General features: G+C 72.3%; 45 protein-coding genes, 1 pseudogene and 1 CRISPR repeat array (1 of these 47 cut by a window edge). Of the genes and pseudogenes, 22 read left to right on the top strand and 24 right to left on the bottom strand.

The features are described 5' to 3' along the window. From OG349_RS33275 to OG349_RS34920, 3 genes are all read right to left on the bottom strand, one after another. A protein-coding gene (locus OG349_RS33275) for an LLM class flavin-dependent oxidoreductase (RefSeq protein ID WP_327238132.1) crosses the window boundary here: on the bottom strand, nucleotides 1-422 show its 5' end (the start). 736 nt of this gene lie to the left of the window's left edge; 422 of the gene's 1158 nt are visible here — the first part of the coding sequence; it begins with the start codon at nucleotides 420-422; its stop codon lies off the left edge, out of view. 37 nt (nucleotides 423-459) lie between these two features. Further along, nucleotides 460-1767 carry an MFS transporter gene (locus OG349_RS33270; RefSeq protein WP_327238131.1) on the bottom strand — a complete coding sequence of 436 codons (1308 nt, stop codon included), beginning with the start codon at nucleotides 1765-1767 and terminating at the stop codon, nucleotides 460-462. A gap of 200 nt (nucleotides 1768-1967) precedes the next feature. Then, nucleotides 1968-2072, bottom strand: coding sequence for a putative leader peptide (locus tag OG349_RS34920; protein ID WP_442806442.1), 105 nt, complete (start codon nucleotides 2070-2072; stop codon nucleotides 1968-1970). A gap of 412 nt (nucleotides 2073-2484) precedes the next feature. Between OG349_RS34920 and OG349_RS33265 the strand changes: the two are divergent. The 4 genes and pseudogenes from OG349_RS33265 to OG349_RS33250 form a co-directional block, all read left to right on the top strand. Further along, a pseudogene (locus OG349_RS33265) lies at nucleotides 2485-3471 on the top strand (PLP-dependent cysteine synthase family protein); the annotation flags it as partial. 536 nt (nucleotides 3472-4007) lie between these two features. After that, entirely contained in the window at nucleotides 4008-5294 is a 1287-nt protein-coding gene (locus OG349_RS33260; RefSeq protein WP_327238130.1) for an NtaA/DmoA family FMN-dependent monooxygenase, read from the top strand. 53 nt (nucleotides 5295-5347) lie between these two features. Beyond that, a complete protein-coding gene (locus tag OG349_RS33255) occupies nucleotides 5348-6442 on the top strand; it encodes an FAD-dependent oxidoreductase (protein ID WP_327238129.1) in 1095 nt (364 codons plus the stop codon). An 83-nt stretch (nucleotides 6443-6525) separates the two neighbouring features. Then, a complete protein-coding gene (locus OG349_RS33250) occupies nucleotides 6526-7323 on the top strand; it encodes a GNAT family N-acetyltransferase (RefSeq protein ID WP_327238128.1) in 798 nt (265 codons plus the stop codon). Between the two features lie 40 nt (nucleotides 7324-7363). Here the strand turns inward: OG349_RS33250 and OG349_RS33245 are convergent, their stop codons facing one another. Further along, entirely contained in the window at nucleotides 7364-9574 is a 2211-nt protein-coding gene (locus OG349_RS33245) for an MMPL family transporter (protein WP_327238127.1), read from the bottom strand. Nucleotides 9575-9869: 295 nt separating this feature from the next. Between OG349_RS33245 and OG349_RS33240 the strand changes: the two genes are divergently transcribed. Beyond that, a complete protein-coding gene (locus OG349_RS33240) occupies nucleotides 9870-11606 on the top strand; it encodes a hypothetical protein (protein ID WP_442806346.1) in 1737 nt (578 codons plus the stop codon). Here OG349_RS33240 and OG349_RS33235 read toward each other — a convergent pair. Next, nucleotides 11499-13637 carry a tetratricopeptide repeat protein gene (locus OG349_RS33235; RefSeq protein ID WP_327238125.1) on the bottom strand — a complete coding sequence of 713 codons (2139 nt, stop codon included), beginning with the start codon at nucleotides 13635-13637 and terminating at the stop codon, nucleotides 11499-11501. The genes OG349_RS33240 and OG349_RS33235 overlap by 108 nt on opposite strands. Nucleotides 13638-14211: 574 nt before the next feature. Then, a CRISPR array of direct repeats spans nucleotides 14212-14484; the repeat unit is 29 nt; unit sequence GTTCTTCCCGCGCGAGCGGGGGTGTTCCG. Nucleotides 14485-15008: 524 nt separating this feature from the next. Here OG349_RS33235 and dhaK point away from each other — a divergent pair. The 5 genes from dhaK (at nucleotide 15009) to OG349_RS33210 (ending at nucleotide 19579) form a co-directional block, all read left to right on the top strand. Further along, nucleotides 15009-16001: a dihydroxyacetone kinase subunit DhaK gene (gene dhaK, locus OG349_RS33230; RefSeq protein WP_327238124.1), complete on the top strand. Its 993-nt coding sequence runs from the start codon at nucleotides 15009-15011 to the stop codon at nucleotides 15999-16001. A gap of 107 nt (nucleotides 16002-16108) precedes the next feature. After that, on the top strand, nucleotides 16109-16738 hold the full coding sequence (dhaL, locus tag OG349_RS33225) for a dihydroxyacetone kinase subunit DhaL (RefSeq protein WP_327238123.1): 630 nt from the start codon (nucleotides 16109-16111) through the stop codon (nucleotides 16736-16738). Then, entirely contained in the window at nucleotides 16735-17145 is a 411-nt protein-coding gene (locus OG349_RS33220; RefSeq protein ID WP_327238122.1) for a PTS-dependent dihydroxyacetone kinase phosphotransferase subunit DhaM, read from the top strand. Before dhaL ends, OG349_RS33220 begins: the two co-directional genes overlap by 4 nt. Before the next feature lie 158 nt (nucleotides 17146-17303). Then, nucleotides 17304-18860, top strand: a complete 1557-nt coding sequence (locus tag OG349_RS33215; RefSeq protein WP_327238121.1) for an SDR family oxidoreductase — start codon at nucleotides 17304-17306, stop codon at nucleotides 18858-18860. 143 nt (nucleotides 18861-19003) lie between these two features. Beyond that, nucleotides 19004-19579, top strand: a complete 576-nt coding sequence (locus tag OG349_RS33210) for a TerD family protein (protein ID WP_327238120.1) — start codon at nucleotides 19004-19006, stop codon at nucleotides 19577-19579. A gap of 39 nt (nucleotides 19580-19618) precedes the next feature. On the opposite strand, the gene OG349_RS33205 is transcribed toward OG349_RS33210, so the two are convergent. Next, nucleotides 19619-20884, bottom strand: coding sequence for a cation:proton antiporter (locus OG349_RS33205; RefSeq protein WP_327238119.1), 1266 nt, complete (start codon nucleotides 20882-20884; stop codon nucleotides 19619-19621). A gap of 6 nt (nucleotides 20885-20890) precedes the next feature. Further along, on the bottom strand, nucleotides 20891-21376 hold the full coding sequence (locus tag OG349_RS33200; protein WP_327238118.1) for a cation:proton antiporter regulatory subunit: 486 nt from the start codon (nucleotides 21374-21376) through the stop codon (nucleotides 20891-20893). 274 nt (nucleotides 21377-21650) lie between these two features. Here OG349_RS33200 and OG349_RS33195 point away from each other — a divergent pair, with 274 nt between their 5' ends. Both OG349_RS33195 and OG349_RS33190 read left to right on the top strand, forming a co-directional pair. Beyond that, on the top strand, nucleotides 21651-22511 hold the full coding sequence (locus tag OG349_RS33195; protein WP_327238117.1) for an ABC transporter substrate-binding protein: 861 nt from the start codon (nucleotides 21651-21653) through the stop codon (nucleotides 22509-22511). A gap of 91 nt (nucleotides 22512-22602) precedes the next feature. Then, a complete protein-coding gene (locus OG349_RS33190; RefSeq protein WP_327238116.1) occupies nucleotides 22603-23592 on the top strand; it encodes a siderophore-interacting protein in 990 nt (329 codons plus the stop codon). Nucleotides 23593-23619: 27 nt separating this feature from the next. Here the strand turns inward: OG349_RS33190 and OG349_RS33185 are convergent, their stop codons facing one another. From OG349_RS33185 to OG349_RS33165, 5 genes are all read right to left on the bottom strand, one after another. Then, entirely contained in the window at nucleotides 23620-27660 is a 4041-nt protein-coding gene (locus OG349_RS33185) for an AfsR/SARP family transcriptional regulator (protein WP_327238115.1), read from the bottom strand. 79 nt (nucleotides 27661-27739) lie between these two features. Continuing rightward, nucleotides 27740-28096, bottom strand: a complete 357-nt coding sequence (locus tag OG349_RS33180) for a DoxX family protein (protein WP_327238114.1) — start codon at nucleotides 28094-28096, stop codon at nucleotides 27740-27742. 138 nt (nucleotides 28097-28234) lie between these two features. Then, nucleotides 28235-28804: a hypothetical protein gene (locus OG349_RS33175; protein ID WP_327238113.1), complete on the bottom strand. Its 570-nt coding sequence runs from the start codon at nucleotides 28802-28804 to the stop codon at nucleotides 28235-28237. 50 nt (nucleotides 28805-28854) lie between these two features. Beyond that, a complete protein-coding gene (locus tag OG349_RS33170) occupies nucleotides 28855-29271 on the bottom strand; it encodes an ATP-binding protein (RefSeq protein WP_327238112.1) in 417 nt (138 codons plus the stop codon). A gap of 131 nt (nucleotides 29272-29402) precedes the next feature. Further along, entirely contained in the window at nucleotides 29403-30431 is a 1029-nt protein-coding gene (locus OG349_RS33165; RefSeq protein ID WP_327238111.1) for a phosphotransferase family protein, read from the bottom strand. A gap of 111 nt (nucleotides 30432-30542) precedes the next feature. On the opposite strand from OG349_RS33165, the gene OG349_RS33160 reads away from it, so the two are divergent. After that, entirely contained in the window at nucleotides 30543-31313 is a 771-nt protein-coding gene (locus OG349_RS33160; protein WP_327238110.1) for a TetR/AcrR family transcriptional regulator, read from the top strand. Nucleotides 31314-31331: 18 nt separating this feature from the next. On the opposite strand, the gene OG349_RS33155 is transcribed toward OG349_RS33160, so the two are convergent. Both OG349_RS33155 and OG349_RS33150 read right to left on the bottom strand, forming a co-directional pair. After that, nucleotides 31332-32228 (bottom strand): SDR family oxidoreductase, encoded by an 897-nt coding sequence (locus OG349_RS33155; protein WP_327238109.1) that lies wholly within the window; start codon nucleotides 32226-32228, stop codon nucleotides 31332-31334. Between the two features lie 72 nt (nucleotides 32229-32300). After that, nucleotides 32301-33086, bottom strand: a complete 786-nt coding sequence (locus OG349_RS33150) for an SDR family oxidoreductase (protein WP_327238108.1) — start codon at nucleotides 33084-33086, stop codon at nucleotides 32301-32303. 379 nt (nucleotides 33087-33465) lie between these two features. Here OG349_RS33150 and OG349_RS33145 point away from each other — a divergent pair, with 379 nt between their 5' ends. Next, on the top strand, nucleotides 33466-35664 hold the full coding sequence (locus OG349_RS33145) for a discoidin domain-containing protein (protein ID WP_327238107.1): 2199 nt from the start codon (nucleotides 33466-33468) through the stop codon (nucleotides 35662-35664). Nucleotides 35665-35759: 95 nt separating this feature from the next. Here OG349_RS33145 and OG349_RS33140 read toward each other — a convergent pair whose 3' ends face one another. Beyond that, complete coding sequence (locus tag OG349_RS33140; protein WP_202532907.1) at nucleotides 35760-35906, bottom strand: hypothetical protein; 147 nt, start codon at nucleotides 35904-35906, stop codon at nucleotides 35760-35762. A 221-nt stretch (nucleotides 35907-36127) separates the two neighbouring features. Here OG349_RS33140 and OG349_RS33135 point away from each other — a divergent pair, with 221 nt between their 5' ends. Next, nucleotides 36128-36640 (top strand): NUDIX domain-containing protein, encoded by a 513-nt coding sequence (locus tag OG349_RS33135; protein ID WP_327238106.1) that lies wholly within the window; start codon nucleotides 36128-36130, stop codon nucleotides 36638-36640. Between the two features lie 47 nt (nucleotides 36641-36687). Further along, complete coding sequence (locus OG349_RS33130; protein ID WP_327238105.1) at nucleotides 36688-37464, top strand: glycoside hydrolase family 75 protein; 777 nt, start codon at nucleotides 36688-36690, stop codon at nucleotides 37462-37464. Nucleotides 37465-37516: 52 nt separating this feature from the next. Here OG349_RS33130 and OG349_RS33125 read toward each other — a convergent pair whose 3' ends face one another. Together OG349_RS33125 and OG349_RS33120 are read right to left on the bottom strand one after the other, a co-directional pair. After that, complete coding sequence (locus OG349_RS33125) at nucleotides 37517-39046, bottom strand: amino acid permease (protein WP_327238104.1); 1530 nt, start codon at nucleotides 39044-39046, stop codon at nucleotides 37517-37519. Nucleotides 39047-39191: 145 nt separating this feature from the next. Beyond that, nucleotides 39192-40190, bottom strand: coding sequence for a hypothetical protein (locus OG349_RS33120; RefSeq protein ID WP_327238103.1), 999 nt, complete (start codon nucleotides 40188-40190; stop codon nucleotides 39192-39194). 388 nt (nucleotides 40191-40578) lie between these two features. Between OG349_RS33120 and OG349_RS33115 the strand changes: the two genes are divergently transcribed. The 5 genes from OG349_RS33115 to OG349_RS33095 all read left to right on the top strand — a co-directional run bounded on the left by OG349_RS33115 (nucleotide 40579) and on the right by OG349_RS33095 (nucleotide 46835). Further along, nucleotides 40579-42075 carry an FGGY family carbohydrate kinase gene (locus OG349_RS33115; RefSeq protein WP_327238102.1) on the top strand — a complete coding sequence of 499 codons (1497 nt, stop codon included), beginning with the start codon at nucleotides 40579-40581 and terminating at the stop codon, nucleotides 42073-42075. 12 nt (nucleotides 42076-42087) lie between these two features. Further along, complete coding sequence (locus tag OG349_RS33110; protein WP_327238101.1) at nucleotides 42088-43581, top strand: FAD-dependent oxidoreductase; 1494 nt, start codon at nucleotides 42088-42090, stop codon at nucleotides 43579-43581. Further along, nucleotides 43578-44867 carry an FAD-dependent oxidoreductase gene (locus OG349_RS33105; protein WP_327238100.1) on the top strand — a complete coding sequence of 430 codons (1290 nt, stop codon included), beginning with the start codon at nucleotides 43578-43580 and terminating at the stop codon, nucleotides 44865-44867. Before OG349_RS33110 ends, OG349_RS33105 begins: the two co-directional genes overlap by 4 nt. 307 nt (nucleotides 44868-45174) lie before the next feature. Then, the gene (locus tag OG349_RS33100; protein WP_327238099.1) at nucleotides 45175-45504 is read left to right on the top strand and encodes a YciI family protein; all 330 of its coding nucleotides are present in this window, start codon (nucleotides 45175-45177) and stop codon (nucleotides 45502-45504) included. A gap of 8 nt (nucleotides 45505-45512) precedes the next feature. After that, nucleotides 45513-46835, top strand: a complete 1323-nt coding sequence (locus tag OG349_RS33095; protein ID WP_327238098.1) for an RNA polymerase sigma factor — start codon at nucleotides 45513-45515, stop codon at nucleotides 46833-46835. A gap of 33 nt (nucleotides 46836-46868) precedes the next feature. Here OG349_RS33095 and OG349_RS33090 read toward each other — a convergent pair whose 3' ends face one another. The 5 genes from OG349_RS33090 to OG349_RS33070 are packed head-to-tail and all read right to left on the bottom strand — an operon-like array spanning nucleotide 46869 to nucleotide 53266. Continuing rightward, nucleotides 46869-48323: a mucin-5B gene (locus OG349_RS33090; RefSeq protein ID WP_327238097.1), complete on the bottom strand. Its 1455-nt coding sequence runs from the start codon at nucleotides 48321-48323 to the stop codon at nucleotides 46869-46871. Beyond that, entirely contained in the window at nucleotides 48323-49291 is a 969-nt protein-coding gene (locus tag OG349_RS33085; protein WP_327238096.1) for a substrate-binding domain-containing protein, read from the bottom strand. Before OG349_RS33085 ends, OG349_RS33090 begins: the two co-directional genes overlap by 1 nt. Next, nucleotides 49288-50319, bottom strand: coding sequence for an ABC transporter permease (locus OG349_RS33080; protein WP_327238095.1), 1032 nt, complete (start codon nucleotides 50317-50319; stop codon nucleotides 49288-49290). The genes OG349_RS33085 and OG349_RS33080 overlap by 4 nt, the downstream gene beginning before the upstream one ends. Then, nucleotides 50316-51866, bottom strand: coding sequence for a sugar ABC transporter ATP-binding protein (locus OG349_RS33075; RefSeq protein ID WP_327238094.1), 1551 nt, complete (start codon nucleotides 51864-51866; stop codon nucleotides 50316-50318). The genes OG349_RS33080 and OG349_RS33075 overlap by 4 nt, the downstream gene beginning before the upstream one ends. After that, a complete protein-coding gene (locus tag OG349_RS33070) occupies nucleotides 51863-53266 on the bottom strand; it encodes an aldehyde dehydrogenase family protein (protein WP_327238093.1) in 1404 nt (467 codons plus the stop codon). Before OG349_RS33070 ends, OG349_RS33075 begins: the two co-directional genes overlap by 4 nt. Nucleotides 53267-53666: 400 nt before the next feature. Here OG349_RS33070 and OG349_RS33065 point away from each other — a divergent pair, with 400 nt between their 5' ends. Then, a complete protein-coding gene (locus OG349_RS33065) occupies nucleotides 53667-55412 on the top strand; it encodes a TIGR03767 family metallophosphoesterase (RefSeq protein ID WP_327238092.1) in 1746 nt (581 codons plus the stop codon). Nucleotides 55413-55428: 16 nt separating this feature from the next. Here the strand turns inward: OG349_RS33065 and OG349_RS33060 are convergent, their stop codons facing one another. Both OG349_RS33060 and OG349_RS33055 read right to left on the bottom strand, forming a co-directional pair. After that, complete coding sequence (locus tag OG349_RS33060; protein ID WP_327238091.1) at nucleotides 55429-56046, bottom strand: TetR/AcrR family transcriptional regulator; 618 nt, start codon at nucleotides 56044-56046, stop codon at nucleotides 55429-55431. After that, entirely contained in the window at nucleotides 56043-57524 is a 1482-nt protein-coding gene (locus OG349_RS33055; RefSeq protein WP_327238090.1) for an MFS transporter, read from the bottom strand. The genes OG349_RS33060 and OG349_RS33055 overlap by 4 nt, the downstream gene beginning before the upstream one ends. Nucleotides 57525-57671: the final 147 nt, after the last annotated feature.

Here is a 57671-nt window from a genome sequence, read left to right as displayed (position 1 = left end):
CAGCCGGCCCGGCCGTGGGAGGCGTGGTCGAGACTCGCGAGCTGGGTGGCGAGGTGGAACGGTTCCGTGGGGGCGACGTGCAGGACGGGCGCGAGGCCGATCCGGTCGGTGAGGACGGAGACGTAGGCGGCGCGGGTTCCGGCCTCGATGCGTCCGGCCGGTCCGGCGGCGTCGGACGGGGTCTTGTACGGGGAGCCGTCCGGGTCCGCGCCGGGCGGCAGCGGTGAGTCGGCGAAGGTGACGAGGCCGAAGCCGGCGTTCTCGGCCGCGGCGACCACGTCCCGCAGCGCCCGGGGAGTCAGGACGGCGCCGGGCGGGCGCCCCGCGTGGCGCCAGGCGGCGGGGTGGGCGCCGTCGCCGTCCACCTCCAGGGCGAGGTGCAGGCGGGGAAGGCGCGGAAGACCGTCGTCGGGGTCGGTCATGGGGAGTACCTCCGGGTGAAGTGGTCCGGGAATCCGGCTAGTTGGCAGAGGCCGTGGGAGTGGGAGCGGGCGGCGGGGACGGTACGGGACCGTCGTCCGCCGCCGGGTCGTGGACGTACGGGCGAGGGGTGAGGGCCTGGTGCCGTACCAGCCAGAGAGCCACGGTGACGGCGGCCAGGACGGCCGCCCCGCCCCCCGACGCCAGCCCCCAGCGCACCCCCGCGTGCTCGGAGATCCAGCCGATCACGGGACCGCCGAGCGGAGCGCCCCCCATCGAGATCACCGTGTAGACGGCCATCACCCGGCCGCGCATGGCGTCGCTGACCTCCGACTGGACGAAGGCGCTGACCGCCGTGTTGAGCGTCATCAGCGTGAATCCGGCCGGCAGCAGCATGAGCAGGAAGGTGGGGTACGAGGGCATGAGCGCGGCCAGCGCCTCGCTGACACCGAACAGCACCGCGCCGATGACCACGGTCCGCACCCGGGGCGAGGCGCGGCGGGTGGCGACGAGCGTGCCGGCGATCGTACCGACGGACAGCGCGGTCGACATGAATCCGAGGCCGCTGGAGCCGACGTCGAAGACCCGGCCGGCGAACAGGGTCAGTGTGGTGGAGAAGTTGACCGCGAAGGTGGCGACCAGACCGAAGATCGTGAACACTCCGACCAGTTCGGGACGGGCGGCGACATAGCGCAGCCCGGCCGCGCCCGCACCCGCCCACGGTGGCCGCTCCCCCGGGCTCCGTACCGCCTTCGGACGGATCGTCAGCAGGCCGGCGGTCACCACCGTGAAGGACACCGCGTTCAGCGCGAAGACCCAGCCCGTACCGATCACGGCGATCAGTACGCCCGCGATCGCCGGTCCGATCAGTCGCGCGGCGTTCAGGGACAGGATGTTGAGGCCCGCCGCGTTGGCGATCAGGGAGGGGCCGACCAGTTCCGTGACGAAGGAGAGCCGCGCGGGGTTCTCCACCGTGAACACACAGCCCAGCGCGAAGGACAGCAGGTAGATCCACCAGAGCGGCGCGTGGCCCGACAGGACGGTGACGGTGAGGAGCAGCGCCTGGACCGCGTAGAGCGACTGGGCCCACAGCAGGAGGGTGCGCCGGTCGTACCGGTCGGCGAGGACGCCTCCCCACAGGCCGAACAGCAGGACGGGGGCGAACTGGAGGCCCGCCGCCCAGCCGACGGCGGTCCCGCTGTGCGTCAGGTCGAGCACGAACCAGTCCAGTGCGACGCCCTGCATGGCCGTGCCGACGTTCGACACCAGGCCCGTACTCCAGTAGACGCGGTAGTCACGGACCCGCAGGGCGGCGAACAGCCCTGATGAGGCGGGGCTCTTGGACACCGTGAACCTCTCGGTCGGGTGGGGTAGGGGCGGGGGCGCGGGGCGGGACACGGCGGCCTCGGGAGCCTCAGGAGAGGGGAAGCGCGCGCCGGTACGCGGACGTGTGGGTACGCCACTGCTTCGGGTGCGCCGGTACGAGCGGGCGGGGCGCGATCAGATCGCTGTCGCGGCGCCGATCGGCACAGGCGGCGAGGGCACGCTCAGCGGCCCGGAGACGTCCTCGTACACAGTGCGCTGCTCACGCGCAGCAGGTCGACATGGCGCCGGGCGACGCCGAGTTCGAAGGACCCGCCGTGGTCCGGCATGCGACGGTCGCGTCCGCCGGGACGTCGCGCCCGCATACCGTTCACCTCGCCTCGCCGTTGTCGGGTCGATCGCCGGGCCGTGGCCGTACCGGGTCCGAGGCCTGCCGCCGAAGCGGGTGATCGGATTTCACGTTAACCGTTCGTCCCGCTGTGAACAATGCCGCACGGAACCGCCCGTACCGCTCGGGCGGCCCTCCTGGCCCGCCGTGCCATGCCCTCGCCGTCCGGCCCGGCCGCCGATGTTCCAGCCGATGTTTCATACGAGTGAAACGATGGGATCCGACCCGCCCCGCTACCGTGGCCTGGTGATCACCCCGGGCCCGGTCCGTCTCCTCGTCCGCCCTGACCTGCCCGGGGTGTGCCCGTGGACACCCCGGAACCGGTGACAGAGCCGCACACAAGGAGCACCGCATTGGACGTCCACGCTTCGTTGACCGACGCGGTCGGCAACACCCCGCTGGTGCGCCTCAACCGCGTCACCGACGGAGCCGTCGCGCCGGTCTGCGTGAAATTGGAGTACGTCAACCCCGGCGGCAGCGTCAAGGACCGCATCGCGCTGGCGATGGTCGAAGCGGCCGAGGAGTCCGGGGAACTGCTGCCCGGCGGCACCATCGTCGAGGGCACCTCGGGCAACACGGGCGTCGGCCTGGCCATGGTCGCCGCGCAGCGCGGCTACCGGTGTGTCTTCGCGATCCCGGAGAAGAGCAGCGCGGAGAAGGTCGCCGTCCTGCGTGCGTACGGCGCGGAGGTCGTCGTCTGCCCCAGCGACGTACCGCGCGAGCATCCCGATCATGTGCACTCGGTGGCCACCCGGGTCGCCGCCGAGACGCCCGGGGGCTGGCTGGCCAACCAGTACGACAACCCGGCCAATCCGCTGGCGCACTACCGCACCACCGGGCCGGAGATCTGGCGGCAGACCGACGGACGGATCACCCATCTGGTGTCCGGCGTGGGCACCGGCGGCACCATCACCGGGACCGGCGAGTTCCTCAAGGAGGTGAGCGGCGGCCGGGTGACCGTGGTCGGCGCCGACCCGGAGTCCTCGGTCTACTCGGGCGGCGACGGAAGCCCGTACTACGTCGAGAGCATCGGCCACTTCCGGCACCCGGAGACGGTGGACGACACCTGGCCGCAGTCCTACCACCCGGAGGTCGTGGACCGGTTCGAGCGGATCAGCGACCGTGACTCCCTGCGGACGGCGCGGCGGCTGGCCCGGGAGGAGGGCCTGCTGGTCGGCGGCTCCGCCGGGACCGCCGTGGCCGCCGCGCTGCGGGTGGCGGCGGAACTGACTCCGGAGGACCTGGTGGTCGCGCTGCTGCCGGATTCCGGCCGCAACTATCTCTCCAAGGTGTTCGACGACAACTGGCTGCGCGAGCTGGGCCTGCTGGACGAACCCGGGGCGTGACGGGGGACGTTCGATCGGCGTCCCGTCTTCCGCCCTGTCTTTCGTCCCGTCTTCCGTCCCGTCTTCCGTCCCGCGTTCCGTCTCGTGAGACTCGCTCTTGACAAGCCCGCCCACCTGCCACGTACGTTCGTCCTGCTCACACCAGGACCGATGGGGAGTCACCGTGAAGGCATCGCACGCCAGGTCCGCCCTTTCCGGGCAGGGCCGCGCCGCGATCGCGCCGCCGGTCCGGACCAGGCGCCGGCATGTGGACCTGTGCCGGACCCACACCGCGCTCTGTCGCTGACCCTTCGGCGTTCCCCCCGGCGTTCCCCTTCCGCGTCGTCGCGTCTTCCTCTCGTTGCCCTCGCCTGCCCGGACGCTGTCCTGATCCGGTCCGGCAGGCCCGTACACACCACGGACACCCGGCCGGCTCCGATCCGGCCTGTCCCGGTGTGGTTCGCCCCAGCATTTCGCCGCCCCCCGATATCGCCGGCACCGGTGAGAATGGACCAGTCGTGAGCGCGAAGCGGCCCAGAACGCTGAAAACCGTGACCGGAGCCGGCGGTACGTCGGAGACGTACGACCTGGCGGTCGATCCGACCCGGTCCACCCTGGACACCGCCGTACGCGTGGCGAAGCTCGCGGAGGCCGCCAGGATCGACGCGCTGTTCACCGCCGATCTGCTGAGCTTCGGCGCCCAGGGCGCGATCGGGTCCCAGGAGCCGCTGGTGTTCGTCTCGGCGCTGAGCCAGGTGACCTCGCGGATCGGCCTCATCGCCACCGTATCGACCACGTTCCACCATCCGTACAACCTGGCCCGGCTGTTCGGCACCCTCGATCACGTCAGCAACGGGCGGGCGGCCTGGAATCTGGTGACCTCATCGATCGGTGAGGAGAACTTCGGGCCCGGCGGCCTGCCCAGCCCGGAGGACCGCTACGCGCGCGCCGAGGAATCGCTGGAGGTGGTCAACGCGCTGTGGGACAGCTGGGAAACCGGCGCGCTGACCGCCGGTGCGGACGGAAAGGCGGTGCTGGACCGCGACCGGGTGCGCCCGATCGACCACTCCGGACGGTTCTTCACCGTGGCCGGCCCGCTGAACATCCCGCCGCTGCCGCAACGCCGCCCGGTCCAGATCCAGGCAGGGCAGTCCGCCGCCGGGACGGCGCTCGGCGCCCGCTACGCCGAGATCGTCTTCACCTCCCTCCCGACCCTCGGCATCGCGGTGGACTTCACCCGGAAGATCCGGAGCCAGGCCGAGCGGTGGGGGCGGCCCGGCGGGCTGCCGCTGATCTTCAGCTCGCTCCACGCCACGTACGGCGCCACCGAGGAGGAGGCGCGGCGGCTCGTACGGGAGAGGCGCGAGTCGGTCGACTTCGAGCGCGGCCGCGCCCAGGTGGCCGACATGCTCGGCGGCGGGGTCGACCTGTCGGAGATCCCGCTCGACGAGAAGCTGCCGGAGAGCCTGTTGCCCGACGTCAGCTCGGTGAACCGGCGTCGCGGCCGGGTGGAGATCTTCGCCGGGTACGCGCGCCAGGGCTACACCCTCAGGGAGCTGGTCGTCGCGGCCCAGGACACCGGTCACTGGGCGGTCGCCGGCACACCCGAGCAACTCGCCGACGCCGTCGAGGAGCGGTTCCGGGCGGGTGTGCTGGACGTCATCACGCTGAGCGGCCTCGCGGACCCGCTCCAGCACGACTTCGCCGTCAACGGCCTGCTGCACGAACTGCGCAAGCGGAAGATCGTCGCCGCCGACTACACCGGCACCACACTGCGGGAGAACCTCGGACTCGAACTGCCGGCCCGCGACCGACCGGTCGCCGCCACCGGTTCCTGACTGTCCGTCATATTCGTTCGTCATATTCGTTGCCCGGAAAGGATGTCGACCCCGTGGTTCATCACATCGTCGTCGGAGGAGGGGTCATGGGCTCCTCGGCGGCCTGGCACCTGGCCGCACGGGGCGAACAGGTCACGCTCTTCGAGCAGTTCGGGCCCGGGCACGACCGGGGCAGTTCGCACGGCAGCTCGCGGATCTTCCGCCTGGCCTACGCGGACCCGTTCTACGTCTCGCTGGCGGTACGGGCCCTGCCGCTGTGGCGGCGCCTCGAAGAGGAGACCGGACGCCAGGTGCTGGAGCTGACGGGCGCGGTCGACCACGGCCCGGCCGCCGCGACCTCCGCGCTCCACGACGTCCTCAGCGCGGCCGGCCGGCCGTCGGAGTTCCTCACCCCGGCGCAGGCCGCCGAGCGGTGGCCGGGGCTGCGGGCCGACACCACCGCGCTGTTCCATCCCGAGGCCGGCCGGGTGCACGCCGACCGCGCGGTCGCGGCGTTCCAGCAGGCAGCACGGCAGCACGGCGCCCGTATCCGGCACGGCGTGAAGGTGACCAAGCTGTCGGTACGCGGCGGGCGCGCCGAGATCGTGACGGACGACGAGGAGGCGTTCACCGCCGACTCGGTGGTGGTCGCGGTCGGCGGCTGGGCGCCGGGCCGGCTGTCCGGGCTCGTGTCCGGCCTGCCGGCGATGCGGGTCACCCAGGAGCAGCCCGCGCACTTCCCGGCACCGGACGCGCTCGGCTGGCCGAGCTTCATCCACCATCCAGGGGCCGGCCTCGCGGACGAGGGCGGGATCTACGGACTCGGCAGCGACGACGGGGTCAAGGTCGGTTTCCACGGGGTCGGGCCCGTCGTCGATCCGGACCACCGGGACCGTACCGTCGTCCCTCACTCACTCGCCGAGGTCCAGCGGTACGCCGAGCGCTGGCTGCCCGGCGTGGACGCCACGGCGCCGGTGGCGAGTACCTGCCTCTACACCACCACTCCCGACCACCACTTCGTCATCGACCGGGAGGGGCCCCTGACCGTGCTGGCCGGCTTCTCCGGACACGGTTTCAAGTTCGCCTCGGTCATCGGGGAACTGGCGGCCGACCTGGTCGGCGGGGCCCCGGCCGCCGACCGGTTCGCTCTCGGGCCGCGCGTCGGCTGAGCGCGGCGGGAGTACACCTCAGAACGCCCGGGCGGCAAGGCCCACAAGGAGATCAGCACCCTCGCGAGGAGATCAGCACCATCATGTCCACCAGCGTCCACCCGTCCCAGAGCCAGCCGCTGCCCGAGCCGCGGAACCATCAGGAGCCCGGGAGCGTCCCGGCCCCGCACATCCTCGACAACCCCGCCTGGGCCTCGCTCACCGGCCCGCACTCCCATTTCGCCGAGCGGGTGGGCCGCGCCGCGCGTTATCCCACGGACATCTCCCCCTTCACCGCACTGTCGGATTCGACCGATCCCCGCGCCTGGGACGACCTCGTCGCACTGGTCGGTCCTGACGCTCTCGCCCCGGTCAGCGGCGCGACGCACCTTCCCGACGGGTGGGAGGCCGTCCAGCGGGGACAGGGCGTCCAACTGGTCGACACGTCCTTGCGCGCCGAACCCGACGCCGAAGCGGTCCGCCTCACCCCGGCCGACGTACCGGAGATCCTCGACCTGATCGCCCGTACCGAGCCGGGCCCTTTCCTTCCCCGTACCGTCGAACTCGGCACCTACCTCGGCATCCGGCGCGAGGGCCGGCTCATCGCCATGGCCGGCGAACGGCTCCACCCGCCCGGGTGGCGGGAGATCAGCGCGGTCTGCACCGACCCCGCCCACCGGGGTCAGGGCCTCGCCACGCGGCTGGTCCGCGCGGTCGCGGCGGGTATCCGGGAGCGCGGCGAGACACCGTTCATGCACGCGTCCGCCGCCAACACCGACGCCATCCGCCTCTACGAGTCCATCGGCTTCACCCTGCGCCGCCGCTCCGCGTTCCTCCTGGTCCGCACCCCGTCGGGGCCGCCCCGCCCCGCCACCTCGCCCCTTGCCCGACGGGCGGAATGACCCGAGGCCGGGCTCCGCCCTTCGTACACTCCTGAAGCCGTCACGCGTGGCCGTTGTCCGAGGCGCTCTCCACGGAGAGGTTGGGCACGATACGGCTGAGGCGGGCGGGGAGCGCCCAGTTGACGGGACCGATCAGGTGCATGAGGGCGGGGACCAGCAGCCCTCGGATGACCAGGGCGTCCACGAGGACCGCGAAGCCGAGGCCGAACCCGAATTCCTTGAGAACGAAGCTGTCGCCGATGAGGAAGGACCCGAAGACCAGGATCATGATGCCGGCGGCCGCCGCGATGATCCGCCCGCTCTTGGCCTGACCGAGGGTCACCGCCTCGTGGTTGTGGCGCACGGCCCCCGCCGTGAGTTCCGCCGCGTCCCCGTGCGCGGTGCGGCGTTGGTGGTGCCACTCCTCCTGCATCCGGCTCACCAGATACACCTCGTAGTCCATCGAGAGCCCGAACAGCACCGAGAACAGCAGAACGGGGATGAAGGCGTCGATGGGTCCCGTCGTCGGCAGGCCGAGGGCCGAACTGCCCCATCCCCAGGTGAACAGAGCGGTCAGGGCGCCGAGCGCGGCCCCGACGGAGAGAAGGTTCATGAGGGCCGCCACCAGCGGGATCAGCAGACTGCGGAAGACCATCACCAGGAGCAGGAACGCCAGGATGACGACCACGGCGATGAACAGGGGCAGTTTGTCGCTCAGCACGCGCGAGAAGTCGATGTTGCTGGGAGTGGCGCCGCCGACATGCACGGCGGGGTGACCGGGGCCTTCGGCCTGGGGCGCCAGGTGCCGGATGGTGGAGACCAGGGTGACGGTCGCCTTGTCGCCCGGAGCGGTCGTCGGATAGAGGATCGCCAGGGCGGCCCCGCCGTTCGGGGAGGTCACCGGAGGTGTCACCCGGGCCACTCCGGGGGTGTGGGCGGCGTCGGCCAGGAAGCGTTCGAACGCCTTCTTGTCGTCCGGCGACGAGACCGCGCTGACGAGCTGGAACGGGCCGTTGAACCCGGGCCCGAACCCCCTCGCGAGAGCGTTGAACGCCTGGTGTGTGGTGGAGGAGGTCGGGTCGTCGGCGGCACCGGACGATCCGAGGCGAAGGCTGAACAGGGGCAGGGCGACCACCACCACAACAGCCAGCGAGACCGCCGCCACGACCGCCTTGTGGACCTCGATGAACCTCCCCCACCGGAGCCAGAAGCCCGTGGCGTCGGTGGAGAGGGGACCTTTCTCCTCCAGAGCGGCACGCTCCCGGCGGGAGAGGACCTTCTCACCGAGGAACCCGAGCATGGCGGGCAGGAACGTCAGCGAGGTCGCCATGGTCAGCGCGACCGTGATCGCCGAGGCGGCGGAGAGCCCGTAGAGGAAGTCGACCCCGAGCGCGAACTGACCCAGCAGCGCGATGCAGACGGTGATGCCCGCGAACAGCACCGTACGCCCGGAGGTGTTCACGGCCTGCTCGGTCGCCGCCCGGTAGCCGAGCCCCGATTTCACCGCGCTGCGGTGCCGGCTGATGATGAACAGGCCGTAGTCGATGCCCACACCGAGGCCGATGAGGATCGCGAGGTCGCTGGAGACGCTCGGTGTGTCCATCACGTGGGACAGCAGGCTGATGATCGCGTGGCCGATGAACAGGGCGACGATCGCGGTGATCAGCGGCATCAGGGAGGAGAAGAGCGCTCCCCCGAAGACGATCAGCAGGATGACCAGCGCGGCGATCACGCCGACGGCGATGGACAGACCGGGGCCCGACGCCTCCTCGTTGGAGATGGACTGGCCACCGAGCGAGATGTGGACGTCAGGACCGTCGGCGGTCTTCGCGGCGTCGATCAGATGCCTGGCGTCCGTCTTGGTGACGTCCGCGGCCACCTTGGACCAGGTCACCCGGGCGAACGCCACGGTGCCGTCCCGGCTGATCTGCCCCGCGCCCGCCTTGCTGTACGGGCTGATGACCGACTCCACACCGGGGACGCCGGCCACCTTGGCGAGCGCGGCGGTCACCGGGTCCTTGACCGAGGAGGAGCGTACGGTGGTGCCGTTCCGCGCCTCGATGACCACCTGGTCGTTCTCACCGGACGCCGACGGGAAGCTCTTCTTGAGGAGCGACACCGCCGCCTGGGAATCCGTACCCGGCAGGCTGACGCTCTCGTTGTACGAGCTGCCGATCGACTGACTGATCCCGAGCAGGACCACCAGGGCCAGCAGCCAGCCCCCGACCACTCTGCGGCGGTTCTCGAAGCACCAATTGGCCAATTGATTCACGGGAGCAAGGTCTACTCGTCCGGAGGACCCCGGCTCGGGAGGTCACCCCAATGAGGGCGCGTCGTAGGGCTGACGTGCGGCGTCCGCCGCCGCGACCGCGTGGCCCCGCTCGCGACGTCCGGACTCGGCCGGGGCCTCTCACCCGGCCAACGGATAGGTTGAGCCGCGACTTGGGAGCGTGGTGAGGGGGGTGAGGCCGGTGGCGGAACGCTCGCGGGAATGGGTACGGGTGCCGGTGGGGGACGAAGCGAGTCGATGGGCCACTCGGGGGCGGTGCCGGCGGGTGCTGCTGGTCGTGCACAACGTCACAGCCGCGACCCGCCTCCTCGATCTGCTCCCCCTCTTCCGCGACGATCTGCGGGTTCAGCTGCTCGCGACCTGCACGGGTTCGTCGCCCTTCCAGAGCGGTGTGACGGAACTGCTCGACTCGATCGGCGTGCCGGTGCTGCCTTGGGAACAAGCGGTGAGTACGCCGGTGGACCTTGCGCTCTCGGCCAGTCTCGGGGGCCAACTCGCTGAGATTCGCGGGCAGTTAGTCATCGTTTCGCATGGAACTGGATACAACAAGACGCTCCGAAGGACGACCGGGAATCCGGCGACCGAGAATCCGGTGCTCGGCGATCCGCTGTTCGGAATGGCGCCGGAATGGGTGCTGGCCGACGGCGTACCGGTCGCGGACGCGATGGTGTTCTCGCATCCCGAGCAGATCGAGCGGTTGGGCGTCGCCTGTCCCGAGGCCGTTCCTGCGGCGGTGCTCGGTGGTGACCCGTGCTTCGACCGGATGCTGGCGGCCCGGCACCACCGGGAGCGGTACCGCAGGGCGCTGGGGGTACGGCCGGGCCAACGGCTGGTGCTGCTGAACTCCACCTGGAATCCGGATTCGTTGTTCGGGGACCGTGGATCCGATGACGTACTGCCCCTGCTGCTGCGGACGTTGGCATCGGATCTGCCCGTGGACGAGTACCGGACCGCGGCCGTGCTCCACCCGAACATCTGGGCCGCGCACGGCCCCGGGCAGGTACGGCTCTGGCTGGACCGGGCCGTACGGGCGGGTCTGGCGCTCGTGGATCCGCTGGACGGCTGGCGGCAGGCGCTGATCGCCGCGGACCTGGTGATCGGCGACTTCGGCTCGGTCAGTTACTACGCCGCCGCCCTGGGGACGCCCGTCCTGCTCGGGTCGGCGTCCCTGGACGGCCTTGGCCCGACCTCGCCCGTCGCCGGGTTCGTCCGTACGGCTCCCCGGCTCGACCCGTACGCGCCGCTGCTTCCGCAGGTGGAACACCAACTGGCCACCCACCGGCCGCTCCCCGCGCCGGCGGAGATGACCACGTCGGCGCCGGGCCGGTCGGGGGCGCTGCTGAGGGAGCTGTTCTACGGCCTGATCGGCATCCCGGAACCCCCCGGACCCGCGCTGCTCGACCCGCTGCCCCTGCCTCCGTACGAACCCATCCCGCACACCGCGCCGCTACGCGTCATCACCCGTGTCGGCGACGACGGTGTGATCGAGGTCCGCCGCTTCTCCGAGCCCCCTGCCGAGCCCGGCGGCCCGGGTGACGGCCATCTGGCCGTGCACGAGGACACCCTCGACCCCGGCATGCTGGAGCTCGCCGACCTGATCTGGCGTCAGGGCGAACCGTACGATCCCCGCCTCGGCGCACCGCGGCAGTGGGCGGCCGAGATCCTCGACCGCTACCCGGGCTGCTCCCTGGCCGCGTACGTCACCGGTCCCCATGCCTGTACGGTCCGGCACCGCGACGGTCTGACGAGCGAACTCACCGCCCGCCCCGGCGCCGGCGCCGACCCCGCCCTGTACGCGTCGGCGTTCTTTGCCCACTTGGCCGCCGGTGCGGCCGGTGCGATCGTCGCGCTCGGCGCACCGGGCGACATCACCGTCCGTACGGGGGCGAGTGAACACCGGATCCGCTCACGCCTGACCGGCCAGGCACTCCCGGCGGATGAGATCGAGGGAGTCCAGGTGCCCCGTGGCCTTCTGGCCGCCGAGGATAGCGGCGGCCTCGTCGACCAGCCGTAGGGCGGCGGTGTAGTCACCCGCGTCGCGCTCGGTCTCGGCCTGATCGGTCAGCACGCGGGCCTCGTTGTACGGCTCCGCGGTGTCCGGGGCGCGGAAGAACTCCAGTGCGACAGCGAGGCGTTGCCGGGCCGGCGCGAACCGGCCGAGACCGCGCAGGGCTCGACCGCGGTGGCGTTCCAGCAGGGCACGTGCCCGTGGCAGATGCTGCGCGTCCCGGTCGGTGGCGGCGATGCCGTCCAGCAGCCGGCCCGCTGCGTCGAACGACTCCAGGGCGGCGGCGAACCGCCACTGGCGCAACCGCAGCAGGCCCAGCGACTCGATCACGGTCGCCTGGCCCCGGAGGTGGCCGGCCCGCTCCTCCGCTTCGGCCGCCGCCTCCAGTTCACGTTCGGCCTCGCCGTAGCAACTCGGCGTCTCCATCAGCGCGAAGGCCAGTTGGGTGTGCATCCGGCCCGCCATCTCCGTACCGGGGAAGCGCTGTTCGGCGGCGCGTGTCCCGGCGCGCAGCGCGGGCAGTACGGCCTCGTGGCGGCCGGCCTTGAGCTGGACGGCCCACAACGCCTCGGTTCCGCGGCAGGCGGTGGCGAAGTCCCCGAACTCCTCGGCGGCCAGCACGCTTTCCACCAGGTTGCCCAACTCGGCGGTCAGCGCGGCGATCGCGGCGCCCTCGTCCTCGTACTCTCCCGGACCCAGTTCGTCGAACAGCGGGTCGACGTGCGGGCGTTCGCGCAGCGCCGCGAAGTCGGCGCGGACAGCGAGGCGTACGTAGTAGTCCACGGCCCTGGCCGTCGCGGCGGCGCATCGCGCGAGGCCGTCCTCGCGGGCGGCGGCTTCGAGCGCGTGCGCGCGGACGGCGGGGCGGAAGCGGTACCTGGCGTCGGCGAGTTCCTCCAGCAGCTGCCGCTCGGCCAGCTCCGCCAGCATGCGGGCCGCGTCCTGCTCGCTCACCTGTGCGGCGGCGGCGACAGGCGCGGCGGCCAGGGCGGGCCAGGGCCGTAGCGAGGCCATGCGGTACACGCGGGCCGGGTCGGGTGCCAACTGCCGGTACAGCTCCTCGGCGACCGAGCGGACGGGATCTCCGTTGGCGGCCACGTCGGCGACAGGCACGGGAACTGGAGCCGCGAGATACGGGGCCATGGCGCGCAGCGCGAACGGCGAACCGGCGCACCGTTCCAGCACCGCCGGAAGTGTGGCGCGGGCAGCCGACAACGTCTGCTTGCTCACCAGTGCGCCGAGCAGCAGCCGCGCGTCCCGGTCCGCCAACGGCCCCACCGGAACCGGCACGGCGTCCAGACCGGTCAGCGGACGCGCGGCCACCACGATCGTGAACACGCCGGGTGCTCCGCTGATCAGCGGTCGGACCTGGGCGGCGGACTGGGCGTGGTCGAGGACCACGAGTAAGCGCCGGGAGCCCAGGAGCGTACGGAAGTATGCGGCCCGGTCCTCTGTGGCGGGTGGGATGTGTTCGGCCGCCACGTGCAGTTTCAGGAGGAAGTCCCGCAACAGCACCGAGGCGGTCGGGGCGGTTCCGGCCGACGCGCCCCGCAGATCCGCGTACAGGGTGCCGTCGGGGTAGCGGTGGGCCTCCTGGGCGCCGAAGTAGGCGGGGACCTCGCTGCTGCCGATGCCCGGAGGCCCGAAGACAACCGCCACACGCGGCCGGCCGTCGGCCTTCCGCCCCGCTTCCCTGCGCAGTTGCGTCAGCGCTTCTTTGCGGTCGGTGAAGAACCGGGCAGGTGCCCGCAACGACTGGGGCGCGGGCCCTTCCGCCGTACGGTGATTCGGCAGCCCGCTCATCAACGACCCCAGCAGCCGGGCCTGCCCCGGATCGCGCCGGGCCTCCGCCACCAGAACCCGGGCCACGGCCTCCCGATCGGCCTGCCCACCCGGAGCCGTCACCTCCCGCCCCGCGACCCGCGCCACCATCCCGCCGACAGCCTCGTTCAGCCGCCGCCCGTACTCGTTCGCCATCCCCGCACCGACGGCCCCGAGAAACGCCACTACCGCCGACACCGACAGCGGATCAATCACGCCACAACCCCCGACTCCTCCGACAACTCCGGACCACGGTAGCCCGCGACGCCCCGCGACGCGGGAGGATGCCCGCCCAAAGCCACGGGCTCCGCGCGCTGTTGTAGGGCACAAGGATGAGCCATCAACCCAACGCGACGCGTACAGCCCAACCCGGTCCGTGATCACCAGCCTCGGCAGGCACGGCTCCGACAACGAGCACCACCCGGCACTTACGGGCTCCGTCCGCACAGGAATCAAGGCCGGATCGCCCTTCATCGCCGCCGCCTCACCAAGACCTCCGGAGCCGAGCTCGGCACTGGCCGCCGCGACACATCTCCCCCCACAACCCAAGCGGCCACGTCTCCGCCACCACCACAGCAAATGAGCGGATACGCGGGTCCCGCCCTCGCCACAGAGCCTGGGTAGCATCTGACTGGTCAGGGGGTCCACAGAGCCCTAGAGGACCCGCCTGCCGCACGCCAAGTACCCAACACGGGAGTGGTGCGCGCTGAGGTCTGACACGATGTTCCTGATGCGAAGAGACCTAAGCAAAGAAACAGCAAAGCCCTCCTGAAGCCGCAGGTCAAGAAGGGTTCTTCCCGCGCGAGCGGGGGTGTTCCGATCAGCTCGAAAGTCTGCGGCGCCCGCTCCTTGTTCTTCCCGCGCGAGCGGGGGTGTTCCGGTCGACACCATGCTCAACGATCACGCGCTCGCGTTCTTCCCGCGCGAGCGGGGGTGTTCCGTGACCCGCGGAACCCCACCCCAGCACGGAGAAGTTCTTCCCGCGCGAGCGGGGGTGTTCCGGCGCTCGCCAGCATCGCGACGGAGGACCGGGCGTTCTTCCCGCGCGAGCGGGGGTGTTCCGGCATCGCCGACCATCCCGTCGGCGTAGACGATGGGCTTCCCGCGTCAGCGGGAGTGTTCCAGCGACCCATCCGGACGTGGCGCTTGAGATGTGCTCTTCCCTCGCGCCAGCTGGGGGGTTATGCCCAGCGACGGCGGACGGGCCAACGGCCTTTCGGTCTTCCTTCCCGCGCCAGCGGGGGGGGGCGTCCCGTCCGCGTTGGTGGTGTCCTGGGTCGCGCCTGTGTTCTCCCCGCCTGGGCGGGGTCTGCCGGTTCCTAGGTCGTCTTGGGCGAGGTCACGCAGTTCCGTGAGCGTTCGGGGGAGGCGGCGCCAGGAGGGTGGGACGGTGGTTCGTTGGGTCCAGGTCGTGCCGTGCGGGGGCGTTGGATCGATAATGGTTGAGCCGCGTCATCACCGGGTGCGGTGTCGGCGATGGCAGCAGGAGTGCCTGGCACCGTCAAGATCGAAATACCGGGCTTGTGGGGTGTGACCTGCAAGTATGTCGGTCAGAGACACAGCCGCTAACCTTGGTAGGAGGATCACATGAAGATGCTGATCAACGTGCCCGAGACCGTGGTCGCCGACGCGCTTCGCGGGATGGCGGCGGCGCATCCCGAGTTGACCGTGGATGTGGAGAACCGCGTCATCGTGCGCGGAGACGCGCCCGTCGCCGGGAAGGTGGGGCTGGTGTCCGGCGGAGGGTCCGGGCATGAGCCGTTGCACGGGGGGTTCGTCGGGCCGGGAATGTTGTCCGCCGCCTGTCCCGGTGAGGTCTTCACCTCTCCTGTACCCGACCAGATGGTCCGCGCCGCCGCCGCCGTCGACAGTGGCGCCGGCGTGCTGTTCATCGTGAAGAACTACACCGGTGACGTGCTCAACTTCGACATGGCCGCCGAGCTGGCCGAAGAAGAAGGCATCCGGATCGCGAAAGTCCTGGTCAACGACGACGTGGCGGTGACCGACAGCCTCTTCACCGCCGGGCGGCGCGGGACGGGCGCCACGCTGTTCGTCGAGAAGCTGGCCGGCGCCGCCGCCGAGGAGGGGGCGCCCCTCGACCAGGTCGAGGCGATCGCCCGGCAGGTGAACGAGAGCTCCCGCACCTTCGGCGTCGCCCTCAGCGCGGTCACCACGCCCGCCAAGGGCACCCCCACCTTCGACCTGCCCGACGGGGAGCTGGAGCTGGGCATCGGTATCCACGGGGAGCCGGGGCGCGAGCGGCGCGCGATGATGACGTCCCGCGAGATCGCCGACTTCGCCGTGGACGCGGTCCTGGAGGACCTGCGGCCCAAGGGGCCCGTACTGGCCCTGGTGAACGGCATGGGCGCGACCCCGCTGCTGGAGCTGTACGGCTTCAACGCGGAGGTCCAGCGGGTGCTCGCCGAGCGGAACGTCACCGTGGCCCGCACCCTCGTCGGGAACTACGTGACCTCCCTGGACATGGCCGGCTGCTCCGTCACCCTGTGCCAGGTCGACGGAGAGTTGCTGCGCCTGTACGACGCGCCGGTGGAGACCGCCGGACTGCGCTGGGGGCGGTGAGGAGAGGTGGTTCCGTGATGGCCGGACCGTCCCGCGTGGTCCATGCGGTAGGCCGATAGGTTCGGGGCAAGGCGTCCACGGACGCGACGCGCGCGCGAGGAGTTCACATGTCCGATCAGGAATCCGGCCGCACGCTCGACGGCGACTTCTTCCGCCGCTGGCTGACGACCGCGGGCGCGGCGGTGGAGAGGGAGGCCGGCCGGCTCACCGAGCTGGACTCGGCCATCGGTGACGCCGACCACGGTACGAATCTCCAGCGCGGTTTCCGGGCCGTCACGGCCACCCTGGAGAAGGAGGGGCCGCTGGCGCCCGGCGCCGTGCTGACGCTGGCGGGACGGCAGCTGATCTCCACGGTGGGCGGCGCCTCGGGGCCGCTGTACGGCACCCTGCTGCGGCGTACGGGCAAGGCGCTGGGCGACGCGGCCGAGGTCACTCCCGCGCAGTTCGCCGAGGCGCTGGCCGCCGGGGTGGCGGCCGTGGCGCAGCTGGGCGGGGCGAAGGCCGGGGACAAGACGATGCTGGACGCGCTGGAGCCCGCGACGGAGGCGCTCGGTACGTCGTTCGCCGCGGGCGCCGAGGCGGCGGAGGCCGGAGCGTTGGCGACCGTACCGCTCCAGGCGCGCAAGGGCAGGGCCAGCTATCTGGGCGAACGGAGCGTCGGGCACCAGGACCCGGGAGCCACGTCCTCCGCCCTGCTCCTCGCGGCCCTCGCCGAGACGTGGGAGGCGACCGCATGAGCATCGAGAAGCCGGTGGGGATCGTGCTGGTGTCGCACAGCCCGAGTGTCGCCGATTCCGTCGCGGAACTGGCCCTGGGCCTGGCGGGCGGCGGCCCCCTCGCCCCGGTCGCCGGCGCGGGCGGCACACCGGGCGGCGAGCTGGGCACCAGCTCGGAACTCATAGCCGCCGCCGCGGCGCGGGTGGACCGGGGCTCCGGTGTCGCGATCCTGGCGGACCTCGGCAGCTCCGTACTGACGGTGAAGGCGCTCCTCGCCGAGGGTGACGAGCTGCCCGCGGGGGCGCGGCTCCTGGACGCGCCGTTCGTGGAGGGCGCGGTGGCCGCCGTGGTCACCTCGTCCGCGGGCGGGAACCTGGACGCGGTGGAGGCGGCCGCCGCCGAGGCCTACTCGTACCGGAAGGTGTGACGGCCCGAAGCTGTGACGGTCCGGAAGCTGTGACGGCCCGCACGTGTCACAGCCCGGACGCCGTGACGGCCCTCAAGGTGTGACAGCCCGGAAGAGCGAAAGAGCCGGTCGGCGCACGCCGCGTTGCTGATCGCCGCTCCGGGGCACACGCTCACCCTATGAGGGACGTATCTGATCAGGACGAGAACCACGGGCCGGCGGCACCGGGACTGCGCTGTCTCGTGACCGGCGCCACCGGCTACATCGGCGGCCGGCTGGTGCCCGAGCTGCTCGACGCCGGGCACACGGTGCGCTGCCTGGCCCGGACCCCGGACAAGCTGCGCGACCACCCATGGGCGGGCCGGGCGGAGATCGTACGGGGCGATGTCACCGACCCCGTCTCCCTCGGGGCCGCCTTCCAGGGCATCGACGTCGCGTACTACCTCGTACACGCGCTCGGCACCGGCCAGGACTTCGCCGCCACCGACCGCCGCGCCGCCCGCACGTTCGCCCAGCAGGCGAAGGCCGCGGGTGTCCGGCGGATCGTCTATCTGGGCGGGCTCACGCCCGCAGGCGTGCCCGAGGGCGAGCTGTCGCCGCATCTGCGCTCACGCGCCGAGGTCGGCCGTATTCTGCTGGACTCCGGCGTGCCGACCGCCTTCCTGCGCGCCGCCGTCATCATCGGCTCGGGCTCGGCCTCCTTCGAGATGCTCCGCTATCTCACGGAGCGGCTGCCCGTGATGGTGACGCCCAGCTGGGTACGGACGTCCCTCCAGCCCATCGCCGTACGCGACGTGCTCCGCTACCTCGTCGGGTGCGCGCGCCTGCCCGACGACGTCAACCGGGCGTTCGACATCGGCGGCGCCGACATCCTGACGTACCGCGACATGATGCAGCGGTACGCGGCCGTCGCCGGACTCCCCCGGCGCCTCATCGTCCCCGTACCGGTGCTGACCCCGCGCCTGTCGAGCCACTGGGTCGGCCTGGTGACCCCCGTCCCGGCGTCCATCGCCCGGCCCCTGGCGGAGTCGCTGCGCCATGAAGTCGTGTGCCACGAGAGGGACATCGCGCGGTACGTCCCCGATCCGCCCGGCGGCCCGCTCACCTTCGACCGGTCCGCCGAGCTGGCCCTGCGCCGTATCCAGGAGGCGCAGGTGTCCACCCGCTGGACGTCCGCCTCGGTGGCCGGCGCCCCGAGCGATCCGCTGCCCACGGACCCCGACTGGGCCGGCGGCAGCCTCTACACGGACGAGCGCGAACTGACCGTGGACGCGCCCCGGGAGTCGCTGTGGCGGGTCATCGAGGGCATCGGCGGGGAGAACGGGTGGTACTCGTTCCCGCTGGCCTGGGCGGTACGGGGCCGGCTCGACCGGCTCGTCGGCGGGGTGGGGCTGCGCCGGGGCCGGCGGGACGCGCAGCACCTGCGGGTGGGTGACTCGCTGGACTTCTGGCGCGTGGAGGAGATCGAGCCGGGGCGGCTGCTGCGGCTGCGGGCCGAGATGCGGCTGCCGGGGCTGGCCTGGCTCGAACTCCGGGCGGACCGCGACGAGAAGGGCGTGACGGTGTACCGGCAGCGGGCGCTGTTCCATCCGCAAGGGCTGCTGGGGCACGCGTACTGGTGGGGCATCTCGCCTTTCCATTCCTCGGTGTTCGGCGGGATGGCACGCAACATCACGCGGACGGCGGGTGGTTCGGCCACGGGGCGGCGGGAGCCGACCCGGGCCGGCCGTGGTTGATACGTGAGCCGTGGTCGATACGTGATGCGGGCCTACCGGATCGGGCCGGCCCGGGCCGGCATGAGGCTCCCCAATGTTTCTACACTGTTGTAGATTTTCGCTACGGCACCAACATGGCTCAGGAACAGCTCAGGAGGAGCAGCGTGGGAGTTTCCCTGTCCAAAGGCGGCAATGTCTCGCTCAGCAAGGAGGCACCGGGGCTGACAGCCGTCCTGGTCGGCCTCGGCTGGGACGTTCGGACGACCACCGGCACCGACTACGACCTGGACGCGAGCGCCATTCTGGTCGGCGACTCCGGCAAGGTCGGCTCGGACCAGCAGTTCGTCTTCTACAACAACCTCACCAGCCCCGACGGGTCCGTGGAGCACACCGGGGACAACCTCACCGGTGAGGGCGAGGGCGACGACGAGGCCATCAAGGTGAATCTGGCGGCCGTGCCCGCCGACGTCACCAAGATCGTCTTCCCGGTGTCGATCCATGACGCCGAGAACCGCGGGCAGAGCTTCGGCCAGGTCCGTAACGCGTTCATCCGGGTGGTCAACCAGGCGGGCGGCGCGGAGCTGGCCCGCTACGACCTCAGCGAGGACGCGGCCACCGAAACCGCCATGATCTTCGGTGAGTTGTACCGCAACGGCGCGGAGTGGAAGTTCCGCGCGGTCGGCCAGGGGTACGCCAGCGGCCTCGCCGGGATCGCGTCGGACTTCGGCGTCGGGGTCTGAGAACGGGTGCGGATGTGACGCGGTGGGGTACGGGGGCCCTCAGACGGCTCCCCGTACCTCATCGCTCTGCTCCGGCGTCCCCGGTGCCTCGGGTGTCCCGGGTGCCTCCGGCGCCGGGACCGTCCCCGGCACCCGCGCCGCGTCCCCCGGCTTGCGCCCCCGGGTCACCCTGCGTACCAGCGGTTCCGTCCAGCGGGCCGCCAGGGGGCCGAGGATCACCAGGATGAGGACGTAGGCCGTCGCCAGCGGACCGATGCGGGGCTCCGCGCCGACCGCGAGCCCGGCGATGACGATGGAGAACTCACCGCGCGCCACCAGCGTGCCGCCGGTGCGCCAGCGGCCCGCCGTCCGCACCCCGGCGCGCCGCGCCGCGTACCAGCCGGTGCCGATCTTCGTCGCGGTCGTGACGAGCGCCAGGACAAGGGCCGTGAGCAGGACGGGCGGGATGGCGGCCGGATCGGTGTTCAGGCCGAAGAAGACGAAGAAGACGGCGGCGAACAGGTCGCGCAGCGGTGCCAGCAGGTGGTGCGCGCCCTTCGCGACCTCGCCGGACAGGGCGATCCCGACGAGGAACGCGCCCACGGCGGCGGAGACCTGGAGTTCCTGGGCGATCCCGGCGACCAGGACGGTCAGGCCGAGGACCACCAGGAGCAGCATCTCCGGGTTGTCGGAGGAGACCGCCCGGCTGATCAACCGGCCGTGGCGCAGGGCCAGATAGAGGACCGCGCCGACCGTGCCGAGCGAGATCAGCAGGGTGACGGAGCCGCCCGCGAGGCTCAGTCCGGCCAACAGGGCGGTGAGCAGGGGCAGATAGACGGCCATCGCGAGGTCCTCGATGACCAGCACGCCGAGGATGACGGGGGTCTCGCGGTTGCCGAGCCTGCCGAGGTCACCGAGGACCTTGGCGATCACCCCGGACGACGAGATCCAGGTGACCCCGGCCAGCGCGACGGCCGCGACCGGGCCCCAGCCGAGGAGCAGCGCGGCGACGGCGCCCGGCACGGCGTTCAGGACCAGGTCGACGATGCCCGAGGGGTACTGGGTCTTGAGGTTGGTGACCAGTTCCGCGGCGCTGTATTCCAGTCCCAGCAGGAGCAGCAGCAGGATGACGCCGATCTCCGCGCCCGTGGCGACGAACTCCTCGCTCGCGGCGAGCGGGATCAGACCGCCGTGGCCGAAGGCGAGTCCGGCGAGCAGGTAGAGCGGGATGGGCGAGAACCCGATCCGTCCGGCGAGCCGGCCGAGGATGCCCAACCCCAGGATGATGGAGCCGAGTTCGATGAGCAGCGGGGTGGTGTCATGCACAGTCGGCTAGCCTCCGGTGATCAGTTCGGCCACGGCGTCGACGCCTTCGCGTGTCCCGACGACGACGAGCGTGTCGCCGAGGGCGAAGCGGAAGTCCGGGGCGGGTGAGGGGAAGGCGTCGGTTCGGCGCAGGACGGCGACGATCGACGCGCCGGTACGGGTGCGGGCCTGGGTGGCGCCGAGGGTGCGGCCCGCGTACGGGGACCTCTTGCCGACCGGGATGTGCTCCGTGACCAGGTCGATCTCCAGGTGCTGGTGGAGGTGGGCGACCGGGTCGGGCGTCAGGAGGGCGGACAGCGCGGTCGCCTCGGACGGCGCGAGGGCCGCCGCGTCCTTGCAGGCGTCGTCGTCCTCCGGGTCGTGGAAGGAGATGATGCGCCGGCCGTCCTGGTGCACGACGACCGAAAGGTGCGCGCCCGCCTCGGTGTTGAGGTCGTAGCGGGTGCCGACGCCGGGCAGGGCGGTCTTGCGGACATGAGCGGCGGGTTTCATCGGAACGCTCCCTGGGGACGGGTCGGCGGGCGTACGGGCGGCGGCTGCTCCTTCGGCCTCCCGAACAGGCATTCTCCCTCATGGAGCGCGGGGGCCGCCGGACGCCGGAGCGGGCCCGTGGCCGCCGGGAACGTGACCGGGGCCATGACCTGGGCGGGCCCGGTGGGAGTCCGCGGGCCCCCGGATGGGCAGAGAGTGGGTGGCGACCGCACACACATCCGTACGGACGTCCTGTACCGGACATCGCACCGACACGAGCGGAACGAGGCGAGGCATGGACTCGAGCAACAGCTGGGAGTTCACGGACGACCGTGGCCACCTGACCGTGACGCCCGGTCACCCCGCGCGGGTGGCCGCGTACATACAGGCGGGCGCGACGCTGTGGGACCACGGGCTGCGTCCGCTGGGCATCTTCGGCTCCCATCACGACGGCGGGGCGCCCGATCCCGCGAAGGCGGGCGACCTGCCGCTCGCCGGGCTGGTCTCCTTCGGCGCGGGCAGCGCCGTCGACCTGGACGCGCTCGTCGCGGCGGAGCCCGATCTGGTGGTCGCCGTCAGCTACGGGGGCGGGCAGGTGTACGGCATCGACCCCGAGGCGGCCAAACACCTGGAGGAACAGGTCCCGGTGGTGGTCCTCGACGTGGGCAAGGACCGCTCCCTCGGCGGGATCAGGGACCGGTTCACGGAACTGGCCCGCGCGCTGCGCGCTCCGCACGGGCCCGCCGAGGCGGAGTTGGCGCGCGCGGAGGCCGCCGTACGTACGCTGACGGGCCGGGCCGACAGCCCCCGGGTGCTGGCCCTGTCCGCGGCGGGACCCGAAACGGCCTACCTGGCAAGGCCGTTGACCTGGCCCGACCTGCGCGACCTCACCGAGCTGGGTGTGTCGCTGATCGACCCGGCGGAGGGCGCGGGGACCAACTGGCGCACGGTCGAGTGGGCGGAGGCGGCCGCCCTGGAGCCGGATGTCGTCCTGGTCGACGTACGGGTGAACGCGGCGCCGCGCGAGAGCCTGCGGTCCAACCCCGCCTGGCTCGCCCTGGAGGAGCGGGCGCGGATCGTGGCGTGGAACCCGGAAGCGCCGTGCAGCCACCGCGCGCACGCGCGGTTCCTCGACGCGGTCGCGGCCGCGCTGTAGCCGCGGGGGCGCACCGGGGTCACCGCGGGCACCGGCCCGGTGTCGGCGGGCTGTCGGGGGCGTGTCGGCGCGGGCTGCCAGCGTGGCCCGTATGACAGAGAACGCAGACAGGCCGCCCGCCGCCGCGCCCCGGGCGCTGCCCGTACGGACCGTCCAGGTCACCGGTGTCGTACGGCTCTCCCCGCACATGGTCCGGGTCACCTTCGGCGGCCCCGACCTCGGAGATTTCGCCCTCGCCGGCCCCGACCAGCAGGTGAAGCTGTACTTCCCGAGGGCCGGGCAGCGGGTCCCCCGGCTGCCCGCGAGCGGGGCGGCGGGCCCGGAGCAGGACGTGATGCGGTGGTACGGGGCCCTCCAGGCGATCCCGGAGGCCGAGCGGCCCTGGGCGCGCAGCTACACGATCCGCTCGCACGACCCGGTCCTGGGCACGGTCTGTGTCGATTTTGTGCTGCACGGGAACGGTGGCGACGGGGGTGGGACCAAGGGCGGGAGCGGGGCCGGGGAGGCCGGTCCCGCGACGCGGTGGGCGCGGTCGGCCGCCCCGGGCGACGTGCTCGGGATGTTCGGCCCCTCGGCGTACTTCGCGACGCCCGTGCCGCTGGGGACGACGGACTGGATGCTGCTGGCCGGGGACGAAACGGCGCTCCCCGCGATCGGCACGATCGTGGAGGCGCTGCCCGCCGGGGCCCGCGCGGTGGTCTTCGCCGAGGTCGTGGACGCGGCGGAGGAGCAGCGGTTCGGGACGGCGGGTGACGTGACCGTGCACTGGCTGCATCGCGGCCGGGCGCCGTCCGGGCCGCAGGGGCCGCTGGTACGGGCGGTGCGTGACGCGGTCTTCCCGGAGGGCTCGGTGCACGGCTGGCTCGGCGGTGAGGCCGGTGCCGTACGGGCGCTGCGGCGCCATCTGGTCGAGGAGCGCGGGTTCGACCGGCGGGCGGTCGGCTTCACCGGGTACTGGCGGCGCAGCCTCTCGCAGGACGACGACCCGACGGAGGCGGATCTCGCCGAGGCGCGCGAGCGGCTGGCGGATGCTGGGATCGCCGCCGAGCCCTCCATGTCGCGGAAACCGGCGAACTCCTGACGGAACGTCAGCTCGAACTGCGTCACTTCAGATGAGGGCTGCGGCCTCCACCACGGTGAGGTCGCGGCCCTCGGCGTGGGCGCGGATGTAGGCCGGACCGTCCAGTGCCGCGCGTACGACTGCCTCCGCGTGCTCCTGGATCTCGGTGTCGGAGGCCGGCGGGAAGGGGTGCAGTCCGATGCCTTCCGGCAGTTCGGTGTGGCGTGCGTGGGCGCCCAGCAGCCGCGCACCGGCCTCCGGCTCACCCAGCCGTGCCTTGGCCCAGGCCGCGCTGGGGAGTTGACTGACGATCAGGTGCGGAGCGACCAGGAACACCAGCCGGTCGAAGCGCTCGACAGCCAGCCGCAGATGGTCCAGGGCGCGGTCGAACTCCCCTTCCAGACAGTCCAGCCAGCCGTGCAGACCCGCGACCATGCCACCGAAGAGGGCCCGGCCGGCGTACGGGTTCTCGCCCTCCAGGGTGTGCAGCTGCGCACGTGCGAGGTCTGTACGTCCGGTGCGTCCGTAGCGTCTGGCCAGCAGCAGCCGGGACGTTCCGGCGGTCTGGCCGAAGTGCACCGCGTTCTCCTCGACCGCTTCGACCAGCAGCTCCTCGGCGCGCCGCTCCGCGTCCTGGTCACCGGCGGCGTCGGCCGCGTCGAGCCCTACGGAGGCCAACCGCGCCTTGAACAGGGGGATCTGGGCGTGGGCCCCGATCCGTGCGCAGCATTCCATCGCGCGTTGGAGGTCGGCGGCGGCTTCCTCGTACCGGCCCTGGCGTTCGTGGGTCTCGGCGCGGGCCGACAGCGATTCGGCGATGGCGTACAGGTCGCCGGCCCGTTCGAAGAGGGCCAGGGCCTCGTCGGCGTCGAGGCCGGAGCGGATCAGCCCCTCCGTACGGTCGTTGAGGAGTTTCGCGCGCAGCATCAGGGCCAGGCCGAGATGCCAGCTGTCGCCCTGGGTCCGGGAGGCCAGGACCAGTTCCTCCATCGTCTCCGTGATGCCGGGGAGGTCTCCCGTCATCAGCCGGGCGAAGAACCAGGTGGTGCCGGGCTGGCGGCAGTTCTGCGGCAGCCCGGGGCCGTAGGCCGACACGATCGCGCGCAGCCGTGACCGGGTGCCGGGCCGGTCGGCGGTGAACGAGCCGTCGTCGGAGCCCGCGAGGAGGATCAGCCGTATCCCCCGGCGGGCTTCCCACAGTTGGTCCTCCGACCAGGGCGGGGGCAGGGCCGTGCACGGCTCGGTCAGCGGTACGGCGGGCCGTACGGGCTCCTCGAACGGGTCGGGGCCGAGGGCGGCAACGGCGGAGGACCAGGCGAGGGCGTCGGCACGGTGGTTGCGCAGCTGCCAGAACCAGCTCATGGCGAGGACGAGGCAGAGCGCCTCCTGCTCCTCCTTGTGGTCCACGGCGGTGCGCAACGCGGCCCGTACGTTGTCGTGCTCGCGCTCGAAGACACCGAGCCAGTGGGTCTGCCCGTGGCCGCGCAGCTCCGGGTCCCCGACGCGGACCAGTTCGCGGTACGCGGCGAGGTGGCGGCGTTCGACGGCCGCCCGCTCGCCCGACTCGGCGAGGCGTTCGGCGGCGTATCCGCCGACGGTCTCCAGGAGGCGGTAGCGCATGCCGGCGGCGCCTTCGGGGTCGGCGACGACGAGGGACTTGTCCACGAGGGAGGCCAGCAGGGACAGCGTGTCGGGGGTGTCGCAGACCGTCTCGGCCTCGGCGAGGGCGCAGCCGCCGGAGAAGACGGAGAGGCGGCGCAGGACCGCCCGCTCGTCCTCGGCGAGCAGGTCCCAGGACCAGTCGACGACGGCCCGCAGGGTCTGCTGCCGGGGCAGGACGGTCCTGCTGCCGCTGCCGGTGCCGAGCAGGCGGAAGCGGTCGTCCAGGCGGTCGGCGATCTGCCGGGGGCCGAGCACGCGCAGGCGGGCGGCGGCCAGTTCGAGGGCGAGCGGGAGGCCGTCGAGCCTGCGGCAGATCTCGGCGCAGGCGTCAGGGTCGTCGGTGATACGGAAGCCGGGGCGGCCGGCGGCGCCGCGCTCGGCGAGGAGCCGCAGGGCGACGTCCTGGGGCAGCGGCTCCACGGGGCGTACGGACTCCCCCGGCACGCCGAGCGGTTCGCGGCTGGTGGCGAGGACGGTGACGCCGGGGCAGCGGGTGAGGAGGGCCTCGACCAGTTCGGCGGCGGCGCCGATCACGTGCTCGCAGTTGTCCAGCAGGAGGAGCATGCGGCGCTGCCCGCAGTGCTCGGCGAGCTGGTCGAGGGGGTCCACCGGGGGCGCCCCTGCGGCCGTGCCCCGTACCCCGGGCGACCCCTGCACGACGGTTTCACGGGCACCCAGGACGGTAAGCACCGCCTCAGACACGGCCGAGGCCTCCCGCACGGGCGCCAACTCAACGACCCACACCCCGTCGGGCCACGCGTCTCCACCCACCGCCCCGCCGGGCCGTCCACCCTCGGCCCGCCACCCCTCGGTCCGGCCGCCGCCGAGCGACGCCACCTCAGGCCGGCCGCCCCCGGCCCACGCCACTCCGGGCCGACCACCCTCGGGCCACACCCTGCCGGTCCACGACCCGCCGGGCCCACCGCCATCGGGCGATGCCTTCTCGTCCCATGCCACGTCCGGCTGGCCGTCCTTGGGCCACACCCTGCCGGCCCGTGTCCCGCCGGGCCTGCCTCCGCCGGGCGACGCCTGCTCGTCCCATGCCACGTCCGGCTGCCCGCCCCCGGGCCACACCCTGCCGGCCCGTGTCCCGTCCGGCCTACCGCTGTCGGACGACGCCTTCTCGTCCCACGCCCCGCCGGGCCGGCCGTCCCCAGGCTTGCCACCCTCGGGCCGGCCGTCCCCGGACTCGCTACCCTCGGGCCGCCCAGTGTCGGGCCAGGCCACCTCCGGCTGGCCGCCGCCGGGCCACGCCTCACTGGCCCGCGTCCCATCGGGCCCACCGCCGTGAGGCCCACCACCGACGGGCCCTACCGCATCGCGCTCGCCACCGTTGGGCGACGCCTTGCCGGCCCGCATCACGCCGGGCCCACCACCGTCAGGCCTGCCGCCTTCGGCCCACGGCACGTCGGCCCGCGCCTTGCCGGCCCGCGTCCCGCCGGGCCGGCCCGCGTGAAGCCTGTCGCCGTGCGGCACCACGGCGGGCCGCGCTCGGGTGGCGGCCGCTCGGGCCGCCTCCAGGGACAGGCGGGTCTTGCCCGCGCCGCCCGCGCCAATCAGGGTGATCAGTCGCGCGGTGGACAACTCGGTTTCGAGGGCGGCTAGTTCGGCTTCCCGGCCGAGGAATGAGGTGAGTCCGGCCCGTAGGTTGCCGACCTGGGTGGTGCGGGGAGTGGGGCTCGGGGGTGCGGCGCCTGTCAGCAACTCGGTGTGCAGGGAGCGTAGTTCGGGGCCCGGGTCGGTGCCGAGGCGGGTGGCCAGGACGGTCCGTACCTCCTCGTACGCCTGGAGCGCCTCGGCGGGACGGCCCGCCGCGCGCAGGGCCCGGATCCGCAGGGCGTGCAGGGGCTCGTCCAGCGGCGCCCCGGCGGCGAGGGCCGCGAGACCGGCCAGTGCCCGCTCCGGCCTTCCCCGAGCCACCTCGGCGGCCAGCCGGTCGCGGCGGGCCGCGGCGCGGCGCTGTTCGGCCCGTACGGCCAGGGGGTCGGCCGCACGCCCCGGGAGGTCCGCGAGGGCGGGTCCGTCCCAGAGTGCGAGGCCCTCGTCCAGCAGCGCCAGAGCGCGCTCGGGGTCGCCCTCGCGCAGGGCGGCGGCACCGTCGGCGGCCAGCCGCTCGAAGCGGAAGAGGTCGATGCTGTCGCGCCCCGCGACAAGCCGGTAGCCGCCCGGCGCGGAGGCCACGGCCTCGCCGCCCAGGGCCCGCCTGAGCCGCCCGACCAGGGCTTGCAGCGCGCCCACCGCGTCGGCGGGCGGCTCCTCGTCCTCGCCCCACACCTGGGCGACCAGCTCCCCGGTGCCGACCGCACGCCCGCCGGCCCCGGCGAGGGCGGCGAGCAGCGCGCGCAGCCGTGCCCCGCTGAGCCGTACCTCCGTCCCGTCGGGACGCAGGGCCCGGGTGGCGCCGAGGACGCGATAGCCGTAGGTCACCGGTCCATTGTCCCCGCTCCGCGGCGGGCGGCGGCGGGGTGGGGCCAAGGGGCGGGGCCACGGGTGGGAAACCGCCGGCTCACCGAACGCCGTGGTAGGACAGGCCCAGAGCCAGGGCGGCGGCCGCGGTGGCGAGGAACACGATGCCGCCGACTATGTTGCGAGAGCCCACCCGCAGGTGGGCGATGATCGCGCCGATGAAGTACAGCACGAGACCGGACGCGGCGAGGGTGCCCAGGAGAGGCACGGCGAGCCCGGCCAGCAGCCCCACGGTGCCCGCCGCCAGCAGCACGCCCAGCACCGGCACCCACTTCCGGGGTATGCCCTTCATGTCCGCCTGGGTCTTCGGGTATTCGTGGCCGATCAGGTAGGTGACGGCGGCGGCACCGTTGAAGACCGCGCCGAGGATGATGACCGTGACGTAGGCGGCGAACACGATTTCTCCGTATCTGCGGGGCGTGGCGATCCCTCGTGGGATGCCGTTCTCCCCGTAGACGCTCCGGCGACCCGTTTTGTGACATCGGTTCGTGAAATCGGTGCTTGATATGGGTTCGTGAAACGGTCGACACTGCCCCTATTTCGCACCGAGGGCGGCGCCCTGCCCGCGGCAGCGTTCCAGCCCCGCCCTCACCTCTGCCTGGTCCGGGCCGTCCTCGGCCGCCAGTAGTTCGCCGGCCGCCGTCAGCGCGGCCCAGAAATCGGGCGGTGAGCCCCGCCCGGCCCGGATTCCGACCCTGGCGAAGTACAGGAAGAGCTTGGTGAGCTCTCCCGTGCGAAACCACGTGATCAGGCCGCCGGGGAAACCCCCGCGTACGCCGGCGGCGGTTTCCAACAGGCCGCGGATGTGCTCGTCGTGCTCGTCGAGCACCGCGTCCACGATGAACGTGTCTCCCATGACGAGGAGACTGGAGAGGAGTTCCTCTTCGCCCGGTTCGAATTCCGCGAAGCACCGCTCCACGTGGCGCAGTCGAGCCTCGGCATCCGTCCGGGGCACGCCCACGGCCAGGCACACGGCCAGCACGCAGGCGTGCCACTCGCCCGTCCTCGCGGCCAGTTGGGCGACGACCTCTTCCTCGTCCTGCCCTGCGGCAAGCCTCTCCCGGGCCGCCAGAACCAGCGCGTCCTCGCCCTCACCAGCTTTCATGGCGAGAGGCTAGAACGAGGTGCGACGGCCACGTCAGCAGGGCGGGCACGTCAGCAGGCGAGGAGGACCGCCTGTACGGTCTTGCCGCCGCCCGGGGCGCCCAACACCGAGAGGCGGCGGGAGAGTTCGCGTACCAGCGTCATCCCTCTCCCTCCCTCGGCCATCGTGTCCGCCGTCGAGATGCGGGGTCGCAGGGGGCTGTTGTCGTGGACCTCGACCGTGACCCGCCCCCGGTCCACGCTGAGTTGGAGGCGGCAGCCGCTCCGGCCGTGCCGGGTTGCGTTCGTGACGAGTTCGGAGACGACCAGGGTCGCGTCGTCGACCTGGTCCCGTGAGACGTTCTCGCCGCAGCCGTGGTTCAGGTAGGCGGCCGTCAGGTGCCGCGCCCAGCGGGCGGACGAGTCCGACCGCGGCAGGCTGTACGTGGCGCGTGCGGCACGCCGTCGGGCATGCCCGTACGCACGCATCGAAACCACTCCCTTCGTGAGGGACCGGCGCATGCCGCTCCGGGGATGGCCAAGGCCTGTCCGGCGACCGGTCTGTCCCCTTCTGATTCCCGGACACCGTGATCGGCAATCACCGCCCGCTCCCCCAGGGCTCAACCGGTCCCGCGCGGCGCGAGAAACGAGCGTGTGTGGTGCAGGTGTTCCTCGACCAGGCCTCGCATGAACGCCCGGTCCGGGAAGTCCCCTTGGAGAATCCGCAAGGGGCCCGCCACGAGCGAGAGATGCTGGGCGAAGCGGTAGAAGCGGAGCCTGTCCTCGTCCAGTCCCGGCCGGTGCAGAGCGGGATAGCTCTCGCCGAAGCGGAGGCGCAGGAAGACGTGCTCCCACTCGACGTCGAAGTGCATGAGGCCCTCGATGTCGATGAGCACCGGCCGCCCCTTCGGGTCGATCAGCACGTGGTCGGGGCCCAGTTCGCCGTGGATGAGACCGTACGTGCCACGGGGCCCGACGGCCCCGGCCAGCTCCGCCGCGACCTCGGCCAGGGGCTCCCGCAGCTCCGCGAGGCGGCGGTCGAGGGCGGCGCCCTCGGCGAGGTCGCGCACCACCCGGTCCAGGACGGTCCGTTCGGCCGTACGGTCCCCGGGGGCGATGCCGCGCCCGGCCGCGACCACCGCGGCCTTCCCGAGCACGGGGCTCCGGCTGCCGTGCAGCACGGTGAGCATCTCGCCGAGCCGCGCCATCACGTCACCGGCCGCGTCACGGTCCCGGTCGAGGAGGTCGTCCAGCGTCTCACCCCTCAGGTCCTCCACCACCGCGAAGGCCGCCGGGAACAACTCCATGCTGTCATCGGCCAGATGGACCCGCGGAGCACGTACCCCGAGGTCCGTCAGGGCCCGGTGCGCCGCCACGAACAGGTCGTGACCGGTGGCGTCCGAGAACGGATCATCGTGATCCTCGTGCCCGTCCGGCGAACCGGCGCGCTCCGGCCAGTAGTTCTCGCTCGCGGCCCAGCTGTAGAGCACGGCGCTGGACGCGTCTCCGAAGGAGAGCCGGTACACGCCCTTCTTGCTGCCGCCCAGCAGCCGGTCCACCCTGACGGGACCACGCCCGGACCCGAACGCGGCCCGTACGACGCCGGCCACGTCCTCCGGGGTGAGATCCCCACGCGTTGCCTCTGTCATCTCGTCTCTGTCATCCCGTGCTCCGCCGTATCGAAGAGGTCACCGTAGCCGCGTAGCGACTTCCACGCTCTGCCATTAGCATCGTTACGCCCGGATTGATAGCATCCTTCCATGACCACGCGCACCCGCATCCTCGAAGTGGCCGCCGAGCTGCTGGCGAAGTCGCCCAACGGCGACATCTCCACCCGCGCGGTCTGCGAGGCCGCGCAGATCGGCGCGCCCGTGCTCTACCGGCAGTTCGGCGACAAGAACGGGCTCCTCTCGGCGGTGGTCGACCACGGCTTCGACACGTATCTGGCGACCAAGCGGGAGCACGTGCCGGGGGCGGACCCGGTCCAGGATCTGCGGGAGGGCTGGGACAGCCATGTCGCCTTCGCGCGCGCCCACCCGAACCTCTACCGGCTGATGAACTCCCCCGCCATGCGGGAGCCCCCCGCCTCCGCCCTGGAGTCGCACCGGATCCTCGCCCGCGATCTGGAGCGGGCGGCGGCCGAGGGGAAGCTGCGGATCTCGCCCGACCTGGCCGCGCAGATGGTCATGTCGGCCAATGTCGGGGTGGCCCTGATGCTGGTCGCCCGGCCCGCCACGTTCGCCGATCCCGGCATGTCGCGGCGGGTACGGGACGCGGTGCACGCCTCGGTCCTCACCCACGAGGCGATGTACGGCGGCCCGGACACCGGCGGGACGGACGGGACGTCGGCGGACGGGACGGCGGCGAGCGGGCCCGACGACGGCTCCGGTACGGCTCCCGCCGTGGCGGCCCGGCTGGGGGCGCTGCTGCGGCAGTCGCCGCCCGAGGTGCTCAGCGGCGCCGAGGGGGCCCTGCTGACGGAGTGGCTGGAGCGGGTGTCGGACGCGCGAGCGGCGGAGCCCTCGTCGTGAGGAGCCGCGGCCCGTGTGTCACGCGGCGGCATGCGGGCGCAGGAGGTCCGCCAGCCCGATCCGTCCGAGGAATTCCGCGCGGATACGGTCCGCGACGTCGCTGACCTCTTCGGAGCCGTCGCCCGCCGGGTCGACGTGGACCCTGAACGGCCGTTCCCCGTAAGGCGCTTCGACCACCCGGACCATGGCATCGGCCACCTGGCTCGCGTCGGCGTCGGCGGGGGCCAGCGCGGCGAGGCGCGCGGACACCTGTTCCATCAGGCCCGCGTACCGCTGCTCGTACGCCGTCACCACACCCTGGTCCGCCGGGTGTCCGCCGGTCACGAAGTGGTGGGTCCCGGTGGTGAAGGAGCCGGGCACGACGATGGACGTCTCGATGCCGAAGCGCGCCAACTCCGCGGCGTAGCTGACCGCGAGAGAGTCCATGGCCGCCTTCGCCGCGAAGTACGGCGCGAGGTAGGGCGGGGTGCCGCCCTTGGTGCTGGTCGAGCCGATCCAGAGCACCAGCCCGCGGCGCCGGTCCCGGAGGTGCGGCAGGGCGGCCCGGTTGACCCGCTGGGTCCCGAGGACGTTGGTGTCGTACACGGCGGCGATCTCTCCGGGGGTGAACGCCTCGGCCGGCCCCGTGACCATGTGCCCGGCGTTGTGTATCAGGACGTCGAGCGCCGGCCGCTCGGCCAGCACGGTGGCGATCGCCGCGTCCGCCGACTCCTGGGACAGCACGTCCAGTTCGACGGTCCTGAGGTCCACGCCGTGTTCGGCGGCGTACGCGGCGGTCTCGGCGACGCGGGGCGCGTTGCGACCCGCGGTGTCCCGCATGGCCGCGTAGACCGTGTGGCCGTTACGGGCCAGGGCGCGGGCGGCGAGCGCGCCGAAGCCGGACCCGGCGCCGGTGATGAGAATGGTGCTGCCCATGAGGGGGCTCCTTCTGTTGCTCGGTAAGGGCTGACGGGAGGGGCGGGCGGAGTACGGGAGGTACGGCCCCGGTCAGATGACCCCTCCGTTGACCCGCAGCACCTGCCCGTTGACCCACCGGGCGGGGCCCGCCAGGAAGGACACCACCTCCGATACGTCCTCCGGAGTGCCGAGGCGTTCCAGCGGCGACTGCCCCCTGAACCACGCGAGGGTGTCCTCGTCCTTGCCGTCCAGGAACAGCGCGGTCGCGGTCGGGCCCGGTGCCACCGCGTTGACGGTGATGTCACGGCCCCGCAGCTCGCGGGCGAGGATCAGGGTCATCCCCTCGACGGCGCCCTTGGTCGCGGCGTAGGCGGTGTAGCCGGGCAGGGCGAGGCCCAGCACGGAGGACGAGAAGTTGATGATCGCGCCCCCGTTCCTGAGCCGGCGCGCGGCCTGCTGGTCGACCACGTACGCGCCGCGGATGTTCGTACGGACCATGCGGTCGAAGGCGGCCAGGTCGGTCTCCGCCATCGGGGACACACTCATGACGCCGGCGGCGTGGACGACCACGTCGACCCCGCCGTAGGTCTCCGTGGCCGCGTCGAAGAGCGCGGCCACCGCTTCCTCGTCTGCCACGTCGGCCCGGACGGCGGTGGCCCGGCCGCCCGCGGCGGTGATCGCGGCGACGGTCTCGTCGGCCTCCACCTTGTTCCCCGCGTAGTTGACGACCACCGCCAGGCCGTCCGCCGCCAGCCGCTCGGCGCTCCGCCGGCCGATGCCGCGGGAGCCGCCCGTGACGACGGCCACCCGGCCGGCCGTGTTCCCCGTCGTGTCGGCCGCGTACTCCGCCGTCCCGTCGGTCGTGTTCTCCGTCATCGCGTCACTCCGTCTTCCCGGTTCGGGACGCGCTCTCCGCGACCCCTGGAGCAACGCTAACACTTTTGCGTTAGTAGCGATACGCCCTTCTCCATAACACCGTTTCGCGCACCCTCCCCCTGCCGTCAGATTCTGAATCGACCCCTCCTCAACTCGCCCCGGACAGCGCCCAGATGCCCACAATCGGCGCGTCCCGCCGGTTATTTGTTGATGACACGGGAACCCGGAGCGGACGGTTCGCGCACAACTCTTGACGTGTACGAAACACGGGGGAAGCATCTCCTCTACCCAGAGAGCGCTCTCCGACTATCTGCCCCCCACCCATGCCCCCACGCACGCACCCGTGCTGCCCTTTTCTGATGACTCAGGAGACATGCCCATGCACGCTCCTCCGCTCGCTTCGCCGGTACCGGCGTTCCGGAGATCCACGCCGGACCGACGGCGAGGACTCGCCGTTTCCGTCGCCGCCACCCTGATCGCCTCCTTGTTGCTCCTCATCCCCAGCACGAAGGCGGACGCCGCCCCGACCCTGCTCTCCCAGGGCAAGCCGGTGACGGCTTCCAGCGTGGAGAACGCCGGCACCCCCGCCACGGGCGCCAACGACGGCAATACCGGGACCCGTTGGTCGAGCGCCGCCTCCGACCCGCAGTGGATCCAGGTCGACCTCGGCTCCACCGTCGCGGTCAACTCGGTGGTCCTGAACTGGGAGGCGGCGTACGCGAAGGCGTACAAGATCGAGCTCTCCACCAACGGCACGAGCTGGACGCAGGCCTACGCCACCACCACGAGCACCGGTGGCGTGCAGACCCTCACCGTCTCGGGCAACGCCCGCTACGTCCGGGTGACCGGCACCGTCCGGGCCACCCAATGGGGCTACTCCCTCTGGGAGTTCCAGGTCTTCGGCGGCACCGACGGCGGCACGGGCAACCCGCTGCCGGGCGGTGGTGACCTCGGTCCGAACGTGATCGTCTTCGACCCGTCGACGCCCAACATCCAGGGCAGGCTCGACCAGGTCTTCCAGCAGCAGGAGTCGGACCAGTTCGGCTCGGGCCGCTACCAGTTCCTGTTCAAGCCGGGCACGTACAACGGTCTCAACGCCCAACTCGGCTTCTACACCTCGATCTCCGGCCTCGGTCTGTCGCCCGACGACACCAACATCAACGGTGACATCACCGTGGACGCCGGCTGGTTCAACGGGAACGCCACGCAGAACTTCTGGCGCTCCGCCGAGAACCTCGCCGTCAACCCGGTCAACGGCACCAACCGCTGGGCCGTCGCGCAGGCCGCGCCGTTCCGCCGGATGCACGTCAAGGGCGGGCTCAACCTGGCGCCCAACGGGTACGGCTGGGCCAGTGGCGGCTACATCGCCGACAGCAAGATCGACGGCACCGTCGGCCCGTACTCCCAGCAGCAGTGGTACACCCGTGACAGCTCCGTCGGCGGCTGGACCAACGGCGTCTGGAACATGGTGTTCTCCGGTGTCGAGGGCGCGCCCGCACAGGGCTTCCCGAACCCGCCGTACACCACGCTGAACAACACCCCGACCTCGCGGGAGAAGCCGTTCCTGTACCTGGACGGCAACACCTACAAGGTCTTCGCCCCGGCGAAGCGCACCAACGCCCGTGGCACCACGTGGGGCAACGGCGCTCCGCAGGGTACGTCCGTGCCGCTCGACCAGTTCTACGTCGTCAAGCCGGGCGCGACCGCCGCGACGATCAACCAGGCGCTCGCTCAGGGGCTCAACCTCCTGTTCACGCCCGGCGTTTACCACATCGACCAGACCATCAACGTGAACCGCGCCAACACGATCGTCCTCGGTCTCGGCCTCGCCACGATCATCCCGGACAACGGGGTGACCGCGATGAAGGTCGCCGACGTGGACGGCGTGAAGCTCGCCGGCTTCCTGATCGACGCCGGTCCCGTCAACTCCCCGACGCTCCTCGAGGTCGGACCCCAGGGCGCGTCGGCGGACCACTCCGCGAACCCGACCACCGTCCAGGACGTCTTCATCCGCATCGGTGGCGCGGGCCCGGGCAAGGCCACCACCAGCATGGTGATCAACAGCGATGACACGATCATCGACCACACCTGGATCTGGCGGGCCGACCACGGTGCCGGTGTCGGCTGGGAGACCAACCGCGCCGACTACGGTCTACGGGTCAACGGCGACGACGTCCTCGCCACCGGCCTGTTCGTCGAACACTTCAACAAGTACGACGTGGAGTGGTACGGCGAGAACGGCAAGACGATCTTCTTCCAGAACGAGAAGGCGTACGACGCGCCGAACCAGGCGGCCATCCAGAACGGTTCGATCAGGGGGTACGCCGCCTACAAGGTGGCCGACTCCGTGAACAACCACGAGGGTTGGGGTCTGGGCAGTTACTGCAACTACACGTCGGATCCGAACATCATCCAGGAGCACGGCTTCCAGGCGCCGGTCAAACCCGGTGTGAAGTTCCACGACCTGTTGGTCGTGTCCCTCGGTGGGATGGGTCAGTACAACCACGTGATCAACAGTCTGGGGTCGGCCACGTCCGGCACCAGCACGGTCCCGTCGACGATCACCTCGTTCCCGTAGTCCGGTAAACGACTGATCCGGTGATCTGACAGTCAGCACACGACAGGGCCCGTCCTCGATCCGAGGACGGGCCCTGCTCGCTGCGTACCGGCGCGTCAGCGCCGTCCGCGCAGCTTGCCGAACAGCTTGCGTGCCTGCTCCCGCTTCCGCGGGTCGGCCGAGGCACGCCGTACCTGCTCCGTGACGCGCTGCCCCTGCGGGCTGCGGGTGAACTGCTTGATGCGGTCGAGCATGCCGGCCATGTTGACTCCTGGGGACGCGGGATCCATGGCTTCCGAAGCCGTGGGCGGGTCGATCTGCCGTGCGCCTACCCCGTGCCGGGCCGTCCACGCGCCGGACCGTCCACGCCTCGGACCGTCCACGCCTCGGACCGTCGAGGCGTCGGACCGTCGAGGCGTCGGCCGTGCCCCGCACGGCTCATCAGTTCGGGCGGAGTGACTCGGGAGCGCCCAGACTTGACGGCATGCCGGGCAAGCGCAGCGCGGGACTTCTTGTCCACCGGGTCACCGACACCGGTGTCGCCGTGCTGCTCGGGCACATGGGCGGGCCGTTCTGGGCGGGGCGCGAGGACGCCGCGTGGTCGATCCCCAAGGGGGAGTACGGCCCCGAGGAGCCGGCCGAGGCCGCCGCGCGCCGGGAGTTCCAGGAGGAGCTGGGCCTGCCGCCCCCCGAGGGGCCGTGGACACCGCTGGGCGAGTCACGCCGGCGCGGCGGCAAGATCGTCACGATCTGGGCGGTCGAGGGGGATCTGGACCCGGCGCTCGCCGTGCCCGGCACGTTCACCATGGAGTGGCCGCGGGGCAGCGGTGTCCTGCGGGAGTTCCCCGAGATCGACCGGGTGGCCTGGTTCGCCCTGCCGGAGGCGGCGCGGCGCCTGGTGGCGGGTCAGCGGGTGTTCCTGGACCGGCTGGCGGCCCTGGTGGCGGAGCAGATAGCGGACAACGACCGTCCGCTTCCCCCTCCGCCGGGCGAGTAGGACCTCGCCACCAGGAACGCCAGGAACGCCAGGAAAAGGATCAGCCCATGGCTCGTCGTACCCATGTTCTCGGCACGGTCGGTACCGCCCTGCTGGCCGCGGCCCTGCCCGCGACCGTCCTTCCCGCCGAGGCGACGTCCCTCGCCCCCGCCGGCCCCCCGGCGGGGGCGGGCGGGCCGGGCGGCGAGCGGCGGGCACCGGACCAGGAGGGCACGGTGCAGGCGGCGGACCTGCTGGCCGCGACCACCGCCTGCGCCCCGGTCTCGAAGGGCAAGTACCGCGTCGACGCCGGCGCGGCGGCCACGGTTCCCGTCTGCGGTGCGACGGGCGCGGTGTTCTGGAAGGCCGACATGGACATCGACTGCGACGGGCAGGTCACCGCCCACTGCAACACGACGACCGACCCCTGGTTCCAGGAAAGCACCGCCTTCTCCCAGTCCGACGGCAGGCCGCTGAACTCGGAGAAGCTGCCGTTCGTCGTCGTGCCGGCGCCGAGCGAGCGGTGGAGCTACCCGGCGTCGGGCATCCGCGGGGGCGGGGTCGTGGCCGTCGTCCACGGCGGGCGGGTGCAGTACGCGGTGGTCGGCGACACCGGCCCGGTGGGCATCATCGGGGAGGCCTCGTACGCAACGGCGGACGGCCTGGGCATTCCGGCGCACCCCCAGCGGGGCGGCGTGCCCTCGGGGGTGACGTACATCCTGTTCAAGAACACCCGGGTCTCCCCCATCGAGAACCACGACGAGGCCGTCCGGCTGGGGGAAGCGCTGGCGAAGAAGTTCGTACGGGAGAACGGCGGCGCGAAGTACAACGGCGCCGCGAAGTAGAACGGCCCCGCCCCGGTCCCGGGACGGGGCCGCTCGGCGCGTGGTTCAACGGCTAGACGATCCCCTCGGAGATCTCCGACTGCTCGCGCGCGTTCCCGTACGACTGCGGGGTGCTGTACGAGCCGCGCGCCACGTACCACCACACCGTGGCGAGCACGAGCACGACGGCGAGCGCGACCACCGCGTAGTTCATGGAGTCGACGGTCACCGGGCTCGCCTGCGGAAGGCAGAAGAGGACCGTCACCCCGGCCACCCACGTCACCGCGATCCAGCCGACCGGCTTGCTCCAGCGGCCGAGGTTCCACGGGCCGGGCTCAAAGCGCTTGCCCGCGCGCAGCCGCAGGTAGATCGGGATGGCGTACGCGGGGGTGATGCCGATGACGTTGATGGCGACGACGGCGTTGTACGCGGTCGTGGAGTACAGGGAGGGCAGGGCGAGCACGCAGGCGACGACCACCGACAGCCACACCGCGTTGACGGGGGTCTGCGTACGGCTGCTGACGCGCCGCCACCACGCCGAGCCGGGCAGCGCGTTGTCGCGGCTGAACGCGAACACCATCCGGCTGGCGGCGGCGACCTCCGCGTTGCCGCAGAACAGCTGCGCGACGATCACGACCAGGAGCATCGCGGTGGCGCCGCTCGTGCCGAGCGCGTCGATGAGGATCTGCGCGGGCGGCACGCCGGTGGAGCTGTTCAGGGCGCCGGTGTAGTCCTGGATGGCGAACGTGAGGCCGGCCAGCAGGGCGAAGCCGGCGATCCAGGAGACCCAGATGGCGCGCACGATGCCGCGCGCCGCCGTGACGGAGGCGTTCGACGTCTCCTCGGAGAGGTGGGCGGAGGCGTCGTACCCGCAGAAGGTGTACTGCGCCAGCAGCAGTCCGACCGCCGCCACGTACAACGAGTTGTGCCAGCCGGTGTTGTTGACGAACTCGGTGAAGACGTAGGTGGGCGACTGGTGGTGGGACGGCACGATCGCCAGGGCGCCGACGATGACGGCGACACCACCGAGGTGCCACCACACACTGACCGAGTTCAGCACACTGACCAGCCGTACGCCGAACAGGTTGAGCACGGCGTGCAGCAGCAGGATGCACACGAAGATGACCATGGTCCAGCCCGGGGTGGGCTCGAACCCGAAGCGCAGGTTCAGGAAGGCTCCGGTGAACAGCGCGGCGCCGTAGTCGATTCCGGCGATCGCGCCCAGCAGCCCGAGCAGGTTCAACCAGCCGGTGTACCAGCCCCACTTACGGCCGCCCAGCCGGTCGGCCATGTAGTAGAGGGCGCCGGAGGTCGGATAGGCGCTGGTCACCTCGGCGAGCGCCATGCCGACGCAGAGGACGAACAGGCCGACGCCCGCCCAGCCCCAGAGCATCACCGCCGGACCGCCGGTGTTCATGCCGAAGCCGTACAGGGTCATGCATCCGGAGAGGATGGAGATGACCGAGAAGCTGATGGCGAAGTTGCCGAACCCTCCCATGCGGCGGGCGAGGACGGGCTGGTAGCCGAGTTCCCGCAGCCGTTGTTCTTCGTCCTTCTGCGGACCGAGGCCGGAGTTCGACCAGGCCGGCGGGGAAAGGGACACGGGAAACCTCCGGGGTGGGGCGGGGACGAGGGGACGGGTACGGGCATACGGGCTGGTACGGAACGGGGTGCGGGGGTACGGAACCGGCGCGGTGGAGTCGTACGGCCGGACGGGGCGGGGGCCCGGCCGGCCGGCTGGGCCCGGCTCAGCCCGGCGGGTCGCCCCGGGCCTCGCGGGCACCGGCGAGCGAGCGGCTCCGGGCGCGGAGGAACATCTCCTCCGCCTGCGCGGGGTCCCGGGCCCGGTAGGCCCAGGGAAGGGTGGCGTAGAACGGCCCGAGCGCCTCGAACACCCGCGCCGCGGACTCGAATTGGAGCGATCCCCAGAGGGCGTGCGCGAGATGGCTGAGGTCGAGCAGCGAGGCCTCGGCCAGGACCGCCCGGTCGAACCACAGGTCCAGCGCCCGCGCCGCGTCCCGGGTGGCGTCCTCCGTGACCCAGTGCAGGTCGAGGGCTTTCTCCTGCCCGTTCTCGCGGCGGTAGCGCTCCACCCGTACGTACAGCGGCAGGACGTGCAGGGCCGACCCCGCCGGCGCCGTGGAGGCCGCCCACTGGGCGAAGTTGACGGCCTCGGCGAGCGAGCGGGAGCCCCTGCGCGCGTACACGAACTGGAGCATGCGGTGGTAGGCCTCGCGGTTGTACGGGTCGCGCCGGTCGGCCTCGGACAGCAGTTCCCAGGGGCCCGGGAACAGCATCGGGCCCGGCGGCGCGAGCCGGTGCTCCTCCAGCCGCTGCCGGGAGTCGAGTTGGGACAGCGCGAGCAGGCACACCCACGGCACGGGGTCGTCGGGGGCGATCCTGGCCGCGGCGCCGCACGCCTCCCACCCCAGCTGCCACAGCTCCTTGGTGCGCGGATGCCCCTCCCGGTGCGCCCGCAGGGCGCGTTCGACCACGACGCGGGTGTGCATCACCGTCGCGGCGACATTCGCGGGTTCCTCGGCGCGCCAGGTCCGGACGGCGTCCGAACCGGCGGCGACGGCCGCGAGCACCTGCGTCCGCTGGGTCCACAGTCCCCAACCCGACGTGTCGGCCAGCAGGTTGCGCATCGACACCCACCGCCCGGCCTTGAGGTCCTGTACGGCGGCGCGCAACTCGCCGTCGTGGCCCGCCGGGTGGTAGACGGGACGTATGTGGTCGCCCGCCATCAGCCCGGCCCCGGTCGACCCGGAACACGCGTGCGCCGGGTATGTCGGGTGTATCGGGTGCGGCGGAAGCGACACCCGGATAGGCATGTGGTCGTCATGGATCCTCTGGCGCGGTGGGGGTGCGAAGCGATCCGCTGCTGGTCGGGTGCCTCAAGGGCGCCCTGCCGGTGCTCGGCGATCATTGTAGGTCCCACCCCGTCAAAATCCGGTCGCTCAGCCGACTTTTTGCAACTCGTCACACGCGCCACGGGAGTTTCGTACGGATCCGCCCGGCGCGCGGCCCCGTTCCCGTGCTCCCCGGTCCGCCGTTCCGCCCTTGACGCCGTCTCTGACCTGCACCACCCTTTCGCAGAGCGATCACGACCTCCTGCGAGCGAAGAACGGGGACATGCGCCCGGCCCAGCACTCCCTCCCCGGCATCTCCGGGCCCGCCTCCCGGCCGGTGCTCGCCGTCGACCAGGGCACGTCGTCCACCAAGGCGCTGGTCATCTGTCCCGAACGCGGTGTGATCGGCACGGGATCGGCCCCGGCGGCCCCCCGCTACGGCCCCGGGGGCACGGTGGAGGTGGACCCGGCCCTGCTGCTGTCCTCCGTCCTCGACGCGGGCCGCCGAGCGCTCGCGGACGCGGGGGAGCCCGTCGCCGCCGTCGGACTCGCCAACCAGGGCGAGACGGTCCTGGCCTGGGATCCGGCGACGGGCGCCCCGCTCACCGACGCGATCGTCTGGCAGGACCGGCGTGCGGAGTCGCTCTGCGCCGAACTGGCCCCGCACGCGGCCCGGTTGACGGAACTGACCGGTCTGCCCGTCGACCCCTACTTCGCCGCGCCCAAGATGGCCTGGATCCGGCGCCGGCTCACCCGCGAGGGAGTGGTCACCACCAGCGACGCCTGGCTGGTCCACCAGTTGACCGGCGCGTTTGTCACCGATGCCGCGACCGCGGGCCGGACCCAGCTGCTCGACCTGGACCGCGTGGAGTGGTCGCGCGAGGCGCGGGCGCTGTACGGGCTGGCCGACGAGGCGATGCCCGGGATCGTCGACGCGGCGGGCCCCGTCGGCACCACCACCGCGTTCGGGCCCGAGATCCCGCTCACCGGCCTGCTGGTCGACCAGCAGGCCGCGCTGCTCGCCCAGGACGTGACGGAGCCGGGCACCGCCAAGTGCACGTACGGCACAGGGGCGTTCCTGCTCGCGCAGACCGGCCACCGGCCACGCAGGGGCACGTCCGGCCTGGTCAGTTGTGTCGCCTGGCGGCTCGGCGGGCGGACCAGCTACTGCCTGGACGGGCAGGTCTACACGGCCGCCTCCGCCGTACGCTGGCTCACCGATCTCGGGGTGATCTCCGGGGCCGGTGACCTGGATCCGGTCGGCCTGTCCGTGCCGGACAGCGGCGGGGTCACGTTCGTCCCGGCGCTCGCCGGGCTGGCCGCGCCGTGGTGGCGGGGCGACCTGCGGGGCTCGGTGACCGGTCTGGGGCTCGACACCGGCGCGGGACACCTGGTCCGCGCCCTGTGCGAGGGGATCGCCGCCCAGGTCGTGGAGCTGGCCGACGCGGTGGCCGCCGATGTCGGGGTGCCGCTGACCGTCCTGCGGGTCGACGGCGGTCTGACCCGGTCGGCGCTGCTGATGCAGACCCAGGCGGACCTGCTGCAACGGCCCGTGGAGGTGTCCGCGCTGCCGGACGCCACGGCCCTGGGCGTGGGCGCCCTGGCGCGGCTGGGACTCGACTCGGGCCTCTCACTGCCGGACGTCGTACCGCCGTGGAGGCCGTCGGCCGTCTACGAACCACGGATCGGCCCGGCCGAGGCCGCCGGCCGCCTCGGGGTCTTCCGCGCGGCCGTCGCCGCGCTGGTGGACCGTACTCCCCCGCCCGTCGCGGCACCCTGAGCCTGGAGCACCATGACTGTCACCACAACGGGGGTTCTGCCGGACGAGGTGTACGACGTCGTGGTCGTCGGCGCCGGGGTGGTCGGCGCGGCCATCACCCGTGAACTGACGCGGTACGACCTGCGGATCGCCTTCATGGACGCGGCCGACGACGTCGGGGACGGCACGTCGAAGGCCAACACGGCCATTCTGCACACCGGTTTCGACGCCGTGCCGGGGTCGCTGGAGTCCCGGCTGGTCCGTGAGGGACAGCGGCGGCTGGCCGCGTACGCCGAGGAGAGCGGCATCCCCGTCGAGCCGGTCGGCGCGCTGCTCGTGGCGTGGGACGACGAGCAACTGGCCGCGCTGCCACGGCTCATGGAGAAGGCCGAGCGCAACCACTGCCACGACACCCGCGTCATCGGGCCCGAAGAGGTCTACCGGCGCGAGCCGGCCCTGGGCCCCGGGGCGCTCGGCGCGCTCACCGTGCCGGGCGAGAGTGTCATCTGCCCGTGGACGACCACCCTCGCGTACGCCACCCAGGCGGTGCGCGGCGGAGCCGACCTGCACCTCAACTGCCGCGTGGAAAGGGTGAGCAGCGGATCGCCGCACGAACTCACCACCGTCCGGGGCCGGTTGCGTACGCACGTGCTGATCAACGCCGCCGGGCTGTACGCGGACGACCTCGACCGGCAGCTCGGCCACACCGACTTCACGGTGACCCCGCGCCGGGGCCAGCTGATGGTCTTCGACACGTTCGCGCGCGACCTGGTCCGGCACATCCTGCTGCCGGTGCCCACCGCCCTCGGCAAGGGGGTGCTGGTGGCGCCGACGGTGTACGGCAACGTCCTGCTCGGCCCCACCGCCGAGGACCTGACCGACCGCACCGCCACCCACTCCTCGGCCGAAGGGCTCGCCTTCCTGCGGGCGAAGGGCCGGCGGATCGTGCCCGCGCTCCTCGACGAGGAGGTGACGGCCGTGTACGCGGGGCTGCGCGCCGCGACCGAGGAGGACGACTACCGGATCCGCTGCCACCCGGGGCAGCGGTACGTGACGGTGGGCGGGATCCGCTCCACCGGGCTGACCGCGTCGATGGCGATCGCCGCCCATGTGGTCGAGCTGCTGACGGAGGCGGGCGAGGAGCTGGGCGAGCCCCGGACGCTCGACCCGGTGACCATGCCCTACCTCGGCCGGACCTCTCCGCGCCCGTACGAACGTCCGGAGCTGATCGCGGCCGATCCTGAGTACGGCAGGCTCGTCTGCCACTGCGAGCGGGTCTCGCGCGGCGAGATCCGCGACGCCCTCACCGCCACGGTCCCGGCCCGCTCGCTCGAAGGGCTGCGGCGGCGCACCCGGGCGCGGGCCGGCCGGTGCCAGGGTTTCCACTGCGGCGCCGCCGTGCTCGCGCTGCTCAGCACTGACAGCCCTGTCACACCGAGCCCGGTCACCCCCAGCCCCGACACCACCGGCGCCCCTGTCAGGTCCGACGGCGGCGCGCCCCCTCTGCGGCCGGAGGCCGGATCATGAACGCGACAGCAGACAACGGCGGGCCGCCGGGCGCCGTCCGCCGGGAGCGCTCCGTCGACGTGCTGGTGGTCGGCGCGGGCCCGGCGGGTCTCGCGGCGGCGGCCCGGCTGGCCGCCGCCGGCGCCGGAACGGTCGAGGTCGTGGACCGTGAGGAGCAGGCCGGGGGGATCCCCCGGCACTGCTACCACGCGGGGTTCGGCCTGCGGGACCTGCGGCGCCCGATGAGCGGCCCCGCGTACGCCCGCCACTGGTCCGACACGGCCGCGGGGGCCGGTGCCCTGGTCCGTACGGGCGTCTCCGTGACCGGCTGGGCCGGTCCGCTCACCGTGGACACCACCAGCCGCGACGGACTGGAGCGGCTGACCGCGGGGGCGGTCGTCCTGGCGACCGGCGCGCGCGAACGGCCGCGCGCCGCGCGGCTGGTGCCCGGCACCCGGCCGGCGGGCGTGTTCACCACCGGCGAGCTCCAGCAGGCCGTCCACCTCCACCACCAGCCGGTCGGCGGCCGCGCCGTCGTCGTCGGGGCCGAGCCCGTCAGCTACTCCGCGGTGCGCACCCTGCGCGGCGCCGGCGTGGAGATCGCGGCCATGGTCACCGACCAGCCGCGCCACCAGTCGTCCTGGGCGGCGGGGGCCGGGGCCCGGCTGCACCGGCGCGTCCCGCTCCTCACGGGCACGACGGTGACCGAACTGTTCGGCCGGGTCCGGCTGACCGGGGTCGCGCTGCGGCACACCGACGGCAGGACGGTCACCCTCGGCTGTGACACGGTCGTCTTCACCGGCGACTGGATCCCCGAGCACGAGCTGGTCCGCCTGGGCGGCATCACGCTGGACCGGGGCACGCGAGGCCCCGCCGTCGACACCGTGTTCCGTACCGGCGCGGCGGGGGTCTTCGCCGTCGGCAACCTGCTGCACGCCGTCGAGCCGGCGGGCACCGCCGCCCGGGAGGGCCGGCTCGTCGCGGGCCCGGTGCTGCGATACCTGTCCGACGGGCGGTGGCCGGACGGGCAGCTGGCGGTGGAGGTCGACGCGCCCCTGCGGTGGGTGGCGCCGAACCGTATCGACCCCAGGGGGCCGCGCCCGCCGCTCGGCCGCTTCGCCCTCCGTACGGCACGGCCCGCCGGCCGGCTGTCCGCGTTGGTCGTCAGCCAGGACGGCCGGGTGCTGCACCGCGAGCGCCTGCGGCGCGGCGCGCTGCCGAACCGTCCGCTGTACGTCTCCGCCGACTGGATCGACCGGGCGGATCCGGGCGGGGGCCCGGTCGTGATCACGGGCCAGGGCGACTGAATCCCGTCCACTGAATCCGGTCCGGGAGGACCGAGACGTACGACGGCATGAAGCGGCCCCACCGGCAAGGGGGGGTAGCCGGTGGGGCCGGGGCGCGCACCGGCAAGGGGGTGGCCGGTGGGCCGAGGACCTCGGCGGCCCGGGGGGACGGGCCGCGAACTCGGGTCGAAGATGCGTCTGCCCGGTGTCCCGCGGCATATGCGTCCGGACCGGAAAGTTTTTCCGGCGGACCTGTCGATCCTGTCGTGCGACGCGCGTCGTACTGATGTAGGACGACCCAGAGGCACCATCCGCCCCAGGAGGAACCATGAAGTACCTGCTGCTGATCTGCACGGACGACTCCGTCACCATCGACGACCCGGCGGAACTCGACGCCCAGCCCTGGGTGGACGAGATGGACGGCCGGGGCGCGCGCCTGATGGGTGACCGGGTGCGGCCCGCCGAGGACGTCACGACCGTACGGGTGCGGGAGGGCTCGCTGCTCCTCACGGACGGTCCCTTCGCCGACTCGAAGGAGCACATGGCCGGCTTCGACGTGATCGACTGCGCGGACCTGGACGAGGCCGTCGAGATCGCGTCGAAGCACCCGATGGCCCGGTTCGGCATGGTCGAGGTGTGGCCTTTCTGGACGGAATGAACGACGGAATGAACGACGGGGTGAACGAGGGCGTGAGCGACGGAGCGCGCGACGCGGTGAGCGACGCGGTCGCCGCCGCGTACGCCGGGGAGTGGGGCCGGATCGTGGCGTCCCTGATCCGGTTCACCGGCGACTGGGACCTGGCGGAGGAGTGCGCGCAGGACGCCTTCGCGCGGGCGGTGGAACGCTGGCCGCGCGACGGAGTGCCGCGCCGCCCCGGCGCCTGGCTCACCACCACCGCCCGCAACCGGGCGCTGGACCGGCTGCGCCGCGCGCGGACCGAGGCCAGGGCCGTACGGGAGGTGGCCGGCCTGGCGGACCGCGCGCCGGCGGCCGCGCCGACAGGACAGGAGGACGGGGTGGACGGGGACGGCGCCCTGCCCGACGACCGCCTGCGGCTGATCTTCACCTGTTGCCACCCCGCGCTGGTGCCCGAGGCGCGCGTCGCCCTCACCCTGCGGTCGCTGGCGGGGCTGAGCACGGCGGAGATCGCCCACGCGTTCCTGGTCTCCGAGTCCACGATGGCGCAGCGCCTGGTCCGGGCGAAGAACAAGATCCGGCACGCGCGGATCCCCTTCCGGGTGCCGTCGGCCGACCGGCTGCCGGAACGGACGGCGGCGGTGCTGAGCGTGCTGTACCTGCTCTACAACGAGGGGTACGGCGCCTCGGCCGGCGCGGTGCCCATCCGTCGTGAACTGACCGCCGAGGCCGTCCGGTTGACCCGGGTGCTGGCCGGACTGCTACCGGACGACACGGAGGTACGGGGCCTGCTCGCGCTCATGCTGCTGCACGACTCCCGGCGTGCCGCACGGGTCGACGCCTGCGGGGAGCTGGTGCCCTTGGAGCGGCAGGACCGTTCTCTCTGGGACCGCGACGGGATCGCCGAGGGGCTGTCCGTCCTGGAGGACGCACTGCTGCGGCGCAGGCCGGGGCCGTACCAGGTGCAGGCGGCCGTCGCCGCCTGCCACGCCACGGCGTCCGACGCGGCGGACACGGACTGGCCGCAGATCGCCCTGCTCTACCGCGAGTTGGCCAAGTGGTCGCCGGGGCCCGTGGTGGAGCTGAACCGCGCGGTGGCGGTCGCGATGTCCGAGGGGCCCGAGCACGGTCTCGCGCTGGTGGAGGGCCTGGCCGCGGCGGGGGAACTGACCGGCTACTTCCCGCTGTACGCCACCCGCGCCGATCTGCTGCGCCGGCTCGAACGGTGGGACGGGGCGGTGGACGCGTACCGCGAGGCGGTCGCGCTGGCACCGACGGACGCGGAGCGGCGCCATCTCGCGCGGCGCCTCGCGGAGGCGGAGGCACAGGGTGGGCAAGGACCCGAGCGGTGACGTGCGGGTCCTTGCCCACGCCTGCCGGGCGCGCTACTTCGTCGCGGCCTTCACCGCCTTGGGCACGAACATCTTGATGTCGGTCAGGCTCGCGCTGCCCTCGTACACGTTGGTGTACAGGTCCCCGATGACGAAGGAGTCCGGGTACGCGGATCCCGCAGGCCACTGGTTCGGCCAGGTGGCGCTTCCGTTGTTGTCGTTCTGCGTGAGCGTGTTGTTGAAGCGCCCGTCGTACTCGCTCGCCTTGACGTTGTAGTGCCAGATCGGCTTGTTGTCCACGATGAAGGGCCGGTGGAACCGCAGCGTCTTCTGCCCGGCGCGGGCGAAGTTGCCGCTGGCCTCCAGCGTGTAGCCGGTCGCGTCACGCTCGATGGCGAAGACGTAGTCCTGGTTCGGCATCAGCTCGGGCTGGAGCTCGGCGGCGGAGGACAGCTGCTGCTCGGCAACCCCGCCGGAGCAACTGGTCATGAACCACTGCGAGTTGCCCGCCAGACCACCCTTGCCGGGGTTCCAGTTGGGCAGGCCGCTGATCCACATGTTGACCGTGTTGAAGCTGCTGTCCTTGTAGTCGTAGTACGTGTTCGTCGCGGAGTTGCAGACCCGGCCGCCGGTGCCGGTGCCCACCCGGTCGGGGTGCTGGGCGAAGGAGTCCATCAGGACCTTGCGGCGGTAGTGCCAGAAGTGGTTGTTGCGCGGCGCGGGGTTCGCGAAGTCGACGATCGACAGGTAGTGGAAGCCGTTGTAGCCGTACTTCCCGGCGCGGACGTCCTGCCACTCGCAGTACGGCGCCGACGCGTCGCCCTCCCAGCCGGGGCTGTTGGAGCCCTCGCCCCAGGGGTGCTGCGTCTTGCAGCCGTCCTTGCTGTAGCCGTTGACGCGGTTGCCGTAGTCGATGGTGCCGTTGCGCTTCCCGCCGAAGTCCAGGGTTTTCAGGCGGTATTCGATGCGGTACTGGTCGGGCAGCGCCTGGGTGGGACGGAAGATGGCGCCGCCGGTGTGGTCGGGCACCTTGAGCTGGGCGACGGTCTTGCCGCCCGCGCTGCCGTTGGTGATGGAGGGCGCCTTCTCGATCTGACCGTCCTTGTTCCAGTCGCGGGCGGAGAGCGAGGCGGTGAGCCAGCCTCCGTCACCGACCTTGAACTCCTTGCGGTACGTGGCGAAGGAGTTGAACGCGGTGTCCCAGGCGGGCCCGTAGTCGTTGCGGTACCACTGGCCGTTGTCCTCCATGATGGTGTCGAACGGCTGGCTGTACGTCTCGCGGGTCCACGGGGTCCGGGTCGGGTCGAGCGGCTTGCTGAAGTTCTCCGAGTGCAGTAATTGCCAGGCCGGTGCCTTGGGAGCGGCTGCCGCGGGCGCGCCGGCCGGGGCGGCCGCCGCCCGCGTGCTCGCGTCCTCGTCCGGCGCGGCCGAGGCCGTACCGAGGGTGAGGGGAACGACAAGCGCGCCGCAGACCAGGCCCGCCAACGCGTAACGATGAGTGCGGGTCATCAGAAATTGCCTTCCGGATCGTAGTAGTTCTGGGCGTTCTCCTTGGTGACACGAGGGGACGGGACGACCGTGTCCTTCTCGGTCTTCTTTCCGTCGAGGATGTCCACGGTCCTGTCGAGACCGAGGCCGCCGATCACGTCGGCGTCGTTGAGTCCGGTGACCAGGTAGTTGGTGCCGTCGAGGATGGCCTTGAGCGCTTCCGCCTGGCCGTCCACCCCGGCCAGCACGATCTCCTTGTCCCGGCCGGCGTCCTTGATGGCGCGCTGGGCGCCCAGGCACATGGCGTCGTTCTCGCAGAAGACGGCGTCGAGGTCGCTGTGCGAGGCGAGCAGGCTCTCCATGACGGTCAGGCCGCCGTCCGAGCTCCAGTTGCCGAAGTCGGGCGCCTCGACGATGTTGATGCCGGGGGCGCCCTCCAGCGCCGACTTCACCCCGTTCGTACGGGCCTGGCCGATGCTGTTGTCGGCGGGGCCGCCCTTGACGAGGGCGACCGTGCCGCCCTTGGTGAGCCGCTCCACGAGGAACTGGCCGTTCTGCTTGCCGATGGCCTCGTTGTCGGGGCCGATCCAGCTGCTGTACGTGCCGGTGCGGAACTTGCGGTCGACCAGGACGGCGGGCTTGCCCGCGGCCTTGATGGAGTTGAGGACCGCGGGCGCGGACTCCAGCGGGCCGCCCGAGACGATCACGGCGTCGACGTCCTTGCTCAGCAGGTCCTCGACGTTCGAGGCGAGTTTCGCCGCGTCGCCGCCCGCGTCGGTGCTGACGGTCTCGACGCCCTTCTTCTTCGCCTGCGCCTTGATGGCCCGGTCCATGCCGTTGAAGTAGGGCCCGCTGAGCGTGAAGTTGGCGATGCCGACGGTGTACGAGCCGTCGCCCTCGCCTCCCGTACCGCCGTCGGAGGAGCAGCCGGCGAGGGACGCGGCGAGCACTCCGGCCACCAGGACCCCGGACGCTTTCTTCGTGATCATGAGGTTCGTGCCTTTCCGGTGCGCTGGACGAGGATGACGGCGACGATGATCAGGCCCTTGAGCACCTGCTGCCAGAAGCTCTGCACGTCGTAGAGGTTGAGCAGGTTGTTGATCAGCGCGAGGACGAGGACCCCGGCGAAGGTGGCCCGTACGGAGCCCTTGCCGCCGGCCAGGCTCGCGCCGCCGATCACGCAGGCGGCGATCGCGTCGAGTTCGAAGGCGGTGCCGACACTGGGCTGGGCGATGCCGACGCGGCTGGCGAGGATGACCCCGGCGAGGCCCGCGCAGGCGCCGCTGATGGTGTAGGCGAGGACGATGTGGCGGCGTACGCCGATGCCGGCCAGCCGGACGGTCTCCGCGCTGCCGCCGATCGCCACGAGGGAGCGGCCGGCCGGGGTGCGGCTGAGGAAGATCCCGCCGAACAGGAAGACGCCGAGCATGATCAGGGTGGAGACGGGGATCGGGCCGAGGACGGCGGACCCCAGCTCGAAGAAGCCTTCCTTCTCGGGCGCCACCGGCGTCTCCGAGTAGACGAACGCGAGCCCTCTGATGGTGGTGAGCGCGGCGAGCGTCACCACGAACGGGGCGAGCTGGAAGCGGGCCACCAACGTCCCGTTGACCATGCCGAAGGCCATCCCGGAGACGATGCCGACCAGCATGGCGAGCGGGACGGGGAGCCCGGACGACAGCCCGGCGGCGACGATGCCGGAGAAGGCGACCACCGAGCCGACGGAGAGGTCGATCCCGCCGGTGAGGATGACGGTGAGCATGCCGTAGGCCAGCAGGCCGGTGGTGACCATCTGCTTGAGCAGATTGGTGAGGTTGCCCTCGGTGAGGAAGGCGTCGGTGGTGGAGCCCGCGACCGCGACGAACGCGATCAGCAGCACGGCGAGCCCGGCCTCCAGGGTGAGGTCGCGCCCCGCGACGATCAGCCTCGGCGTCCGCCGCGCGGGCGTTAGGTCCCCGGCCGGCCGCGTCGGGCCGCCGGGACCGTTCGACTCGGGGGGCTTGGTCAGTTGGTCGGTCATGCGGCGTGTCCGATCGCGTGGGCGAGGACGGTGTCCTCGGTCGTACGGTCCGAAGGGAGGTCCGCGGCGATCCGGCCCTCGTGCATCACCAGCACCCGGTCGGTGGCGCCCAGCACCTCGGTGAGGTCGGAGGAGATCAGCAGGACGGCGAGCCCGTCCCGGGCGAGCCGGTCGAGCATCCGGTAGATCTCGGCGCGGGTGGCCATGTCCACGCCCCGGGTCGGCTCGTCCAGCAGCAGCACACGCGGTCCGGTGAGCAGCCATTTGGCGAGGACGGCCTTCTGCTGGTTGCCGCCGCTGAGCGCGCGGACGGGGAGTCTCGCGGAGTGCGCGGGCCGGATGTCCAGTTGCCTCACCATCGACTCGACCTGGCGTGCGCGTTCGCCGGTGTCGAGCAGGGGGCCCTTGGTGAAGGCGCGCAGGGTGGTGAGACCGATGTTCTCGGCGGTGGACAGGCCGAGGACCAGGCCGGTGCGTTTGCGGTCCTCGGTGACCAGGGCGAGCCCGGCGGCGATCGCCTCGCGCGGGGTGCGGAAGCGGTCGGCGGTGCCGCCGGCCGTTCTGACGGTCCCGGAGCGGGCGGGTTCGGCGCCGAAGACACAGCGGGCCAGTTCGCTGCGCCCGGAGCCGACCAGGCCGAACAGTCCGGTGATCTCACCGGCCCGCAGGGTGAAGGAGATGTCGGCGAACTCCCCCGGGCGGTGCAGCCCGGAGACGGTGAGCAGCGGTGCGCCCGGGTCGTGGCGGCGGTCCGGGTAGAGCTGTCCCGGCCGGCGGCCCGCCATCAGGCGGATGAGTTCGTTCTCGTCGGTGCGGTCGGGGGTGGTGGTGGCGACGGCCCGGCCGTCCTTGATCACGACGATGGAGGTGGCGAGTTCGGTCACCTCGGCGAGGCGGTGGGACACGTACACGATGAGGACGCCGCGCTCCTGTAAGCGGCGGATCAGCGCGAAGAGCGCCTCCAGGTCGTTGCCCGCCAGTACGGCGGAGGGCTCGTCGAGGACGAGGACGCGCGGCTCGCCGCCCTCGCTGACCAGCGCCTTGGCGATCTCGACCATCTGCTGTCTGGCGACCGTGAGGCGGCCCGCCCGGGTGCGGGGGTCGATGGCGCCGTACCCGATGGACTCCAGCAGGTCCCGGGCGCGGGCATGGGCGGCCCGCCAGTCGACGAAGCCGCCGAGCCTGCGCGGGAAGTGGCCCATGAGGAGGTTCTCGGTGACGGACAGTTCGGGTACGAGGGTCAGTTCCTGGTGGACCGTACGGATGCCGTGGAGGTGCGCGTCGTGCGGGGAGCGCAGGTCCACGTGCTCGCCGTCGAGCAGGAGTTCACCGGCGCTCATCCGTTCGGCGCCGGCCAGGATCTTGATCAGGGTGGACTTGCCCGCCCCGTTGGCGCCGACCACGGCGAGGACCTCACCGGCGTGCCCGGTCAGGTCGACGCCGTGCAGCACCTCGGTGGCGCCGTACGCCTTGCGCACCCCGCGGATCTCCAGGGCGGGCGGGGCGGACGGCCGGGGGGCCGGGGATGTACGGGTCGTGCTGGTCACCCGAGGGCCTCCATCACCACGATGGTCTTCTGGCGGGTGAACTCCAGCGCCGTGTCGTGCAGGCCCTCGGCGGAGCCTCCGGTGTCCTTGGGGCCGCCGAAGGGCAGGTTCTCGGCGCGCAGCGCGGTGGAGCCGTTGATGACGACCCCGCCGACGTCGAGCCGGTGGGCGAGCTGGAAGGCGCGCCGGATGTCCTGGGTGAAGACGGCGGCCTGGAGTCCGTACGGGGACTCGTTGGCCATCCGTACCGCGTCGAAGGGGTCGGTGAAGCGGGCGACGGGCGCCACCGGGCCGAAGATCTCGGCGGCGAGCGCCGGGCTGTCCGCGGGGACGTCGACGAGCACGGTGGGATCGCTGAACGCGCCCCGGCGGCCCCCTCCCGCCGCTTTGCGCGCGCCGTCGGAGACGAGTGCGGCGACGGCCCCCTCGACACGTTCGGCCGCTTCCTCGCTGATCAGCGGTCCGACGTCGGTGCCGTCGGCCAGCTGGTCGCCGACGGTGAGTTTGGCGGCGCCCGCGAGGAGGGCGTCCACGAACGCGTCGTGGATGCCGTCCTGGACGTAGACGCGCTTGACCGCGCAGCAGATCTGGCCGTTGCCCCGGGCCAGCCGGCCGAGGACGACGGCCTGGGCGGCGGCCTCCACGTCGGCGTCGTCGCAGACGATCAGGGCGTCGTTGCCGCCGAGTTCGAGGTGGACCTTCTTGAGGGTGTCGGCGGCGCGGCGGGCGATCTCGCGGCCGGCGTGGGTGCTGCCGGTGAGGCTGACGGCGGCGGCGCCGGGCCGGGAGGCCAGTTCCTGGGAGACGTGGACGCCTCCGGTGAGGAGCTGGTGGGCGCCTTCGGGGGCGCCGGCGCGGGCGACCAGTTCGGCGACGCGCACGAGGGTGAGGGGGCAGCGTACGGGCGGGTGGACGAGCACGGCGTTGCCCGCGGCGAGCGCGGCGGCGGCCTTGTGCGCGTACAGCTCGACCGGGTAGTTGAACGGTACGAGGGCGGCGACGGGGCCCAGGGGTTCGCGGACGGTCACGGCGAGGTGGCGTTCCAGGCCCGGCACGGCGTCCAGCGGGATCTGCCGGCCGAAGAGCCGGGTGGCCTCCCCGGCGTAGCCGCGGAAGATCCGGATCGCGGCCTTGACCTCCTCGGTCGTCTGGAAGAGGGGCTTGCCGTTCTCCGCGGCGAGTAACCGGGCCAGGTCGGCGGCCTCGGCCTCGATCAGGTCGGCGGTACGGAGGAGCAGTCGGGCCCGCTCGTGGGCGGGCAGGGCGGCCATGGCGCGCTGGCCGCGTTCCGCGGTGGCGAGGGCGGCGGTGAGCTGTTCCGGGGTGCTGTCCTCGATCTCGCCGAGGAGCTCGCCTGTTCCTGGATTGTGCACGGGCAGCGGTGCGGTACGGGTCGACATGCGTCGCTCTCCCTGTACTGGCTTTGGCAGTTGGTCATGTCTGCGGAAAGTCGCTGCGATGCTGGCGCACCCTCCGTAATTCGTCAACAGAAAAAACAAAATGGCTGGACCGCGGCGGTCGTGACCGTTCGGGCACGGCCGGGGGTCCGGCCGTCGCGAGCGGCGTCCCGCGCGCGGCGCGTCTTCCCCCGGCGATGAACGGGGAGTGACCGGCTCCGGTACAGCGCGGAAGGGCCCGGCGACGGTTCGCCCCCGCCGGTGATCCCTGTGCGGTGATGGGTGTCGAGCGTTGGAACGTCGTTCACGCGCAGGCCACACCCGGTGCCAACCATCAAGGAGTAGCCAGGGGGCCGACCTCCGGCACGCTTGCTGACGCGTTCGCACTCGGGGAGTCCGCACCATGTCACGCATACGCTCCGCAGTCACCGCTGTCGACCGCCGGTCCTTCCTCACCGCCACCGGGGCGGTCGGTGTCTCGGCGGGAATCGGACTCGCGCTCGGCGCGGGCGGCGGCTCGGGTGAGGCCTCGGCGGCGGCAGCGCCGACCGCCCCGGCCGTCCCCGCGACCCGCCCGCCGGCCTCCCCCGCGCCCGTCCGGCCGCGCCCCCTCCCCGCCCGCACCACGCTCGACACGGTGGCCTCGCCGCGCGGCGCGGCCGTGCCGTACCGCCGCCTGGGCGACGGGCCCGGCTGGCGCAGGGTCGTACGGGACGACCTCGCGGCTCCCCGGTCGGGCCGCGAGGGCCGGCGTACCGTCCTCAGCTCGTTCGTCCAGCTCACGGACCTGCACCTGGTGGACGTGCAGCACCCGGTGCGCACCGAGTACCTGCGCTCCATGGACCTGTCGTCGTGGCGCCCCCAGGAGGCCCTGACCGTGCCGGGCGCGGTCGCCCTGGTCGAGCAGATCAACGCCCTGCGGAGCGGCCCCGCCACCGGCGCCCCGCTCTCCTTCGCGGTGACGACCGGCGACAACACCGACAACAACTCCCGGGCGGAGCTGGACTGGTTCCTGACAGTGATGAGCGGCGGCCGGGTCACCCCCAACACCGGGGACCCACGGCGGTACGAGGGCGCCCAGAACTCCGGCGAGCGGCTGTTCTGGCACCCGGAGGACACCCGCCCGGACACGGACAAGAAGCTCGGCTACCCCCGGATCGAGGGGTTCCTCGCGGCGGCGATCCGCTCGGTCAACAGCCCCGGGCTGCGGATGCCGTGGTTCTCGACCGTCGGCAACCACGACACACTGGCGAGCGGCGCCATGGCCGACCGGAGCGGCTTCCTCGCGGACTTCGCGGTCGGCGGGAAGAAGCTCTACGGCATCTCCGACAGCGCGGCGGCCACCCTCCGGCAGACCTTGAAGAGCGGCAGCCGCCCGGCCGGCGGCGGCCTGGTCGACCTGCTGCGCGCCTCCACCCGGTCGATGCGCGCGATCACGCCCGACCCCGGCCGGGCGCCCTTCGGCCCGCGCGAGTACCTGACCGCGCACCTCGACCCGGCGCGCGCGGGGGCGGGTCCGGCGGGACACGGCTACACGGCGGACAACCTCGACAGCGACACGCTCTACTACACCTTCCCCATGGGCCAGAACGTCACCGGCATCAGCCTGGACACCACGGACCGGGGAGGCCACTTCCTCGGGTCGCTCGGCACGGAACAGCTGACGTGGCTGGAGCGCACCCTCACCGCCCACAAGGACCAGTACGTCGTCGTCTTCAGCCACCACAACAGCTGGACCATGACCAACACCCACCGCGACCCCGCCAAGCCGGGCGAGGCCCGGCACTCCGGTGACGAGGTGGTCGCGCTGCTCAAGAAGCACCGCTCGGTGCTGGCCTGGGTCAACGGGCACAGCCACCGCAACTCGGTGCTGGCGCACGGGAGTTTCTGGGAGATCTCCACCGCCTCGCACATCGACTTCCCGCAGCTGGCCCGGGTGATCGAGATCGCCGACAACAACGACGGCACCCTCTCCCTCTTCACCACACTCATCGAGTCGTCGGCCCCGCACCGCACGGACTTCCACGACCTCTCGCAGACCGGACTCGCGTCCCTGTACCGGGAGTTCTCGTTCAACGCCCCGGGCGCGGGCAAGGCCGGCGCGGGCACGTCCACGGACCGCAACACCGAGCTGGTGCTGAAGCGCTGAGCGCCCGGCGGCCCAACTAGACCGGATCCGCGGGGGTGATGAGGTGCTGGAGGACCGGCGCGTAGAGGTCGGCCAGGTGCTCGTCGGTGGCCCGTCCCGCCTCGCCCGTGCGGTACAGGCTCAGCGTCACCCCGAGGCCGAGGAGCTGGCCGGCGATCAGTTCGGCGCGGAGCCCGGGCCCGGCGCCGGGCAGCAGCGCGGCCAGGCGCTGGGTGAACTGGGCGTCGAAACGCTCCCGCAGCAGCGTCCGTTCGTCGTCCTTGCCCAGCGAGAACACCACCCGCAGCAGGGGGTCGGACTGCTGCTCACGGCGGCTGCTCAGCAGGGCCAGCACCAGGTGGCGGCCGAGGGAGGCGGGCGGTGCGGCCAGCAGGGCGTCGGCCGCCGGGCCGAAGTCGGCGACGGCGTTGAACAGCCGCTCCTTCGTGCCGAAATGCTTCACGATCAGGGACGGGCTCACCCCCGCCTCGGCGGCGATCGCCCGCAGGGTCACCTCGGCGTAGGGGCGGAAGGCGAACGCGCGCCGGGCGGCGCGCAGGATCGCCTGGCGGCCCGTTCCCGTATCGGCGCCCCCACCTGTCGTACCGCCGCCTTCACCGGTGCCGCCGGGGATGTGGTCGGTCTGCCCGTTCATGCGCCCTCCTGGCGGCCAGGGCGGACGCCCGCCGACGTCACTCGCGCCCTGTCCCGCCCGACCGTACCGGTGGCCACGGGGCGCTGACGCGGCAGACACAGGGTGACGGCCAGCGCGAGCAGCGCCGCGCCCGCCGCGATGAGGAAGACGAGCAGATACGCGTGGAGGGTGGGGGCGGTCCGCCCGTCCACCTGGAAGGTGACGTCGGCCAGCACCGCGGCGACCACGGCACTACAGAACGCCTGCCCGACCGACCGCATCAGGGTGTTGAGCCCGTTCGCCGCACCCGTCTCGGTCACCGGCACCGCGCGCATGACGAGGGCGGGCAGCGCCGAGTAGGCGATGGCCGTCCCCGCCGCGACGACGGTCGCGCCGAGGATGATCGTCCAGAGCTGGTGGCTGGTGAAGAACCGCACCACATAGCCCACGGCCAGGATGGCGGCGGCGAGCGCCAGGGCCGTCTTGGGCCCGTACTTCGCGGAGATCCGCGCCGACACCGGCGACAGGGCGACCATCGCGAGCCCGCCGGGCAGCAGGCACAGCCCGCTGACGACGATCGACGCGCCGAGACCGTACCCGGTGCTCTTCGGCTCCTGCACCATCTGCGCGGTGGACAGGGAGTTGGCGTAGAAGGCGAAGCCGATCAGGAGGGCGGCGATGTTCGTCAGCAGGACGGCGGGCTTCGAGGACACCCGCAGGTCGACCATGGGGCTGGTGGTACGGAGTTCGTACGCGCCCCAGACCAGTCCGATCAGGACGGCGAGGACCAGCAGACCCAGCGTGCGGACGGACGTCCAGCCCCACGAGCCGCCCTGGGTGACCGCGAGCAGCAGGCTCACCAGGGCGGCGGACAGCCCCAGCGCGCCGAGGGCGTCGAAGCGCCCGCGCGAGCGCACCGGCGATTCCGGTACGACGAGCAGGACGAGCACCATGTCCAGCAGCCCCAGCCCGGCCGACGCCCAGAACATGGTGTGCCAGTCGTAGTGCTCCACCACCAGCGCGGCGACCGGCAGACCGATGGCCGCGCCGATGCCGAGCGTCGAACTCATCAGCCCGATCGAGGGCAGGACCCGGACGGGCGGCAGCTCGTCGCGCATGATGCTGATGCCGAGCGGGACAACCGCGAGCGCCGCTCCCTGGAGGGCGCGGCCCGCGATGAGCACGGTGATCTGGGAGCTGATCGCGCACAGGACGGATCCGGCCACCAGCACCCCGAGGGAGGCGAGGAGCACCCGCCGCTTGCCGTACATGTCGCCGACGCGCCCGAGCACGGGGGTGCAGACGGCGCCGGTGAGGAGGGTGACGGTGACCAGCCAGCTGGCGGCCGTCGGGGTGGCGCCGGTGAGCTGGGGGATGTGCGGCAGCAGCGGCACGACCAGCGTCTGCATGACCGCGACGACCACACCGCAGAAGGCGAGCACCGCCACCAGGAAGCGGGCGTGCGGTGCGGGTGCGGGTCCGGGTATCGCTGCTGACATGTCTCTCCGTACAGGCGGGCGGGCGGCCGGGGCGCCCGGTCACCATGGGGGTGCACAGGCGTTCACCCCTCAGAGTAAACACCTGTGCACCCCCATCGGCACCCCGGGGTGCACAGACGTTCACCACACCGCTCCCCCGGCACACCG

The organism is Streptomyces sp. NBC_01317 (assembly GCF_035961655.1).
In the GTDB taxonomy this organism is placed as follows: domain Bacteria; phylum Actinomycetota; class Actinomycetes; order Streptomycetales; family Streptomycetaceae; genus Streptomyces.
Note: the sequence above shows the minus strand (reverse complement) of the source record. Positions and strands in the feature narration are given on the sequence as shown.

Bases quoted from the DNA above. Each gene is read 5' to 3' on its own strand.
- OG349_RS34920 (WP_442806442.1), bottom strand. From the start codon at position 2,072: ATGCCGGACCACGGCGGGTCCTTCGAACTCGGCGTCGCCCGGCGCCAT.
- OG349_RS33250 (WP_327238128.1), top strand. From the start codon at position 6,526: ATGTCCACCAGCGTCCACCCGTCCCAGAGCCAGCCGCTGCCCGAGCCG.
- dhaK (WP_327238124.1), top strand. From the start codon at position 15,009: ATGAAGATGCTGATCAACGTGCCCGAGACCGTGGTCGCCGACGCGCTT.
- dhaL (WP_327238123.1), top strand. From the start codon at position 16,109: ATGTCCGATCAGGAATCCGGCCGCACGCTCGACGGCGACTTCTTCCGC.
- OG349_RS33220 (WP_327238122.1), top strand. From the start codon at position 16,735: ATGAGCATCGAGAAGCCGGTGGGGATCGTGCTGGTGTCGCACAGCCCG.
- OG349_RS33215 (WP_327238121.1), top strand. From the start codon at position 17,304: ATGAGGGACGTATCTGATCAGGACGAGAACCACGGGCCGGCGGCACCG.
- OG349_RS33200 (WP_327238118.1), bottom strand. From the start codon at position 21,376: ATGAAACCCGCCGCTCATGTCCGCAAGACCGCCCTGCCCGGCGTCGGC.
- OG349_RS33195 (WP_327238117.1), top strand. From the start codon at position 21,651: ATGGACTCGAGCAACAGCTGGGAGTTCACGGACGACCGTGGCCACCTG.
- OG349_RS33190 (WP_327238116.1), top strand. From the start codon at position 22,603: ATGACAGAGAACGCAGACAGGCCGCCCGCCGCCGCGCCCCGGGCGCTG.
- OG349_RS33175 (WP_327238113.1), bottom strand. From the start codon at position 28,804: ATGAAAGCTGGTGAGGGCGAGGACGCGCTGGTTCTGGCGGCCCGGGAG.
- OG349_RS33170 (WP_327238112.1), bottom strand. From the start codon at position 29,271: ATGCGTGCGTACGGGCATGCCCGACGGCGTGCCGCACGCGCCACGTAC.
- OG349_RS33165 (WP_327238111.1), bottom strand. From the start codon at position 30,431: ATGACAGAGGCAACGCGTGGGGATCTCACCCCGGAGGACGTGGCCGGC.
- OG349_RS33160 (WP_327238110.1), top strand. From the start codon at position 30,543: ATGACCACGCGCACCCGCATCCTCGAAGTGGCCGCCGAGCTGCTGGCG.
- OG349_RS33155 (WP_327238109.1), bottom strand. From the start codon at position 32,228: ATGGGCAGCACCATTCTCATCACCGGCGCCGGGTCCGGCTTCGGCGCG.
- OG349_RS33150 (WP_327238108.1), bottom strand. From the start codon at position 33,086: ATGACGGAGAACACGACCGACGGGACGGCGGAGTACGCGGCCGACACG.
- OG349_RS33145 (WP_327238107.1), top strand. From the start codon at position 33,466: ATGCACGCTCCTCCGCTCGCTTCGCCGGTACCGGCGTTCCGGAGATCC.
- OG349_RS33140 (WP_202532907.1), bottom strand. From the start codon at position 35,906: ATGGCCGGCATGCTCGACCGCATCAAGCAGTTCACCCGCAGCCCGCAG.
- OG349_RS33135 (WP_327238106.1), top strand. From the start codon at position 36,128: ATGCCGGGCAAGCGCAGCGCGGGACTTCTTGTCCACCGGGTCACCGAC.
- OG349_RS33130 (WP_327238105.1), top strand. From the start codon at position 36,688: ATGGCTCGTCGTACCCATGTTCTCGGCACGGTCGGTACCGCCCTGCTG.
- OG349_RS33120 (WP_327238103.1), bottom strand. From the start codon at position 40,190: ATGGCGGGCGACCACATACGTCCCGTCTACCACCCGGCGGGCCACGAC.
- OG349_RS33115 (WP_327238102.1), top strand. From the start codon at position 40,579: ATGCGCCCGGCCCAGCACTCCCTCCCCGGCATCTCCGGGCCCGCCTCC.
- OG349_RS33110 (WP_327238101.1), top strand. From the start codon at position 42,088: ATGACTGTCACCACAACGGGGGTTCTGCCGGACGAGGTGTACGACGTC.
- OG349_RS33105 (WP_327238100.1), top strand. From the start codon at position 43,578: ATGAACGCGACAGCAGACAACGGCGGGCCGCCGGGCGCCGTCCGCCGG.
- OG349_RS33100 (WP_327238099.1), top strand. From the start codon at position 45,175: ATGAAGTACCTGCTGCTGATCTGCACGGACGACTCCGTCACCATCGAC.
- OG349_RS33095 (WP_327238098.1), top strand. From the start codon at position 45,513: ATGAACGACGGGGTGAACGAGGGCGTGAGCGACGGAGCGCGCGACGCG.
- OG349_RS33090 (WP_327238097.1), bottom strand. From the start codon at position 48,323: ATGACCCGCACTCATCGTTACGCGTTGGCGGGCCTGGTCTGCGGCGCG.
- OG349_RS33085 (WP_327238096.1), bottom strand. From the start codon at position 49,291: ATGATCACGAAGAAAGCGTCCGGGGTCCTGGTGGCCGGAGTGCTCGCC.
- OG349_RS33080 (WP_327238095.1), bottom strand. From the start codon at position 50,319: ATGACCGACCAACTGACCAAGCCCCCCGAGTCGAACGGTCCCGGCGGC.
- OG349_RS33070 (WP_327238093.1), bottom strand. From the start codon at position 53,266: ATGTCGACCCGTACCGCACCGCTGCCCGTGCACAATCCAGGAACAGGC.
- OG349_RS33065 (WP_327238092.1), top strand. From the start codon at position 53,667: ATGTCACGCATACGCTCCGCAGTCACCGCTGTCGACCGCCGGTCCTTC.
- OG349_RS33060 (WP_327238091.1), bottom strand. From the start codon at position 56,046: ATGAACGGGCAGACCGACCACATCCCCGGCGGCACCGGTGAAGGCGGC.
- OG349_RS33055 (WP_327238090.1), bottom strand. From the start codon at position 57,524: ATGTCAGCAGCGATACCCGGACCCGCACCCGCACCGCACGCCCGCTTC.